We start from the raw sequence: 57,481 nt of genomic DNA on the forward strand, positions 1-57,481 counted from the left end.
CATCCGGGGTAGTCGCCCAGCTCAGAGGGTAGTCCGGGACATCACGCCTGGATGTTCCAGGCCGAGAGCGCCTGAGCGACGGCCCTCACCCACCAGATTTCTTCGACGGAGGTACGAGCATGAGGAACGAAGGCGCGAAGGACAAGGTCACCGGCAAGGCGAAGGAAGCCATGGGCAAGATGACCGGCGACCGTCGCAAGGAGAGCGAGGGCAAGGCGGACCAGGCCAAGGGCAAGGCCAAGGACGCCATGGACGGCGCCCGTGACCGGGCGGACGGAGTCAAGGACTCCCTGAACGACGACAAGGACTGACCCCTCGGTCCGCGACGAGCCCCCACCCGCGCGGTGGGGGCTCCGCGCTGAGAGGGGCCGGCGCGCGGCGGGGTGGTGCGACCGCCCCGTGCGCGCCGGGGGTGCAACGGTGCGCTCTCGCCCGGCGGAACGGGCGCGACTAGGGTCCTTCGTTTGGATCAAGCCGGAGGAGGCAGCCATGGTACGGCGATGGGTGCCGGCGCTCGTTCTCTGCGGCGCGTGGTGGTGGGCCGTGCTGCGGCTGATACTGGCCCCGGCGCACGCGGGAGTGGTCGAGGGAGCGGTGGCGGCGGGCGGATGGGGCCTCAGCCTCCTGCCCGTGCACGTGGCCGCGACGGCCAGGCCGCTCGGCATCTTCGACGCGGGTACAGGCCTGCTGCGGCGCGGCACGGCGTGGACCCGGCGGAGGGTGGGGGCGTGGCGGCGGTGGATGGTCAGGTAGGGGGCTTGGGCGGCGCGCTCTGGCGCGGCGGGTGGGTGAGGCTGCCCGCTCGGGCGGCGGCCGTAGGTCAGGCGGGGCCGGGCCGGTCCGGGTCCGGGCGGCGGCCGTAGGTCAGGCGGGCCCCGGGCCGGTCTGGCAGCCGGGGCACCAGTAGGCGGGGCGGTCGTCCTGCTCGGCCGCGCGGATGGGTGTTCCGCAGCGCAGGCACGGGCGATGCGTCCGGCCGTAGACCCAGAGGTTTTCGCTCGGCCTGCGTGCGCGGGTGGCGGCGCTCGCGACGGTACGCGAACGGCCCCCGGCCGTCGTGACGCGGTTCGGGCGGTCGCGGTTGGCATCGAGCAGCTGGTGAGCCGTGCTGACCAGCAGGGGGGCCGTCCGGGCGGGCAGCTCGCCGATGGGGAGCCAGGGTGTGGCGCGGGCCAGGAAGCAGAGCTCGGCCTTGTAGATGTTCCCGATGCCTGCCAGGTTGCGCTGGTCGAGCAGGGCCTCGCCGAGTGGGCGGGCGGGGTCGCTCAGGAGATTCCGCAACGCGGTGTCGGCGTCCCAGTCCGGCCCGAGCAGATCGGGGCCGAGGTGGCCGACCGCCTGCTCCTCGTCCTGGGTGCGCATGAGCTCCAGGACGGGGAGGCGGTAGCCGACGGCGGTGTGGGCCGCGTTGCCCAGGACGGCGCGGATCTGGTGCGCCGGGCCGCCGCGCCAGCGCTCGCCCGGGGCGTAGATCCGCCAGGCGCCGTCCATCCGCAGGTGGCTGTGCAGCGTGAGACCACCCTCGATCCGGGTGAGCAGGTGCTTGCCCCGGGCGGTGACGTCGAGGACGGCCCGGCCCGTGAGGTCGGCGGTGGCGAACCGGGGGACGCGGAGGTCGGACGTGGTGAGGACCTGTCCGGCCAGCGCGTGGTGCAGCCGCGCGGCGGTCTGCAGGACGGTGTCTCCTTCGGGCATGCCTCCATGATGCTTTGCCGGGGTCTCGGCGCCCCGGTCCCCTTCACGGGGGCCTGGTCACGTCGCGCGCAGGCGCAGGCCCCTCGGCGTGGCGAGGAAACCGGCCGCCTCCAGAGTGCGTCCCAGGGGCGAGGTGAGGGACGAGGCGCCGTTGGTGCGCTCGACGGTCACCGTCCCGAGGGCACCCGCGCGGGCGGCGGCGGCCAGCGCGCCGGCCGCCGCCCGGAGCGCGGGATCGTCCGGATCGGTCGGCCAGGCCAGCAGCGTCTTGCCGCCGCGCTCCATGTACAGCGTCAGCTCACCGTCCACCAGCACCACCAGCGAGCCCGCCTTGCGGCCCGGCTTGTGCCCGGCCCCGTCCGGCGGCTCGGGCCACGGGAGAGCGGCGCCGTACGCGTTGGCCGGGTCGGCCGCCGCGAGGACCAGGGCGCGGGGGTCCGCGCCCGGTTCCGTGCGGTCCCGGGCCGTGGAGACCGCGCGGAGCCGGTCGACCGCCCCGTCCATCGCGAACTGGGCGGCCCCCAGCCCTTCCACCACGTACCCCCGTCGGGCCTGGCCGTTGTCCTCGAAGGCCGACAGCACCCGGTACGCCGCCGAGAAGCCGCCCTCGACGCCCTCGGCCTGCACCGCGCCCCGGGTCACCACCCCGTGGCGGTCGAGCAGCGTGCGCGCCAGGGCGTGGGCCCGGTGCGTGGGCTCGGGCTCGATGGCCGGGAGCAGGGACCAGCGGCCCGAGACCGTGGGCGGCCCGGTGCGTGAAGCCGGGCGGGCGGCAGCGGTGAGGGTCCCGTAACGGCCGCGCGGCACGTTTCGCCGGGCGCGGTGCGCGGTCGAGCCGGCCGTGCGGCCCGAGCCCAGGAGGGAGCGCAGCGGCGCGAGGGTGTCGTTGGTCAGCCGGCCGGACCAGGCGAGGTCCCACAGGGCGTCCGCCAGCTGCGGGTCGGTGCAGTCGGGGTGGGTGGTGGCGCGGACCTGGTCGGCGATCTGCCGGAAGAACAGGCCGTAACCGCCGCCGAGGGCGGTCAGCACGGCCTCGTGCAGTGCGCTGAGCTCCAAGGGGCGCGGCGGGGGAAGGAGCAGGGGCGCGCTGTCGGCGAGGTAGAGGGAGATCCAGCCGTCCTTGCCGGGGAGGGCGCCCGCGCCGGCCCAGACGACCTCGCCGGTGGTGGTCAGCTCGTCCAGGAGCGCGGGGGTGTAACCGGTGACGCGGCCGGGCAGGACGAGCCGTTCCAGTGCGGAGGCGGGGACCGGCGCCCCCTGCAGCTGCTCGACGGCGCGGGCCAGTCCGTCGATGCCGCGGAGGTCCTTCCCGCCGAGATGCTGCCACTGCGGCAGGAACCCGGCCAGGGCGGCGGGCGGGACCGGCTCCAGCTCATGGCGGAGGGCGGCCAGCGAACGGCGCCGCAGCCGCCGCAGCACCGTGGTGTCGCACCACTCCTGGCCGATGCCGGCGGGGTGGAACTCGCCCTGGACGATGCGGCCCGACGCCGCGAGCCGTTGCAGCGCCCCGTCGGTGACGGCTGTGCCGAGGCCGAACCGGGCCGCCGCCGCGGTGGAGGTGAACGGGCCGTGCGTACGGGCGTACCGGGCGAGGAGGTCGCCGAGGGGGTCCTGCACCGGCTCGGTGAACGCCTCGGGGACGCCGACCGGGAGCGCTGTGCCCAGGGCGTCGCGCAGCCGGCCCGCGTCCTCGATCGCCGCCCAGTGGGCCGCCCCCGCGATCCGGACGCGGATGGCGCGGCGGGTGGACTCCAGCTCCTTCGCCCAGGCGGACTCGGCCCCGCGCTCGGCCAGCTCCTCGTCGGTGAGCGGACCGAGCACCCGCAGCAGGTCCGCGACCCCCTCGGCGTCCTTGACGCGGCGGTCGTCCGCGAGCCACTGGAGCTCCCGCTCCAGCTCGGTCAGCACATCGGCGTCGAGCAGTTCGCGCAGCTCCGCCCTGCCCAGCAGCTCGGCGAGGAGCCGGGAGTCGAGGGAGAGCGCGGCGGCGCGCCGTTCGGCGAGCGGCGAGTCGCCCTCGTAGAGGAACTGGGCGACGTATCCGAAGAGGAGGGAGCGGGCGAACGGGGAGGGCTCCTGGGTGGTGACCTCGACCAGGCGGATGCGCCGGGCCTCCAGGTCGCCCATCACCTCCGTGAGCCCCGGGACGTCGAAGACGTCCTGGAGACATTCGCGGACCGCTTCGAGGACGATGGGGAAGGAGCCGAACTCCGAGGCGACCTGGAGGAGCTGCGCGGCCCGCTGGCGCTGCTGCCAGAGCGGGGTGCGTTTGCCGGGGCTGCGACGGGGAAGCAGCAGCGCCCTGGCGGCGCACTCGCGGAACCGCGAGGCGAACAGGGCGGAGCTGCCGACCTGGTCGGTGACGATCTGTTCGATCTCGCCCTTGTCGAAGGCCACATCGGCAGCGCCGACCGGGGGCTGGTCGCTGTCGAAGGCGGTGTTGGCCGGGGCGAGCGGCGCGGAGGCACCTGGGCCGGACTCCTGGGCAGGGTCCTGCGCCGGATCGAAGTCCAGGAGGTCCAGGCCCATCATGTCGGCATCGGGCAGCCGCAGCACGATGCCGTCGTCGGCGTGCATGACCTGCGCGTCCATCCCGTACCGCTCGGCGAGGCGGGCACTCAGCGCCAGCGCCCACGGGGCGTGCACCTGCGCACCGAACGGGGAGTGCACGACGACCCGCCAGTCGCCCAGCTCGTCCCGGAACCGCTCGACCAGGATCGTCCGGTCGTCCGGAACATGACCGCAGGCCCGGCGCTGCTCGTCCAGATAGGCCAGGACGTTGTCGACGGCCCAGGTGTCCAGGCCGGCGGAGAGCAGACGGTGCCGGGCATCCTCGGGGGAGAGCCCGCCGAGCTCGCGCAGGAAAGCCCCCAGGGCGCGGCCCAGCTCCAGCGGACGGCCCAGCTGGTCGCCCTTCCAGAACGGCAGCCGCCCGGGGACACCGGGCGCGGGGGAGACGAGGACGCGGTCCCGGGTGATGTCCTCGATCCGCCAGGAGGTCGTGCCCAGCGTGAAGACGTCGCCGACCCGGGACTCGTAGACCATTTCCTCGTCCAGCTCACCGACCCGGCCGCCGCCCTTCTTGGGGTCGGCACCGGCGAGGAACACCCCGAAGAGGCCCCGGTCGGGGATGGTCCCGCCCGAGGTGACGGCCAGGCGCTGCGCACCGGGACGGCCCGTGACCGTACCGGCGACGCGGTCCCAGACGACGCGGGGCCGCAGCTCCGCGAAGGCGTCGGACGGATAGCGGCCCGCGAGCATGTCGAGGACGGCCGTGAACGCCGACTCGGGCAGCGAGGCGAAGGGGGCGGCCCGGCGGACCACCGCGAGCAGGTCGTCCACCTGCCAGCTGTCCAGCGCGACCATCGCCACCAGCTGCTGGGCCAGCACGTCCAGCGGATTGGCCGGGACGCGCAGCGCCTCGATCGAGCCCGTCCGCATCCGCTCGGTGACCACGGCCGCCTGCACCAGGTCGCCGCGGTACTTCGGGAAGACGACGCCGGTGGAGACCGCGCCCACCTGGTGGCCGGCGCGGCCGACCCGTTGCAGCCCGGAGGCGACCGAGGGCGGGGACTCGACCTGGATCACCAGGTCGACCGCCCCCATGTCGATGCCCAGCTCCAGGCTGGAGGTGGCGACCACGGCGGGCAGCCTGCCCGCCTTCAGGTCCTCCTCGACCTGGGCGCGCTGCTCCTTGGAGACCGATCCGTGGTGGGCCCGGGCGAGCAGGGCGGGAGCGCCCTTGGCCGCCCCGGACTCCGCCATGATCTCGGCGGGGGAGTGGGCCTCGGGCATGGTTTCGCCGGTGGCCCTCTCGTACGCGATCTCGTTGAGCCGGTTGCACAGGCGCTCCGCGAGGCGGCGGGAGTTGGCGAAGACGATGGTGGAGCGGTGCGCCTGGACGAGATCGGCGATCCGCTCCTCCACATGGGGCCAGATCGACGGCTTCTCGGCCTGCCCCGAGGTGTCGTCGGTGGCGGGGGAACCGCCCAGCTCGCCCAGGTCCTCGACGGGCACCACCACCGAGAGGTCGAACTGCTTGCTGGACGGCGGCTGGACGATCTCCACCTTGCGCCGGGGCGACAGGAAGCGCGCCACCTCGTCGACCGGGCGGACGGTGGCCGACAGGCCGATGCGCCGGGCCGGCCGGGGCAGCAGCTCGTCCAGGCGCTCCAGCGACACGGCGAGATGGGCACCGCGCTTGGTGCCCGCGACCGCGTGCACCTCGTCCAGGATCACCGTCTCGATGCCGGACAGGGCCTCCCGGGCCGAGGAGGTCAGCATCAGGAACAGCGACTCGGGCGTCGTGATCAGGATGTCCGGCGGGCGGGTGGCCATCGAGCGGCGCTCGGCGGCCGGAGTGTCGCCCGATCGGATGCCCACCCTGACCTCGGGCTCGGGCAGCCCCTGGCGCACCGACTCCTGGCGGATGCCGGTCAACGGCGAGCGCAGATTGCGCTCCACGTCGACCGCGAGCGCCTTGAGCGGCGACACGTACAGCACGCGGCAGCGCTTCTTCGCCTCCGCCGGCGGGGGGACGGCCGCCAGCCGGTCCAGTGCGGCGAGGAAGGCGGCCAGCGTCTTGCCCGAGCCGGTCGGCGCGACGACCAGCACGTCCGACCCCTCGCCGATCGCCCGCCAGGCGCCTTCCTGAGCGGCGGTCGGCGCGCTGAAGGCCCCCGTGAACCAGCTGCGGGTCGCGGGGGAGAAGGAATCGAGTGCGGAGCCGGTCATGTCCCCCATCGTGCACCCCGCCACTGACAACGGCCCCGACAACCGCCGGGCGGGGGCGACGGCCGGACCGCCCGCGAGCTGGAACAATCGCACCATGGCGGGGTCACAGCAACCGGAGGAGTGGGCGCGGCACTGGAGCTACGCGGAGCTGCCCGACCTCGACCTGCTGCGGGCCCGCTACATCCGGCACACCTTCCCGCGCCACAGCCACGAGGGCTACGTCGTCGCCACGGTGAGCCACGGCGTCGAGGACATCGGTATGCCTGCCGGGACCCTGCACGCCGGGCCCGGGACCGTCGTCATGATCAACCCGGAGGTTCCGCACACCGCCCGCGCGGGTGTCCCCGAGGGCTGGGTGTACGACACGCTCTACCCGTCCGCGCAGGTGATCAACGACATCGCCGCAGATACGACGCGCCTGCGCGGCACCGTCGGCTTCGCCGAGACCGCAGTGGCCGATCCGTACGCCGCCCGGCTGATAGCCGAGGTCCACCGGGCGGCCGAGGAGGGCAACGCCCTGGCCGCCGACAGCGTGCTGCGGGTCGTCGTCACCCGTCTGCTCACCCGGCACGGCACCGTGTTCCCCGTCTCGGCTCCCCGCGCCGCCGGCGCCCGCGACGCGGCGCGCGCCCGGGCCCTCCTGGAATCCCGGATGGCCGAACCGCCGACCCTGGAGACGCTGGCCGCCGAACTCGGCACGAGCCCCTTCGCTCTGCTGCGCGCGTTCAAGAAGCAGTACGGCATGCCCCCGCACACCTGGCTCACCGACGCCCGGGTGCGGCGTGCGCGCCGGATGCTCGACGCGGGCACGGCCCCCTCGGTCGCGGCGACGGAAGTCGGGTTCACCGACCAGCCGCATCTCAACCGTCACTTCACCCGGATCGTCGGAGTGACCCCCGGCGCCTACCAGCGCGAACGTGCAAGAACGTACAAGACCGGTCCGGAACGGCCCCGGTAGCGTGCTGGACGTGGCAGAACAGACAGCACCCCTTCGCGCGACCGCCGAACCTCCCGGTGGCAGCACGCTCGCCGCCGGGACCAAGCCGGACTCGGCCGTCGTACGCGACGCACTCGGCGTCGGCATAGCCGTCGGTCTCTCCGGCTTCGCCTTCGGCGTCACCTCCGCGGGCTCCGGCCTGAGCCTGCTCCAGACGTGCGCGCTCAGCCTGCTCGTGTTCACCGGCGCCTCCCAGTTCGCCCTGGTCGGCGCGCTCGCCGCCGGCGGCAATCCGTACACCGCGGCTGCCGGTGCCTTCTTCCTCGGCGTGCGCAACGCCTTCTACGGCCTGCGGCTCTCCCAGCTCCTCGCCCTGCCGCGCGCCCTGCGCCCGCTCGCCGCCCAGTGGGTGATCGACGAGACCACCGCCGTGACGCTGCCCCAGCCCACCCGGCGGGCCGCGCGGATCGGCTTCACCGTCACCGGGCTCACCCTCTACGCGCTGTGGAACCTGACCACCCTGGTGGGCGCGCTGGGCGCCGAGGCACTCGGCGACACGGACGCCTGGGGGCTCGACGCGGCCAGCCCGGCGGTCTTCCTGGCGCTGCTCGCCCCCATGCTGAAGTCCACGACGGAGCGCGTGACGGCGGCGCTCGCCGTCCTGCTCGTCCTGGGCCTCCTGCCGGTGCTGCCGGCCGGCGTGCCCGTGCTGCTGTCCGCGCTGGCCGCACCCGTCGTCCTGTTCCTGATGGGGCGGGCCAAGGGACACGGCGGGGGCGGGGCCGAGGCCGAGGAGGCCGGCGTGACCCGGGCGGAGGACGGCCGATGAACGTCTGGATCGCCATCGCGCTGACCTTCGTCGGCTGCTACCTGGCCAAACTCCTCGGCCTCCTGGTGCCCGCCGGCGCGCTGGAACGCCCGCTGGTGCAGCGGCTGGCCGCCCTCCTGCCGGTGGCCCTGCTGGCCGCGCTCACCGCTCAGCAGACCTTCGGCGACGGACAGCACCTCGCCCTGGACGCCAGGGGCGCGGGGCTCGCGGCCGCGGCGCTCGCCCTCGTGCTGCGCGCCCCCTTTCTGGTGGTCGTGGGCGCCGCGGTGGCCGTCACCGCGGGAGTGCGCGCGCTGGGCTGACCGCCGTCCGGCCCGGAATGTAAGGGGCATGCCTCCTGGCGGGTGCCCCTTACCGGCGCCCTTCCCGCCGTGCCGCCCGTCAAGCCAGGACGCGCCCGTGCGCCCTCAGAGTTTCCAGCGCCCTGAGGGTCACCAGGGGGCGTCCCTCCAGCGCCGTCCCGGGTGCCCACTGCCGCCAGGTGACCGGCCAGCCGCCGTCCGCCTCCTGCGCGGCGGCGAGATGGTCGAGCGAGCGCTCCATCTCGGTGTCGGAGAACCACCGCCGGGCGAGCGACGCGGGCGTACGGGCGTAGTCGTACGGGAAGTGCTGCTCCTGCGGCGCGTACCCGGGAGCCACCGGGTACTCCGCGCGCCGGTCCGGATCGAGCACGGCGAGCCGCTGGTCGCGTACCAGCCGCCCCAGCCGTTCGGCGGCGGCCTCCGCCCGGGGCCGGTCCGGCACCCCGTCGAGAAAGGCCACCGCCGCCTCGATCTCGTACGGATGCGACACCGCCAGGGCGTCCACGGCCGACCAGCAGAAGTCGGTGGCCCGGAAGAGCCAGGCATGCCACACCTCATTGCGGTGCAGCAGCCCGACGACGGGGCCGGTGGCCAGCAGCTCGGCCGGCGGGTCGTCCACGATCGGGATGAAGGGGGCCGCCGGATAGTCGCGCTGGGAGGGCAGCAGCGCGGGCAGGGCGCCCTCCTTGGTGGAGACATCCGTCAGATACCGGCAGATCCGCTCCACCCGCGGACCGCCGCACCGGCCGATGGAGTCGAGGACGCTGAGCGCGTGGGCGGTGTGCAGGGGCTGACTGACGGGGCCCCGCAGGTCGGGTTCGAGCGCGTGCCCGTAACCGCCGTCCTCATTGGCATAGGCGGTGAGGGCCGTCTCCACCGCGTCCGCGCCTCCCTGCAGATATTGATGGGCGAACCGCCGCTGTTCGAGGACACGGGCCGTGAGCCAGATGAACTGCTCGGCCCGGTCGAGGGGACTTGTTCCAGTTGCAGCCATGGACCGACCGTAGGGCTTCGGGTCCCCGAGCAGGGCGGATGCGGCCCGGCTGCACTCTCAGGAGCGGGATACTGAAGGCATGCGGTTGACGATTTTCTGGGAACGGATGGCGGACCACTTCGGCGCGGCCTACGCGGACTCCTTCGCACGCGACCATGTGATGACCGAGCTGGGTGGACGTACGGTCCACGAGGCGCTGGCGGCCGGCTGGGAGGCCAAGGACGTCTGGCGCGGGGTCTGCGCCGCGATGGACATCCCCGCCGACAGACGCTGACGGCGGGGAAGGGAAGGCCACCTTCCGGGGTGTGCGAGGCATTGTCACCCACATAGGCGAGACTTGCTTCGTGGCACCCACAGACGAGACCGCTCAGATCCAGCCGCCGTGCACGCCGCCCGTACCACCGGCCGCACCGCCGGCCCCGCCGTCGGGCGGCGGGCCCGCCCGCATGCCCGCCTGGCTGCCGCGTGCCATGGTCCTCGCCCTTGCCCTGTACGCCTGCTTCCGGCTCGGCAGCTGGGCGTTCGACCAGCTCATCGGCCTGCTGATCAATGTGCTGATCGCCTTCTTCCTGGCGCTCGCCATCGAACCCGCCGTGAGCCGGATGTCCGCCCGGGGCATGCGCCGGGGCTTCGCCACCTTCCTGGTCTTCCTCGTCGTGCTGATCGCCGGGGCCGGCTTCGTCGTCCTGCTCGGCTCGATGCTCGCCGGCCAGATCGTCGACATGGTGGAGGACTTCCCGAAGTACCTCGACTCGGTGATCAACTGGGTCAACCAGACCTTCCACACGGAGCTCTCCCGCGTCGAGGTCCAGGACAGCCTGCTGCACTCCGACTGGCTGCAGAAGTACGTCCAGAACAGCGCGACCGGCGTGCTCGACGTCTCGGCGACCGTCCTCGGCGGCCTCTTCCGCCTGCTGACGATCTTCCTGTTCTCCTTCTACTTCGCGGCGGACGGCCCCCGCCTGCGCCGCGGGCTGTGCTCCGTGCTGCCCCCCGCCCGCCAGGCGGAGGTGCTCCGGGCCTGGGAGATCGCCGTCGACAAGACCGGTGGCTACCTCTACTCGCGCGGCCTGATGGCGCTCATCTCCGGCATCGCGCACTACATCCTGCTGGCCGCCCTCGGAGTGCCCTACGCGCCGGCGCTCGCGGTCTGGGTCGGGCTCGTCTCCCAGTTCATCCCCACGATCGGCACCTACCTCGCGGGCGCCCTGCCCATGCTGATCGCCTTCACCGTCGATCCCTGGTACGCACTGTGGGTTCTGGGCTTCGTCGTGGTGTACCAGCAGTTCGAGAACTACATGCTCCAGCCCAAGCTGACCGCGAAGACGGTGGACATCCACCCCGCTGTCGCGTTCGGCTCGGTCATCGCGGGTACGGCGCTCATGGGGGCCGTCGGCGCGCTGATCGCCATCCCGGCCGTGGCCACGCTCCAGGCGTTCCTGGGCGCGTACGTGAAGCGCTACGACGTCACGGACGACCCGCGCGTCCACGGCAGCCGCCCCGGGGTGCGGGGCGAGCCCTTGTGGACGCGCCTGAGGCGGATGCGCACCGCGTTCTCGGGTGAGGACGGCCGGGAAGGCGAGGGGGAGGAGCCGCGCCGCCCGGAGGGGCCTTCCGGGCCGAGCGGTACCTGAAGCGCTCGTTCCGCCGGACCCGCCCTGCCCGTCCCGACGGCGACCCGGGCCGGCGCCGCTGCCCGGGTTACGTGGAGTACCGCCCGGAGCCGGACGGGTCCAGCCGCTGACCGGATCCCCTTCCCGGCCCGGCCGCGGAGGGGCGGCGTGGTGAGCTTGACACTAAAATCGAACATCCATTCTCATGGGATTCCGGCCGGGTTTTCCCGGGCCCGACCGCGGAGTTTTCCACAGGCCGGGAGGACGTCGAGGCCCATTGTCAGTGGCAGGGGTTAGCGTCGTTGACGTGAAGCGATCGACTCAAGCAAATCGGGTGGAACCCATGGCAGGAACCGACCGCGAGAAGGCGCTGGACGCCGCACTCGCACAGATTGAACGGCAATTCGGCAAGGGCGCGGTGATGCGCCTCGGCGAGCGGCCGAACGAGCCCATCGAGGTGATTCCCACCGGGTCCACCGCGCTCGACGTCGCTCTCGGCGTCGGCGGTCTGCCGCGCGGCCGTGTGGTGGAGGTGTACGGACCGGAGTCCTCCGGTAAGACGACGCTGACGCTGCACGCCGTGGCGAACGCGCAGAAGCTCGGCGGCTCGGTGGCCTTCATCGACGCGGAGCACGCCCTCGACCCGGAGTACGCGAAGAAGCTCGGCGTCGACATCGACAGCCTCATCCTGTCCCAGCCGGACAACGGTGAGCAGGCCCTCGAGATCGTGGACATGCTGGTCCGCTCGGGCGCCCTCGGCCTCATCGTCATCGACTCCGTGGCGGCCCTGGTGCCGCGCGCGGAGATCGAGGGCGAGATGGGCGACTCGCACGTGGGTCTCCAGGCCCGCCTGATGAGCCAGGCGCTCCGGAAGATCACCAGTGCGCTCAACCAGTCCAAGACCACCGCGATCTTCATCAACCAGCTCCGCGAGAAGATCGGTGTGATGTTCGGCTCGCCGGAGACCACCACCGGTGGCCGGGCGCTCAAGTTCTACGCCTCGGTGCGCCTCGACATCCGCCGGATCGAGACGCTCAAGGACGGCACCGACGCGGTCGGCAACCGCACCCGCGTGAAGATCGTCAAGAACAAGGTCGCGCCGCCCTTCAAGCAGGCCGAGTTCGACATCCTCTACGGCCAGGGCATCAGCCGCGAGGGTGGCCTGATCGACATGGGCGTGGAGCACGGCTTCGTCCGCAAGGCCGGCGCCTGGTACACGTACGAGGGCGACCAGCTCGGCCAGGGCAAGGAGAACGCGCGCAACTTCCTCAAGGACAACCCCGACCTCGCCAACGAGATCGAGAAGAAGATCCTGGTGAAGCTGGGCGTCGGCGTCCGGCCCGAGGACGCCGCCGAGGCCGGGACGGACACGGACACGGCGGCTCCCGCCGAGGCTGCGGCGAAGCCGGCGACGGCGGCCGGCAAGACCAAGCCGGCCAAGGCGGCCGCGGCCAAGAGCTGATCCGTGACGCGTCGTACTGAGTGGCCGGCCGGCGCCGCCGACCCCGGCGCGGCCTACGGACCCGGTGAGGGAGCGGGACGCCGCTCCCGGTCCAGTGACAGCGGTTCCCCCTCCTCGTCGAGGGCCGAGGCGGGGGAACCGCGCGATCCGGTCGAGCAGGCCCGCAACATCTGTCTGCGCCTTCTCACCGGCACACCGCGCACCCGCAAGCAGCTCGCCGACGCCCTCCGCAAGCGGGAGATCCCGGACGAGGCGGCCGAAGAGGTGCTGTCCCGTTTCCAGGACGTCGGACTGATCGATGACGCCGCGTTCGCCGACGCCTGGGTGGAGTCCCGGCACCACGGCCGCGGGCTCGCCCGGCGGGCGCTGGTCCGTGAGCTGCGCAACAAGGGGGTGGACGGTGCCGTGATCGACGAAGCCGTCGGGCAGCTCGACTCCGAACAGGAGGAGGAGACCGCACGGGAGCTCGTCGCCCGCAAGCTCCGGTCCACCCGGGGACTGGACCGCGACAAACGCCTGCGCCGCCTCGCGGGCATGCTCGCCCGCAAGGGGTACGGCGAGGGCATGGCCCTGCGCGTGGTGCGCCGGGCGCTGGAAGAAGAGGGGGAGGACACGGAGGGGCTGGACGAGCCCTTCTGAGCCCGAGGCGCTACTGGCCGGCGCGGGCCGCGCGGCTGATGGCGGCGTCGACCAGCGCGAGGGCGTCCTCGGCGGTGCGCCCCGGGTAGCGGTTCCAGGGGCCGATCAACCCGATCCAGCCCTGGGAGCGGAGCTCCGCGATCAGCCAGGCCCCGGCCCGGTCGACCGTCTCCGCCGAGCCGTAGCCCAAGCGGTGCGCGGTGAGCATGGCGCCGCAGACGCAGCGAGCGCCCCGGATGTTGCGGAGCCGGTACGGGGTGTTCTGCCAGCCCCACTCGGTCAGGATTCGCCGGGCATGGGCGAGATGGACGGACGGCCGCACATCGGGCCGTCCGACGCGCCGCCACGCGTGGAGCCGGTCGGGCAGGATCGCACCGATGCGCCCGGGGAGCGGACGCTCGCGCGGTGCGGCGGGAGGCAGCGCGCGGACCGTGTCGGCGATCAGCCGGTCCACCGGCACGGAGAGCAGGGCGCGCCAGTCGGCGACGGGGTGCGGCGCGGCCTGGGCGGGGGCGGGCGCGGCCTGCGCAGGGGAGGGGGCGGCTGCGGTCAGGTCCCAGCCGGTGACGATCTGCTGCCAGGCGTCCGTGTCATGGAGGCGGGCGGCTTGGGCGTCGAGTGCCTCGGGGGTGAGGGCGGTGGTCGGCATCGGTGCGTGCTCCCCGTCATAGCGGCGTACCGGCGCCCCGATGGCGTTCCGGCGGGCGGGCGCGCCGGAACGGCCGCGCCCGCCGTGAGGCGAATGTCCGCCCGCCCTCCGCGCCGCTCCACCCGAGCGACGCCATACGGGTGTGTCGCCGGGCATTCCGGTGGCGGACCACGGCCGGGACGAGAGCGGCCCGGACACGGCGTACCCGCCGGGCGGAGCGGACGCGGTGCGCGGCCCCCGTACGCCGTCATCCGGACCTGGCCGTGCGCTGGACCCGGTCCCGGCGTTGGCCCCGGCCCGGACCCTGGCCCCGGCGCCGGCGTTGGCCCCGGCCCGGCGTTGGCGCTGGCCCCGGCCCCGGCCCCGGTGTTGGCCCCGGCCCGGATGCCAGCCCCGGCCCGGACCCCGGCCTCGGCCCCGGCTTGGCCCCGGCCCGGACCCCGACCCCGGCCTGGACGCCGGTCCCGGTCCCGGCCCCGGCCCCGGCCCGGACCCCGACCCCGATTCGGCCCGGCCCGGACCCCGGGTCCGGCGTTAGCGCTGGCCCGGACCCCGGCCCCGGCCCGGACCCCGGCCCCGGCGTCGGCATCGGCCCCGGCCTGGCGTTTGCGCTGGCCCCGGGCCCGGCCCGGACCCCGGCCCCGGCCCGGCCCGGACCCCGGGCCCGGCGTTAGCGCTGGCCCCGGCCCGATGCCAGCCCCGGACCCTGGCCCCGGCGCCGGCATCGGCCCCGGCCCGGTGTTGGCGCTGGCCCTGGCCCGGACCCCGACCCCGGTTCGGCCCGGCCCGGACCCCGGCCCGGCGTCGGCCCCGGCCCGGACCCCGGCCCGGCGTCGGCCCCGGCCCCGGACGGTGAGCCGCTGCCCGCTGCCCGCTGCCCGCTGCCCGCTGCCCGCTGCCCGCTGCTCCCGGCCCTTGGCGCGGGCGCGTCTCGTCGTGCGTGAAGCTGCGCCCGCACCCACCACACAGTGCCTGCCTCTGGGCCCAGTCCTGCCCTGCCCCTCCCCGGCCCCGGCGTCATCCCGCTCCGTGGGGGGTAACCCCCCTACGGGGAGGCCGGGTTGCTCCAGTGCACAGGTACCTGTGCACAGAGCAGTGTGTGACGCATGCCGAAGAAGCCCGGTGGTACCGAGATCACGGAGTTGGCCGCGCTCAAAGCGCTCGCCCAGCCCTGGCGTCAGCAGATTCTGCAGCACCTCACCCTGCACGGGCCCGCGACCTCCGCGATCCTCGCCCGCGCGCTGGGGCTGAACACCGGGGCGACCAGCTACCACCTGCGCGAACTGGCCCGCTACGGGTTCGTGGCGGACACCGGACCGCAGGAGCCGGCCGGGCGTCGGGGCCGGTGGTGGCGGGCCGTTCCCGGGGACCGGCGTTTTCCGCCGGCGTCCCGGCGGACGCCGGAACTGCGCCTCGTCATCGATGAACTGAACCGTCACGCGTACGCCGCCGACCTCGCCCTCTTCGAACGGCTCCAGCGCGAGAGCGCCGACGCGGCGCCGGACGAGTGGGCCGATGCCTTCGCGTACTCGCGGGGCGCGTTGAGCCTCACGCTCCCCGAACTCCGCGCGTTCTTCGAGGAGTACATAGCCCTGATGAACCGCTACCGGCGCCCCGGCGCCGACACCGCACAGGGTGCGCGGACGGTTCACACCCGCCTGCTCGCCTTCCCGGACCCCGATCGATCAGAGACGGACGCGTCATGTTGCTGCGCTATGCCCTGCGGACGATCCGGCACCGCAAGGCGGGATTCCTCGGGGCGTTCCTCGCCCTCATGTGTGCCGCCGCACTCGTCACCGCTTGCGGCACGCTGCTGGAGACCGGCCTGCGCGGCCGGATCGCCACCGAACGGTACGCGGCCACCCCGCTGATCGTCTCGGCCGACCAGAACGTCCACCGCACGACCGTCAAGCACAAGGGCAACGGGAAGACGAAGACCAAGCACAAGGCGAAGCCCGTCGCCGAACGGGCCTGGCTCCCCGCCACCACCGCCGACCGGCTGCGCCGCCTGCCGGGCGTCCGCACGGTCGTCCCCGAACTGACCTTCCTCGCCCAGCCGCTCGGGCTGCCCGCCCACGCGACGGACGACGACATCCCCTTTCACGGACACGCCTGGTCGTCCGCCCGGCTGACCCCGTTCGCACTGACCGCCGGCCGTGCGCCGGCGTCCCCCGACGACGTGGTGATCGACCAATCCCTCGCCGTCCGGGCGGGCCTCTCGACCGGGGACCGGGTCACCGTCCAGTCGACCCGCGCCCCTCGCACGTACCGCATCAGCGGCATCGCCACGCCCCAGGGGCGAGGCGGACTTGAGCAGCAGCGCTCCCTGTTCTTCTCCACCGCGGAGGCCCACCGGCTCGCCGACCGCGCGGGCCGGGTCAGCGCGATCGGCGTCCTGCCGAAGGCCGGCACGGACACCGCCACGCTGAAGAAGCAGGTCACGGCCGCCCTCAAGGGCACCACCGCCCAGGTGGCGACGGGCGACGGACGCGGACCGGTCGAATTCCTCGACGCTGCGGGGGCCCGCGTCAAGCTGGTCTCGATGGGCGGCGCCATGGGCGGCACCTCGCTGCTGGTCGCGGTGCTCGTCGTCGTCGGGACGTTCGCCCTGTCCATCCAGCAGCGCCACCGCGAGCTGGCCCTGCTCCGTAGCATCGCCGCCACCTCGCGTCAGGTTCGCCGGCTGCTGGGCCGGGAGGCCCTGGTCGTCGGGGCCCTGGCCGGGGTCCTGGGCGCGCTCGCCGGACTGCCGCTCGCCGCCTGGCTGCACGGCCGCTTCACCGGCATGGGCGTGATCCCGCCGACTCTGGAACGTACGGCCGGAGCCCTCCCCGCCTGCGCCGCCGTCGCCGTGACCCTGCTCGGCGCCTGGGCCGCCGCGCGTATCTCCGGCCGCCGGATCGCCGGTCTGCGTCCGGCCGAGGCGATGGCCGAGTCAGCGGTCGAGCGCCGCCGCCCGGCCCGGGGCCGGGTCCTCGCGGGGCTGCTCCTGCTCGCCGGCGGCGGTGCGCTGGTCGGTGTCCTGAGCGTGCTGCGCACCGAGGCCGCCTCGACCCCGGTGACCTTCCTGGCCGTGGTGGTGCTGGCCACGGCGGTCTCGCTGCTGGGTCCCCTCCTCGTGCGGGCCGCCGCCTTCCTGATGGCGGGCGTGCTGCGGCGGACGGGCCCGATGAGCACCCTGGCCACCTCGAACGTCCGGGGGAACTCCACCCGGATGGCCTCCGTCGTCACCCCGCTCACCCTGCTCATCGGCATGACCTGCACGGTCCTCTTCCTCCAGCCGACCGTCGGCGACGCCGCCCGCGCCCAGGCCAGGGACGGCATCCGCGCCACCTGGGTGCTCGGCGCACAGGGGCCGGGCGTTCCGTCGGAGGCCACCGAGGCGGTCCGCGCGACGCCCGGTGTCACCGCGGCCACGGAGATCGTCCGGACCACCGTGCGGGTGGGCCTGGAGAAGTACGCCGCGCAGGGCGTCACCGGCGCGGGGCTCACCCGTACCTGGGACCCGGGCGTGACGAGCGGTTCCCTCGCCGCGTTCGCCGCAAACGAGCGGGCTGCCGCGATCAGTGAGCTTGCCGCGGACCGGCTCGGGCTGCACGTCGGCAGCGAACTCGCCCTGCACCTCGGGGACGGCACCCCCACCACCCTCACCGTCGCCGCCGTCTACCGGCGGGGCCTCGGCTTCGGGGACCTCACCCTCCCGCACGACCTGCTCGCACGGCACATGGACAACCCGCTCGCCGCGACGGTCCTGGTGGCCGGGACCGCGTCCAGGGCCGAACTGTCCGCCGCCGTGAAGAAGTTCCCCGGCGTCCAGGCCGTCACTCCGGCGGTCGCCGACCGGCTGCAGGCCGACCGGGGGCAGGAGAACGCCGAGGTCAATCTGCTCGCCATGGGCCTGGTTCTCGCCTTCACCGCCATCGCCGTCGTCAACACGCTGGCCATGTCGGTGTCGGAACGGTTCAGGGAGTTCGCCCTTCTGCGCCTCGCCGGCGCCACGCGCCGCCAGGTGCTGCGGATGCTCCGTACCGAGACCCTGTCGGTCCTGGCGGTTTCCGTGACCCTCGGCTCGGGAATCGCGCTCGCCGTACTGACCGCGTTCAGCATCGGCATGACGGGGAACGCGGCGCCCGGTGTGCTGCCGCTGGTGTACGCGACCGTGGTCGGCGCCGCCGCGCTGCTCGCCCTGGCCGCGACGGCACTGCCCGGCCGGTTCGCGCTGCGGACCCGCCCGGTGGAGGTGGCCGCGGGCCGGTGACGAGGACGACACGAGGGGGCGGCCCGGGCCGCCCCCTCACCTCACGTCTCGACCGGAAGCCCCGCCGCGCGCCACGCCTGGAAGCCGCCCGCCAGGTCCGTCGCCCGGTACAGACCGAGCCGGTGCAGGGACTCGGCCGCCAGGCTCGACGCGTATCCCTCGTCGCAGATCACCACCACCCGCAGGCCGTGGTCCACCGCCTCCGGGACCCGGTGGCTTCCCCGCGGGTCCAGCCGCCATTCCAGCTCATTGCGCTCGATGACCAGCGCCCCCGGGATCAGCCCGTCCCGCTCGCGCAGCTTCGCGTAGCGGATGTCCACGAGCAGGGCGCCTTTGGAGGCCGCCGCCCACGCCTCGTGCGGGCCGAGCCGTTCGTAACCGGCCCTCACCCGCTCCAGCAACTCGTCGATTCCGAGGGGCCCGTCGCTCACTGCCAGTCCTCCGGTCCCTCGGTCTGCTCCAGGCGCAGCACCGCGCCGGTGCGGCTGTAGCGGCGGATGCGCGGCAGCGGCGGGTAGTACGCGTGAACGGATACGGCGTGCTCCGTGGGGGACTCGTTCAGCACCTCGTGGACGTGGTGACGGCCGAAGGCCCTGCCCCGGCCCGGCGTCAGCTCCCTGGTGCGGTCGATGTCCTCGGCCAGCTCCAGGGTCTTCCAGCCGTCGGTGGGCAGCCGGGCCGCGAGGGAGTGCTCCCTGAGCGTGCCGGCCGCGGTGAGGAAGGCGCCGACCGAGTCGGCGTGGTCGTGCCAGCCGGTGCCGGTCCCCGGCGGCCAGCCGATGAGCCACGCCTCGCTGCCACCGGGACCGTCGAGCCGGATCCAGGTTCGGCCCTCAGGGTCGAGGGGGAGGGAGGCGATGAGTGCGGTGTCCTCGGCGGTGCGGCGGACGAAGTCGAGCAGTTCCGCGGCGGTCGGAGCCGGAGCGGACGTGCGCATGGGCACGGGAGTGGCGGGGAAGGGAGAGGCAGACACGGGGACCGTCCTGAGAGTTCGCGCGGACGCCCCGCCGCACGGCACAGCGCACGGCGAGGGCAGGGGAAGGCGATTCAGCAGGACGGGCGACACACGCAGCCCGCATAGCGGAGCAGGTCCATATGGACCCTCCGCCACAGGCGCACATCGGTGTCGGTCATGACCGGGAGTAGACCATGCGCGCCCGTGAGGGTCAATTGACGTCCGCGGTGCTGTCGGTGCGCACCGACGTCCGGGCCGCGCCGCCGCGCGCCGCGTCCGCCGCCGCGAACAGCTCGGCCGGACGCACCCCGCCGAACGCCTCCACGAGGTGCCCGTCCGGCCTGACCAGCAGCACCGTGTGTGCGGAGGCCCCCGGATAGCTCTCGGCCACCAGCAGTTCGGCCTTCACCGGCAGCGCCGCGACGGCCTCCGCCAGCCGGGGCATCACTCCGGCGCGCATCCAGTGGCGCCGGTCCCATACCCCGGTTCCGGGCGCCACCAGCACCACGAGCAGCTGCCCCTGCCCCAGCCGTTCCCGCAGCCGCACCGGGGTGCCGTCGGGCGCCGTGACCCGTACATCGGCCACCGGCGCACCGGGGGGCGTGCCCACCGAGGTGTGCGCCTCGCCGCGCGCGGGCGCAAGGGGGGACAGCGCGTAGGAAGGGGGCGCACCGAGAGGGCCGCAGCCCAGATGTCCGTCCATCAGCAGGGTGTCGTGCCCCCGTGCGCTCCCCGGTACGAGCGTCCGCAAACCTCCGCCGCCCCGCAGTATCGGCAGCGACTGGTCGGCGGCGCGCAGCCGTGCGGCGACGGCGGCCCGGCGTTCGGCCTGGTAGCTGTCGAGGAGCGCGTCGGAGGCTCCGTGGTGCCAGGCCAGGGCCAGCTTCCAGGCCAGGTTCTCCGCGTCCCGCAGCCCCTCGTCGAGCCCCTGAGTGCCGAGGGCGCCCAGCAGATGGGCGGCGTCCCCGGCCAGGAAGGACCGCTTCACCCGCCACCGGCGGGCCAGTCGGTGGTGCAGCGTGTAGACCCCGGTGTCCAGCAGCTCGTACGGGGGTGTCTCGCCGCACCAGCCGGCCAGGGTGTCCCGGACCCGGGTGACGAGCGCGTCCGGCGTGACCAGTTCGCCGCGCGCGGGCAGCAGCCAGTCCAGCCGCCACACGTCGTCGGGCAGCGGGCGCGCCGTGACCTCGGCGCCACCGGTGCGCCAGGGCGGCGACCGGTGCAGCACGGCCTCACCGGGCCGGGGCAGCTCGGCGCGCAGTGCGGCCACGGCGTGCCGTTCCACCGCCGTACGCCCGGGAAACCGGATGTCGAGGAGCTTGCGCACGGTGGACCGGGCCCCGTCGCAGCCGACCAGGTAACTCCCGCGCCACCAGGTCGATCCGGGCTCCTTGGTGTGCACGGTGACCCCGGCCGGGTCCTGTTCCAGGGTGTCGATCCGGCTGGGCCCGGGGGTCTGCACCAGCTCCTGCGCGGACACCGCGTCGCGCAGACCCCGTACGAGCGCGTGCTGCGGTACGTGCACGGGGGCGGCCGGCACACCGCTGCCGGGGACCGGGTCCTCGCCGAGCGGCAGCTCGCGCACCAGCTGCCGACGCCGCACCGAACGCCAGCCGGACCAGCGCAGCCCCTCGTCCCGTAGTGCCTTGCAGCCCAGCCGCTCCAGGAAGGCCGCGGTGTCCTCGCGCAGCACGACCGTGCGGGCGGGGCGGGTCTCGTCGCTGTCGGGGTCCTCGTCGAGCAGCACGGACGGCACGCCCTGTGCGGCGAGGGCGAGCGAGAGCGCCAGGCCGACCGGCCCGGCACCGACGACGATCACCGGGTCCACGGCGCGTCCCCCGTCACAAGCGCGGCGAAACGGAACGGTCCGGTGGAACGGAACGGAAGGTGCGCGGGCGTCGAAGGGGGTGATGCGGCGTCGGGGACTCGGTGGGCGATCACAGAACGTATGCAACCTACTGGCGGTGCTTGCGTCAAGCGACGCCGGAACGCGGCGAGGGGCGGTGGCAGGTGTGCCACCGCCCCTCGCGGGCGTCGTGCGACGAGCCGTCAGGCGGCGCTTCCGTCATCCCCCCTGAGCGACGGCGCACCGATTGTTTCCAGTTCGCCCCCCGGGCCGGCGCCCACGACCGCGCCCGTGCTCTTCTTCCCGCGCCGGAGCCACCGCTCCAGCCAGCTCGCGAAGGACGTCAGGGCGAAGTTCAGGGCCAGGTAGATCACCGCGACGATCGTGAAGCACGCGATGGTGTTCGACCCGTAGTTCGCGGACATGGGCCGGACGGAGGCCAGCAGCTCCGGGTAGCTGAGCACGGCGCCGCCGAGCGCGGTGTCCTTCACGATCACCACGAGCTGGCTGACGATGGCCGGCAGCATGGCGGTGACCGCCTGCGGCAGCAGCACGAAGACCATCGTCTGCCCCTTGCGCATGCCGATCGCCTTGGCCGCGTCCGTCTGCCCGCGCGGCAGCGTCAGGATGCCCGCCCGCACGATCTCGGCGAGCACCGAGGCGTTGTAGAGCACCAGACCCGTCACGACGGCGTACAGCAGACGGGTGTCCGGTTCGAGGTCGGTGTACTCGGAGTACACGGCGTTGGCGATGATCATCAGGAGCAGCACGGGGATGGCGCGGAAGAACTCCACGACCACCCCGCCCGGTACACGTACCCAGCGGTGGTCCGAGAGCCGGCCGATACCGAAGAGCGCGCCCAGGGGCAGCGCGATGATCAGCGCGAAGAAAGCCGCCTTGATCGTGTTCTGGAAGCCCGGCCAGATGAACGTCTCCCACGCCTGGGTGCCGGTGAAGAACGGCTTCCACTTGACCCAGTCGAGCTGGTGCTTGTCGGCGAGGCCGTCGTACACCCACCACACCACCGCCGCGGCGGCCAGCACGAAGAGCACGGTGTACAGGACGTTGCGCCGCTTGGCGCGGGGCCCCTGCGCGTCGTAGAGGACGGAACTCATCGCTTCACCGCCACCTTCTTGGCGACCCAGCCGAGGATGAGACCGGTCGGGAGGGTCAGGATGACGAAACCGAGGACGAACACACCGGAGATCAGCAGCAGCTGGGCCTCGTTCTCGATCATTTCCTTCATCAGGTACGAGGCTTCCGCGACCCCGATCGCCGCCGCGACGGTGGTGTTCTTCGTCAGCGCGATGAGCACGTTGGACAGCGGGTTGACCACCGACCGGAACGCCTGCGGGAGCACGATCAGCCGCAGCACCTGGCCGAAGCTGAGCCCGAGTGCGCGGGCCGCCTCGGCCTGGCCGACGGGCACCGTGTTGATGCCCGAACGCAAGGCCTCGCACACGAACGACGCGGTGTAGACGACGAAGGCGAGCACCGCGAGCCGGAAGTTGATGACCTTGAAGTCGCCACCGCCTCCGAGCGTGATCTGAAGGGTCTGGAAGAGGCCCAGCGAGGCGAAGACGATGATCACGGTCAGCGGAATGTTCCGGACCACGTTCACGTAGGCGGTCGCGAAACCGCGCATCAGGGGGACCGGGCTGACCCTCATGCCGGCCAGCAGCGTTCCCCATATGAGGGAGCCGAGGGCGGAGAACACGGTGAGCTTCACCGTGACCCAGAAGGCCCCCAGCAGGTCATAACCATCAAGAAAGTCGAACACGATCTCCCGTGCTTCCACGTGTAGGAGGGCGCGGCGCGCCGCCGGTCAGTGGCGGCGCGCCCGGTCAGCCCTGCTTCACTTGACGACGTTGCCGATCTTCGGGGCGGGCTCGTTCTTGTAGCCGGCCGGACCGAAGTTGGCCTCGACCGCCTTGTCCCACGAGCCGTCCGAGACCATCTTGGTCAGCGCGTCGTTGACCTTCTTCTTGAGGTCGGCGTCGCCCTTCTTCAGGCCGATGCCGTAGTTCTCGTTGGTCATCTTGAAGCCGGCCAGCTTGAACTTGCCCTTGTTGACGTCCTGCGAGGCGTAGCCGGCGAGGATGCTGTCGTCCGTGGTCAGCGCGTCGACGGCCTTGTTCTCCAGGCCGGTCAGGCACTCCGAGTAGCCGCCGTACTCCTGCAGCTGCGCCTTCGGGGCCAGCTTGTCCTTGACGTTCTGCGCCGAGGTCGAGCCGGTGACCGAGCAGAGCTTCTTGTTGTTCAGGTCCTCGGGCGACTTGATGGTGTTGTCGTCCGCGCGGACCAGGATGTCCTGGTGGGCCAGCAGGTACGGACCGGCGAAGTCGACCTTCTGCAGACGCTCGTCGTTGATCGAGTAGGAGGCGACGATGAACTTCACGTCGCCACGAGAGATCGCCGTCTCGCGGTCGGCGCTCTTGGTCTCCTTGAACTCGATGTCCTTGGCGTCGTAGCCGAGCTCCTTGGCGACGTACGTGGCGACGTCGACGTCGAAGCCGGTGTACTTGCCGTCCGGGGTCTTCAGGCCGATACCCGGCTGGTCGATCTTGATGCCGATGGTGATCTTCTTGTCGCCGCCCGAACCGGCCGAGTCGTCCTTGTCGTCGGAACCACAGGCGGTGGCGGTGAGGGCGAGGACGAGCACGGCGGCCGAGGCGGCGGTGACCTTACGAAGCTGCATGGTGGGATTCCCTAGAGTTGACGTGATGCGAGTGATCAGCAGGTACGGAAGCCGGTGCTGAAGGCTCCATCAGTGGTGAAGGATCTTCGACAGGAAGTCCTTGGCCCGGTCACTGCGCGGGTTGCTGAAGAACTGGTCGGGCGTGGCCTCTTCGACGATCTTCCCGTCCGCCATGAAGACGACCCGGTTCGCCGCCGAGCGCGCGAAGCCCATCTCGTGGGTGACGACGACCATCGTCATGCCCTCTCGGGCGAGCTGCTGCATGACCTCCAGCACCTCGTTGATCATCTCCGGGTCGAGCGCCGAGGTCGGCTCGTCGAAGAGCATGACCTTCGGGTCCATCGCCAGGGCCCGGGCGATCGCCACGCGCTGCTGCTGGCCGCCGGAGAGCTGGGAGGGGTACTTGTCGGCCTGGGTCCCGACGCCCACCCGGTCGAGCAGCGCACGCGCCTTGTCCTCGGCCGCCTTCTTGTCCGTCTTGCGGACCTTCAGCTGGCCGAGCATCACGTTTTCCAGGACCGTCTTGTGCGCGAAGAGGTTGAACGACTGGAAGACCATGCCGACATCGGCCCGCAGCCGCGCCAGCTCCTTGCCCTCCGCGGGCAGCGGCTTCCCGTCGATCGTGATCGCGCCCGAGTCGATCGTCTCCAAGCGGTTGATCGTGCGGCACAGCGTGGACTTACCGGACCCGGACGGCCCGATGACGACCACGACCTCGCCGCGGGCGATCGTCAGGTCGATGTCCTGGAGCACATGCAGCGCGCCGAAGTGCTTGTTGACGTCGCTCAGCACAACCAGATCGCCGGCGGGCGCGGGTGCAGCGTCCTCGGCGCCCTTGGTCACTGAAACTCCGCTCATCGGCTTCTTGCTCCGTCCTCCTCGGTTGGGAAGGACCCTAGTGACGCAGTGCTACGAACGTCATTACATCTGAGCGGAAATTGAGCATAACGATCCGGCGGCAACCGGACACACCGCGTGAACGGGACGTCACGCCGGTCGTACCGGCCGTACCGGGTGCATAACGGAAACCCGGATACAACGGGCAGCCCCTTGACTGTCCACCGCGCATCGGCGTGGATTCCCTGGTACACCCCTACGTGAAACACCCCGGAACGGGGAAGTGACCGGGGGCGTACACGACCGTACGGACCGACCGCCGACACACGCCACTGCCAGAGGGGGGCCATGAGACTGCTGCTCGTGGAGGACGACAACCATGTCGCCGCCGCCCTGTCCGCGATCCTCGCCCGGCACGGCTTCCAGGTGGTCCACGCCCGCAGCGGCGACGAGGCTCTGCAGGCACTCCTGCCCACGGACACCGAGCCCTTCGGTGTCGTGCTCCTCGACCTCGGCCTTCCCGACCAGGACGGCTACGAGGTGTGCGGCAAGATCCGCAAGCGCAGCTCCGTGCCGGTGATCATGGTCACCGCCCGTGCCGACGTGCGCTCCCGCATCCACGGACTCAATCTCGGCGCCGACGACTACGTGACCAAGCCGTACGACACCGGGGAGCTGCTGGCCCGTATCCACGCGGTCAGCCGGCGAAACGCGAGCAGCGAGGACACCGTCTCCACTCCCGTCGCGGCGCTGCGCCTGGGGCACGTCAGCATCGAGCTGCCCACCCGCCGGGTCAGTGTGGACGGTACGGAAGTGCAGCTCACCCGCAAGGAGTTCGACCTGCTCGCGCTGCTCGCCCAGCGGCCCGGCGTGGTCTTCCGCCGCGAACAGATCATCAGCGAGGTGTGGCGCACCAGCTGGGAGGGAACGGGCCGCACGCTGGAGGTGCACGTCGCCTCCCTCCGTTCCAAGCTGCGGCTGCCCGCCCTGATCGAGACGGTGCGCGGGGTCGGCTACCGCCTCGTCTCCCCGTCCGCGTAAAGGCGTACGTCCCCGGTGCGTACCCGGCTGCTCCCGCTGCTCATCGTCCTGATGGCGAGCGTCCTGCTGGCCCTCGGCTTCCCGCTCGCCGTCAGCGTGGCCGCCGCCGAACAGCAGCGCGTCGTGATCGACCGCATCGACGACACGGCACGCTTCGCAGCCCTCGCCCAGTTCATCACCGAGCGCACCCGCGGTTACGACGAACGGCGCCGCACCCTCCAGACCGAGCTGGAAACGTACAACTCGGTGTACGGCATCCGCGCCGGTGTCTTCTACCGCGACGACTCCGCCATGGCGAAGGCCCCGGATTCGTGGCGGCTGCCCGTCGAGGGGGAGGGGCGCGCCGCCTTCAGCGAGGCGCTGCTCGGCCGCCGCAGCCACGACCCGCCCCAGGTCTGGCCCTGGCAGAACGGCCGCGTGGTCGTCGCCTCACCCGTCGTACGCGACGGCGACGTCATCGCCGTCGTCGTCATCGACTCGCCCACCGGACAGATGCGCGGCGACACGATCCGGGGCTGGCTGCTGATCGCGGCCGGTGAGGCGGTCGCGATGCTGGTCGCCGTCGGCGCGGCGATCCGGCTCACCGGCTGGGTCCTGCTGCCGGTCAAGACCCTGGACGCCGCCGCCCACGACATCGCCAGCGGGCGGATGCGCTCCCGGGTCGCCGCATCCGGCGGCCCACCGGAACTCAGACGGCTGGCCCGCTCGTTCAACGAGATGGCCGACAACGTCGAGGACGTGCTGGAGCAGCAGCGCGCCTTCGTCGCCGACGCCTCCCACCAGCTGCGCAACCCGCTGGCCGCCCTGCTCCTGCGCATCGAGCTCCTCGCCCTCGAACTGCCGGAGGGCAACGAGGAGATCGCCTCCGTGCGCACCGAGGGCCGCCGCCTCGGCCAGGTCCTGGACGACCTCCTCGACCTCGCGCTCGCCGAGCACGCCGAAAGCGACCTCCGGCTCACCGACATCGGCGCCCTCACCGCCGAACGCGTCGCGTCCTGGCGGCCGGTGGCCGAGGAGAAGGGCGTACGGCTCCGAGCCGACGGACCGCCCGCCGTCACGGCCTGGGCCGACCCCATCGCCCTGTCCAGCGCCCTCGACGCCATCATCGACAACGCCCTGAAGTTCACGCCCGCCGATGAGGAAGTACGCGTCACCGTCGCCTCCGGCAGCCAGGATGTGACGGTGGTCGTCGCGGACGGCGGCCCCGGCCTCACCGAACAGGAGCTGGAGCGGGTCGGCGACCGCTTCTGGCGCAGCTCGCAGCACCAGAACGTCCAGGGCTCGGGCCTCGGCCTCTCCATCTCGCAGGCGCTCCTGGCGGCGGGCGGCGGTTCGCTCTCGTACGCGCGCAAGGAGCCGTACGGGCTCAGCGTGACGGTCTCCGTGCCGCGCCACGACCCCAAGGGGTGAGAGGTCCGACCTCTACGGCTTGACCGAGCGGTAGTAGCGCTTCGCCCCTTCGTGCAGCGGGAGCGGGTCCGTGTAGATGGCCGTGCGCAGGTCCACCAGCTGCGCCGCGTGCACCTCGCGCCCGATGCGGTCGCGGCTGTCGATCACGGTCCTCGTGAACGCCTCGGTCATCGCCGCGTCCGTGCGGTCCGTGGTGACCAGCACATTGGCGACCGCCACCGTGGGCACGGCCTTTCCCTGCTGGGCGTCGTGATACGCGTCGGCGGGCATCACGGCCGACCGGTAATAGCGGGTGGGACCGCCCGCGGCCTGGAGCTGCCTGATCAGCGTTTCCCCCAGTGCGACCAGCCGGATCGGGAACCGTACCGACAATTCGGCCACCGCCGTCGTGGGCAGCCCGCCCGACCAGAAGAACGCGTCGATCCTGCCCTGTTCCAGCAGCTTCGGCATCGTGTCGATGCCCACGGGCAACGGCGTCACGTCGTGGACCGGATCGAGCCCGGCGGCCGTCATGAGCCGGTCCGCGACCAGCTTCACCCCGGACCCCGCCTGTCCCACCGCGACCGTACGGCCGCGCAGATCGTCCACGCTGTCGATGTCCGAGTCCCGCTTCACGATCAGCTGTATGTAGTCGTCGTACAGCCGGACGCAGCCGCGCAGCCGCTCGTAGCCGGGCTTGCGGGCGCGCAGGTAGGTGGCGACGGCGTCGGTGGTGGCGATGGTGAAGTCCGCCTCGCCCGTCGCGACCCTGGCCAGGTTCTGCTGCGAGCCCTCGCTCGTCTGGAGATTTATCGACACATCGGGCATGTCCTTCGCCAGGGCCCCCTTCAGCCGCTCCCCGTAGCGCTGGTAGACGCCGCTGCGCACCCCCGTACTGAACGACAGCGAGCCGGTGGGCGCCGGGTCGCCCAGCGGGAGCAGCCACCAGAGCAGCAGCCCGAGCACGACGGCGAGGACGGCGCCCGCCCGCAGGGAGCGGCGCCGGCCGATTCGGGACAGGGCCGGGAGCATGGCGGCGATCCTGCCAGGTCGTTCCCGGCCATGGCCAGGGGCGTCGTCGGATCGCCCGCCCGAGACGGAGGGAGCCCGGACACCCCCTACCCTTGTTCCATGAGCAGCGGCAACCGGAGCGAAGCAGTGGACGTCAGAAAAAGCTATGAGGTGCGCACCTACGGGTGCCAGATGAACGTCCACGATTCCGAGCGCTTGTCGGGGCTCCTGGAGGACGCCGGCTACGTGCGTGCGCCCGAGGGCTCCGACGGCGACGCCGACGTCGTCGTCTTCAACACCTGCGCGGTCCGCGAGAACGCCGACAACAAGCTCTACGGCAACCTCGGCCGGCTCGCCCCGATGAAGACCAAGCGCCCCGGCATGCAGATCGCCGTCGGCGGCTGCCTCGCCCAGAAGGACCGCGACACCATCGTCCAGCGGGCGCCCTGGGTCGACGTCGTCTTCGGCACGCACAACATCGGCAAGCTGCCCGTCCTGCTGGAACGCGCCCGCGTCCAGGAGGAGGCACAGGTCGAGATCGCCGAATCCCTGGAGGCCTTCCCCTCCACGCTGCCCACCCGCCGCGAGTCCGCGTACGCGGCGTGGGTCTCCATCTCGGTGGGGTGCAACAACACCTGCACCTTCTGCATCGTTCCCGCCCTGCGCGGGAAGGAGAAGGACCGCCGCACCGGCGACATCCTCGCCGAGATCGAGGCCCTGGTGGCCGAGGGCGTCTCCGAAATCACCCTGCTCGGCCAGAACGTCAACGCGTACGGCTCCGACATCGGCGACCGCGAGGCGTTCTCCAAGCTGCTGCGCGCCTGCGGGAAGATCGAGGGCCTGGAGCGCGTCCGCTTCACCTCGCCGCACCCGCGCGACTTCACCGACGACGTCATCGCCGCGATGGCCGAGACGCCGAACGTGATGCCGCAGCTGCACATGCCGATGCAGTCCGGTTCGGACAAGGTTCTCAAGGCGATGCGCCGCTCCTACCGGCAGGAACGCTTCCTCGGGATCATCGAGAAGGTGCGGGCCGCGATGCCCGACGCCGCGATCTCCACCGACATCATCGTCGGCTTCCCCGGCGAGACCGAGGAGGACTTCGAGCAGACGATGCACGCCGTCCGCGAGGCGCGCTTCGCGAACGCCTTCACCTTCCAGTACTCCAAGCGGCCCGGCACCCCCGCCGCCGACATGGAGGGCCAGATCCCCAAGGAGGTCGTGCAGGAGCGCTACATGCGCCTGTCCGCCCTCCAGGAGGACATCTCCTGGGAGGAGAACAAGAAGCAGGTCGGCCGCACCCTGGAGGTCATGGTCGCCGAGGGCGAGGGCCGCAAGGACGGCGCCACCCACCGGCTGTCCGGCCGCGCCCCCGACAACCGCCTGGTCCACTTCACCAAGCCGGAACAGGACGTCCGCCCCGGTGACGTGGTGACCGTCGAGATCACCTACGCCGCCCCGCACCACCTGCTCGCCGAGGGCGCCCCGGTCGCCGTGCGCAGGACCCGCTCGGGCGACGCCTGGGAGAAGCGGAACGCCGCCCCGGCCGCCAAGCCGGCCGGCGTCATGCTCGGCCTGCCCGGCATCGGCGCCCCGGCACCGCTGCCCGCGACGGCGGCCCCGGGCTGCGGCTGCGACTGAGGTACGGGGAGGCAGCGGCGCCCTCGAGGAGCCGCCCCCGGCCGCAAGCGCCGGCCCGATACGGCCGGCCGCCCGGCCGGGCCGGGGGAGGGGCCGCAGTACGCTGCCGACCATGCTTGTCGCCGCCGCTGTCTGCCCCTGCCCGCCGCTGCTCGTCCCCGACGTGGCCGCCGGTGCCGCACCCGAGCTGGACGACGCCAGAAGGGCGTGCACCGACGCCCTGGGCGTCCTCGCCGCCTCCCGGCCCGACCTGCTCGTGGTGATCGGCCCGGCCGAGCCGGCCGGGCGCGGCCCCCACCCCGAGGGAGCCGTGGGCGGCTTCCGGGAATTCGGTGTCGATCTGGAGGTGCGGCTCGGCCGGGACCGGGGAACGCGCGACGGCCGCCCCCTGCCGCCTTCGCTCGCGGTGGGAGCCTGGCTCCTCGCCCGTACGGGATGGGCCGCCTCCCCCGTCGAGGGCCTGGGCGTGAGCGAGGCGCTGGAGACCGCGCGCTGCACGGAGAGCGGGCGGGAGCTCGCCCGCCGGGCGGACCGGGTCGCGCTGCTGGTGATGGGCGACGGCAGCGCCTGCCGCACCGTGAAGGCGCCGGGCTATCTGGACGAGCGGGCGGCAGCCTTCGACGCGGAGGCCGCCCGGGCCCTGGGCGCCGCCGACCCGGAAGCGCTGACCGCGCTCGACGAGGTGCTCGCGCACCAGCTCAAGGCCGCCGGGCGCGCGCCCTGGCAGGTGCTGGCGGGGGCGGCCGAAGGCGCCGGTCTGGCCGGCCGGCTGCTGTACGAGGACGCGCCGTACGGAGTGGGCTACCTGGTCGCCACCTGGTCCTGAGCCCCGAGGACGCGCGGAGGGCCCCGAGCGGCGACCGCTCCGGGGCCCTGCGCGTTCCGCCGTCAGGCCGCGGGCGGAGGCGGCGGCGTCGTGCCGCCGTCCTTGTTCGCCAGCTTGTCCACCGCGTCCTTGGCCTTCTGCCGGCCCGTCACGATCTTGTCGCTGTACTTGCCCTTGGTCTTCTCGTCCACCGTCCGGGCGGCCTTCTCAAGCCCTTGGTCGATCTTGTCCCCGTGCTGCTGCGCGAGGTCGCTGACCTTCTCCTTCGCCGGGGCCAGCTTCGCCTTCACACTGTCCATGAAGCCCATCGGGCACCTTCTCCGCTCGGAAACTGTGAGAAATAACCCATATGTACAACCACTGTACGGGGAAGACCGCACTGTCGCGTCACCTTCCCTGCCCGGGCTTCCCTCATTCGGGGTGCGCGGCGCGGGTTTGGGGGAGACTGGGCCGGTGACAAGCTCAGCTCCCGCACCTCGGGTCATCACCGTCGTCGGTCCCACCGCAGCAGGAAAGTCCGACCTGGGGGTGTACCTCGCCCAGCAGCTCGACGGCGAAGTGATCAACGCCGACTCCATGCAGCTCTACCGCGGGATGGACATCGGCACCGCCAAGCTGACGCTCGCCGAGCGCGCGGCCGTGCCGCACCGGCTGCTGGACATCTGGGACGTCACCGAGACCGCCAGCGTCGCCGAGTACCAGCGCCTCGCCCGCGCCGAGATCGACCGGCTCCTCGCCGAGGACCGCACCCCGATCCTGGTCGGCGGCTCCGGCCTGTACGTGAAGGGCGCGATCGACGCCCTGGAGTTCCCCGGTACGGACCCCGGCGTCCGGGCGGCGCTGGAGGCGGAGCTGGACGAGCACGGCTCCGGAGCACTGCACGCCCGGCTCGCCGCCGCCGACCCCGAGGCCGGCCGCGCGATCCTCCCCAGCAACGGCCGGCGCATCGTGCGGGCCCTGGAGGTCATCGAGATCACCGGCAAGCCGTTCACCGCCAACCTCCCCGGCGACGACGCGGTCTACGACGCCGTCCAGATCGGCGTCGACGTGGCGCGCCCCGAACTCGACGAGCGCATCGCCCTGCGGGTCGACCGCATGTGGGAGGCGGGACTCGTGGACGAGGTGCGCGCCCTGGAGACGCAGGGGCTGCGCGAAGGGCGGACCGCCTCGCGGGCCCTCGGCTACCAGCAGGTCCTGTCCGCGCTGGCCGGCGAGTGCACCGAGGAACAGGCGCGCGCCGAGACCGTGCGCGCCACCAAACGCTTCGCGCGCCGTCAGGACTCCTGGTTCCGCCGCGACCCGCGCGTCCGATGGCTCAGTGGTGACGCGGAACACCGCGGGGAACTCCCCAGCCAGGCCCTGGCGTTGGTCGAACGAGCGGTTACAGCCTGATCACGTGATGGCATCGGGACGCTCCGCCCGTCATTTCGGCGACCGCGGCCGTGCCATCATCGAGCATCGATCGACTGGAGTCCGAGTTGGGAGGGCGCGTGGCGATGGAGGCCGGCCCTCGCGACACGGAACAAGACGCACCGGAACACAACGCACCGGGTGCCGGGCGTGAGGCGGACGGCCTCAGCCCGGACGGGCCCGACGAGCTCGACGTGACCCCCGAGGTCGAGGTCGAGCTGCGGCCCGCCCGACGGCTGCGCATCTGGCAGCTCGCGCCCATCGTCATGCTCGCCGCGGTGGGCTCGCTGATGTTCGCCTTCCCGCTGGCCTTCGAATTCGGCGACGGCGGCGCGGTCGTCGCCATGCTGGGCCTCCTGATCAGCTGCTGCGCCGCCGGATGGTCCGTGATGGCCGCCCGCCGCGTCGGCTACGCCTGGCCCGGACTGCCCTCCAAAGGCTCGTCGCAGCGTCCGGACTGGCGGGTGATCGCGCTCTACGCCGGCGTCTGCGCCGTGCTCGTCGCGCTCGCCGTCTGGCGTGTGGCACGGCTGCGCTGACCCTCCGGGAGCCGTGGGCCGGGAAGCAAGCCCCCGGAGCCTGCCCGCGCGGCGGACCGTTTTCCGGCTGTCGGTGCCGCCTCGTACAGTTGTCCCGTGACCACCTCGCAGATCGCCTTCCTCAAGGGCCACGGCACCGAGAACGACTTCGTGATCGTTCCCGACCCGGAAAACGCCCTCGACCTGCCCGCCTCCGTCGTCGCCCGGCTCTGCGACCGCCGCGCGGGCATCGGCGGCGACGGTCTGCTGCACGTGGTGCGCTCCGCCGCGCACCCGGAGGCGAAGGCGATGGCCGAGGACGCCGAGTGGTTCATGGACTACCGGAATTCCGACGGCTCGGTCGCCGAGATGTGCGGCAACGGCGTGCGGGTCTTCGCCCGCTACCTCCAGCGCGCCGGCCTGGCCGAGGCGGGCGACCTGGCGGTCGCCACCCGGGGCGGGGTCAAGAAGGTCCACCTCGCCAAGAACGGCGACGTCACCGTCTCCATGGGACGCGCCCTGCTCCCCGCCGACGGCGTCACCGTCACCGGCGGCGGCCGGGCCTGGGACGCCCGCAACGTCAACATGGGCAATCCCCACGCGGTCGCCTTCGTGGACGACCTGGCCCACGCCGGCGACCTGCTCACCGAGCCGTCCTTCGCCCCGGCCGCCGTCTACCCGGAGGGCGTCAACATCGAGTTCGTCGTGGACCGCGGCCCCCGCCACGTCGCCATGCGGGTCCACGAGCGCGGCTCCGGCGAGACCCGCTCCTGCGGCACCGGCGCCTGCGCGGTGGCCGTCGCCGCCGCCCGCCGGGACCAGGCCGACCCCGCGAGGACCGGCGAGCCCGTCACGTACACCGTCGACCTCCCCGGCGGCAGCCTCGCCGTCACGGAGCACCCGGACGGCGGGATCGACATGACCGGACCGGCCGTCATCGTCGCCGAAGGCATGATCGACCCGGCCTGGCTCGAAACGCCGAACGAGTAACGCTTCGCTCGAATGGGTGATCCGTTTCACGCTGGGCGAGAGCGGGACTCCGCCACGTGGTGGGCTCGGTAGCATCAAGCACCGGCCCCGGAGGCGCGCCGCGCCTCTCCACCGCCGGTCGACGTCGCCGGAGGTGCCCCCATGAGTGCAGAGGCCACCAGCCCAGGTGCTCCCATCCGCAGGCGGGGCCGCCCCCGGATCGACCTCCGCAGGCTCGGCAGAGCCGCGCTCTTCGGCCCGGTCTCCCGCGACCGGCTCCCCGACGCCATCGCGCACGTCGCCGAAGTGCACCGGGCCCACCACCCCGACGCCGACCTCGCCGTCCTGCAGCGCGCCTACGTGCTGGCCGAGACCTCGCACCGGGGGCAGATGCGCAAGAGCGGCGAGCCCTACATCACCCATCCGCTCGCCGTCACCCTCATCCTCGCCGAGCTGGGCGCCGAGACCACCACGCTGACCGCCTCCCTGCTCCACGACACCGTGGAGGACACCGAGGTGACCCTCGACCAGGTGCGGGAGGAGTTCGGCGAGGAGGTCTGCTACCTCGTGGACGGCGTCACCAAACTCGAGAAGGTCGACTACGGGGCCGCCGCCGAACCCGAGACCTTCCGCAAGATGCTGGTCGCCACCGGCGACGACGTCCGCGTCATGTCGATCAAGCTCGCCGACCGGCTGCACAACATGCGCACGCTCGGCGTGATGCGGCCCGAGAAGCAGGCCAGGATCGCCAAGGTCACCCGCGACGTGCTGATCCCCCTCGCCGAACGGCTCGGTGTCCAGGCGCTCAAGACCGAACTCGAAGACCTGGTCTTCGCCATCCTCCACCCCGAGGAGTACGCCCGCACTGACGCGCTGATCACCGAGGCGGCCGACGGTCCCGACCCCCTCGGCGCCATGGCGGCGAACGTGGCCTCGGTGCTGCGGGAGGCCGGCATCTCCGCGGAGGTCCTGGTCAGGCCCCGCCATTTCGTCTCCGTCCACCGCGTCCGCATGAAACGCGGCGAACTGCGCGGCAGCGACTTCGGACGGGTCCTGGTGCTCGTCGGGGAGGACGCCGACTGCTACGCCGTCCTGGGCGAGCTGCACACCTGCTTCACCCCGGTGATCTCCGAGTTCAAGGACTTCATCGCCGCCCCCAAGTTCAACCTGTACCAGTCGCTGCACACCGCGGTGGTGGGCCCGGACGGCGAGGTGGCCGAGGTCCTCATCCGTACGCACCGCATGCACAAGGTCGCGGAGGCGGGCGTCGTCGCCCTCGGCAATCCGTACGCCTCCGAGGGCGCCCCCCAGACCGCCGAACCGGCCGACGGCGAACGCGCCGACCCCACCCGCCCCGGCTGGCTCTCCCGCCTCCTCCAGTGGCAGCAGTCCGCGCCCGACCCCGACACCTTCTGGACCACCCTGCGCGCCGACCTCGCCCAGGACCGCGAGATCACCGTCTTCCGCACGGACGGCGGCACGCTCGGCCTGCCCGCCGGCGCCAGCTGCGTCGACGCGGCCTACGCCCAGCACGGCGAAGCCGCCCACGCCTGTATCGGGGCCCGGGTGAACGGCCGGCTCGCCACGCTGAGCACCGTGCTGACGGACGGCGACACCGTGCAGCCGCTGCTGGCCGAGGACGCGGCGTCCGGCCCCTCACCGGACTGGCTCGACCACGCGCGCACCGCCGCCGCCCGCATCGCCATCACCGGCTGGCTCGACGCCCACCCGCAGGCGGCCCAGTCCGGTCAGCCCGGTGTGCCGGCCGGCCCCGAGCCGCAGCCGGTCCCGCCCGCGGCGCCGCGGACCGCCCGCGCCCGCACCGCGACCGCCGTGGCCGAGCGGCCGGACGCCGCGGTGCGCCTCGCCGGCTGCTGCACGCCCGTGCCCCCCGACGAGGTCACCGGCTTCCCCGTCCGCGGTGGCGCCGCCGTCACCGTGCACCGGCTGGAGTGCCCCGCCGTGGCCCGCATGGAAGCGGTCGGGCGGACGCCGGTCGCGGTGAGCTGGGGCGACGAGCAGGCGTGCCGGGTGACGCTGGTCGCCGAATCGTTCGGCCGCCCCCGACTGCTCGCGGACCTCACCGAGGCGATCGCCGGGGCCGACGCCGCCGTGATCTCCGCCACCGTGGAGCCCCCGAGCGAACAGCGCGTACGGCACACCTACACGCTGCGGCTCCCGGACGCGGCCGGTCTGCCCGCGCTGATGCGCGCGATGCGCGAGGTGCCCGGCGTGTACGACGTGAGCCGTGCCCAGCACCCGGCCGGGACGCTCTGAGACCGGTGGAGCTCTGGGGTCCGTGCCGTCAACCGGCGTGATCATTCGGGTGGTGCGGCGCGCGCCGCGCCCGCCCGGCGGGGTGGCGCTGATAGCCGTAGTCCATGCCGTTCCCCTCCCGCCGCTCGCGGGCCGCCCTGCTGGCCGCCGCCGCGTCGGCCGCCCTCGTCGCCGCCGCCCTGCCCGCCGACCCGGTGCCCCTCGGCATCGGCGACCCGCTCTTCCCGCAGCTCGGCAACCCCGGGTACGACGTGCTCGCGTACGACATCGGCCTCACCTACCAGGGCAGCAACGACGAGCCGCTGGACGCCGTCACCACCATCGACGCACGGACGACCGAGCCGCTGGACCGGATCAACCTCGACTTCACCCGGGGCACCGTGCGTTCGGTCGCCGTCAACGGGCTGCGCGCCCGCTTCGACACGGCGGGCGAGGACCTCGTCGTACGGCCGGTGGGCCGCATCCCGGCCGGTATCCCCCTGCGCATCACCGTCCGCCACACCAGCGACCCCACCGGCGAACAGGACAGCGGCGGCTGGGTGCGCACCGCCGACGGGCTCGCCATGGCCAACCAGGCCGACGCCGGACACCGGGTCTTCCCGGGCAACGACCACCCCGCCGACAAGGCGTACTTCACCTTCCGCGTCACCGCGCCGAACGATCTGACCGTCGTCGCCAACGGCATCCCCACCGGCCGCAGCCGCATGGGGGGCAGCACCACCTGGACCTACCGCACCGAGCACCCCATGGCGACCGAACTGGCCCAGGTCAGCATCGGCGACTCGACCGTCGTGCGCCGGACGGGACCGCACGGACTGCCCGTGCGCGATGTCGTCCCGACCGCGGACCGGGACCGCCTGGAACCCTGGCTGAAGAGGACCCCCGCCCAGCTGGAGTGGATGGAGCGGCAGGTCGGCCCCTACCCGTTCGAGAACTACGGGATCCTCGTCGCCGACACCGAGACCGGCTTCGAGCTGGAGACCCAGACCCTCTCCCTCTTCGAGAAGCGCCTGTTCACCGATACACGCTTCCCCGAGTGGTACGTCGAGTCGGTCATGGTCCACGAACTGGCCCACCAGTGGTTCGGCGACAGCGTCTCCCCGCAGACCTGGTCCGACCTCTGGCTGAACGAGGGGCACGCCACCTGGTACGAGGCGCGGTACACCGAGGACCACATGGACGCGCCACTGGAGGCGCGCATGCGGAACGCCTACATCCGCTCGGACGCCTGGCGCGCCGCCGGAGGCCCGCCCGCCCGGCCCCTGGCCCCGGAGCCCGGCGAGAAGATCAGCCTGTTCCGGCCCGTCGTCTACGACGGCAGCGCCCTCGTCCTGTACGCGCTGCGCCAGGAGATCGGCCGGGACGCCTTCGACCGGCTGGAACGGCTCTGGGTGCGCGAGCACCGCGACTCCAACGCGGCCACGGCCGACTTCGTCCGGCTCGCCTCGCAGGTGTCGGGGCGCGACCTGGCCGCCTTCTTCGACGGCTGGCTGTACGGGACGAAGACGCCGCCCATGCCGGGGCACCCGGACTGGCGGAGCACGGCGCCGGCCGCCTCGTAAACCCGGGTGACGCCCCGCTCCCGGCGTGTCACTATCGACGGGTCGCCGAGGCGGCCGGAGCGGACGATCTCCCCCTCGGGAATCTTCCGCGCAGGTCACGCGTTGTGACTGATGCAACTACTCCTATCGACGTAAGGATCCAATGACCTCCTCTTCTTCCCTTCCCCAGGACGCGCGCAACGCGCAGAGTGCCACGGAGAACGCGACCGAGAGCCTCACCGAGGGCCTGCGGGCCGACGCCCTGATGGAAGAGGACGTCGCCTGGAGCTTCGAGATCGACGGAGAGCGGGACGGCGACCAGCTGGACCGCTCGGAGCGCGCCGCGCTGCGCCGCGTGGCCGGCCTCTCCACCGAGCTCGAGGACGTCACCGAGGTCGAGTACCGGCAGCTGCGCCTGGAGCGCGTGGTGCTCGTCGGAGTCTGGACCTCGGGCACCGTGCAGGACGCGGAGAATTCGCTCGCCGAGCTGGCGGCCCTCGCGGAGACGGCGGGCGCCCAGGTGCTCGACGCCGTCTTCCAGCGCCGTGACAAGCCCGACCCGGCCACGTACATCGGTTCCGGCAAGGCGCTCGAACTGCGTGATCTCGTCGTCGAGTCCGGGGCCGACACCGTCGTCTGCGACGGTGAGCTGTCCCCGGGCCAGCTGATCCACCTCGAAGACGTCGTCAAGGTCAAGGTGGTCGACCGGACCGCCCTGATCCTCGACATCTTCGCCCAGCACGCCAAGTCCCGGGAGGGCAAGGCGCAGGTCTCCCTGGCACAGATGCAGTACATGCTGCCCAGGCTGCGCGGCTGGGGTCAGTCGCTGTCCCGTCAGATGGGCGGTGGCGGTACCAGCGGCGGTGGCGGCATGGCGACCCGTGGTCCCGGTGAGACCAAGATCGAGACCGACCGGCGCCGTATCCGCGAGAAGATGGCGAAGATGCGCCGGGAGATCGCGGAGATGAAGACCGGCCGCGACCTCAAGCGCCAGGAACGCCGGCGCAACAAGGTGCCGTCGGTCGCCATCGCCGGATACACCAACGCCGGGAAGTCTTCGCTGCTCAACCGCCTGACCGGGGCGGGAGTGCTGGTGGAGAACGCCCTCTTCGCCACCCTCGACCCGACCGTGCGCCGGGCCGAGACGCCGAGCGGCCGGGTCTACACCCTCGCCGACACCGTCGGGTTCGTACGGCATCTGCCGCACCACCTGGTCGAGGCGTTCCGCTCCACCATGGAGGAGGTAGGCGACTCCGATCTCCTCCTCCACGTGGTGGACGGCGCGCACCCGGTGCCGGAGGAGCAGCTCGCCGCGGTGCGCGAGGTGATCCGCGAGGTCGGTGCGACGGACGTGCCCGAGATCGTCGTGATCAACAAGGCGGACGCGGCCGACCCGCTGGTCCTCCAGCGCCTCCTGCGCAACGAGCGGCACGCCATCGCGGTCTCCGCCCGCACCGGGGCCGGCATCGACGAGCTGCTCGCGCTGATCGACAGCGAGCTGCCCCGTCCGTCGGTCGCGATCGAGGCGCTCGTGCCGTACACCCAGGGCGGGCTCGTCTCCCGGGTGCACGCCGAGGGCGAAGTGGTCTCCGAGGAGCACACCTCGGAGGGCACGCTGATCAAGGCACGGGTCAACGAGGAGCTGGCCGCGGAGCTCGCCGCGTACATCCCCGCCGTGCACTGAGCCGCACCGCACCGAGAAGCAGCCGGAAGGCCCGTCCCCTCGCGAGGGGACGGGCCTTCCGCCGTGGTACGGGCGCCGCCGCTACTGGCCCCCGTGTTGCTCGCTCATCACCGTGAAGATCTGCTCGGCGCCCCGCGCAGGGGCCGCAGCCTGCGGCCCTCAGCGCGAGCGCCGCGCCTCCGCGGGCGCGGTCCCGCCTGTCACTCGTCCGCGTACTTGTCGCTGACCGCGTCGTAGACGCCCTTGGCCTCCTTGCCGAGGCGCGGTCCGGCGAGCCAGCCCGCCGTCACCGGGCCGATGGAGGTGTTCGAGACCAGCGCGGGCTTGCCGTCCTGGCCGGTCGCGACCCAGCCGCCGCCGGACGAGCCGCCGGTCATCGAGCAGCCGATGCGGTACATCGTCGGGTCGTCCTGGGCGAGCGACAGGCGGCCCGGCTTGTCCTTGCACTGGAACATCTTCTGGCCGTCGTACGGCGCCGCGGCCGGGAAGCCGGTGGCGGTCATGTCCGCGATCTCGGGCACCGCCGGGGCGTTGAACTCGACCGGCAGCGCGGAACCGACGGTCTCCTCCAGGGACTTGCCGCCCGCACCCTCCTCGGGCGTGACGTGCAGTACGGCGAAGTCGTACGGAGCGCCGAGGCCGCCGACCGAGGCGCCCTGGTCGATCCACTGCTGGGAGGTCTGCGCCCAGGTGCCCCACCAGATGCCGTAGGGGGCGACCTTCTCCTTCGGCGGGTTGCTCCGCAGCTCGGCCGTCGACAGACCGCTGTTGTTGTACGACGGCACGAAGGCGATGTTGCGGTACCAGCCGCCCTTCTTGCCCGCGTGGACGCAGTGGCCGGCCGTCCAGACCATGTTGGACTTGCCGGGGTGCGCCGGGTCCTTCACCACGGTCGCCGAGCAGACCATCGAGCCCTCGGGGCCGTCGAAGAACAGCTTGCCGGACTCCGGCGCGTTGTCGTGGTACTGCGTCTGCACGCCGACGGCCCGGACCGGCGCGGGCGTCGGGTCCGTCACGCCCTCGTCGCCCGAGATGTCGTTGTCGACCGGCTTCTCCGGCGGCTTGTCGGCGTCCTGCATGCGGTCGGGGTCCCAGAGGCCCGCGATGATCGGGTTGATGTAGTCCTTGGCCTCACGCAGCCACTTGTCCTTGTCCCAGTTCTTCCACTCGCCGTTCTTCCACTTGTCGATGTCGATCCCGTGTTCCTTGAGCCGGTCCTTCAGATCGTCCGGGATGGCGATCTTGCCGTCCGACGTCGCACCGGCCGAGGCGCTGTTGCCCGGCTCGGAGTTCGCGTCGTCCTCGGTCGGCCCGCAGGCGGTGGCCGTGAGCGCGAGGACGGCGGTGAACGCGGCGGTGACGAGCACGGGGGAGGAGGCGCGACGCGCACTCCTGCCGCGGCGTGCGGTGGTTCCTGGTCGAACGAGACGCATCTGCTGATCCCCCTGGGACTTCGTGACTCAACGCTTCTGTACTGCACTTGTGTCCGGCGCGCCGCATGGTCCGCCGAACGGGCAGGAAGCAGCGCGGCCTTCGGGACGTGCCCGAGCCCGGCGCGGCCCCCACTATGCCGGTGCCGCTGTCGGCGGTGCGCGGCAGGGTTGCGCTCCGCAAGGATCTTCGGATTTACCCGTGATTTTTTGCCCCCTCGGTCGTTGGTACGCGTGGGGAGCACGGAGACAGCGTTCACCCTCGCAGGCCGTCCTTGCGAAATCGTACTGACGTGCAACGCAACTGTTACAGCGGGAGGATCAAGAGCCGTGGCCGTGACCGAACCAGCTCCGGCGCCACCCCTGGCGGCCCACGAAGGCATCCTGCGCCGCCAGTCGCTGCGTGAATCGGCCGCCCGCACCTACGCCAGGTCGCTGCCGATCGTCCCGGTGCGCGCCCGGGGACTGACCATCGAGGGCGCGGACGGGCGGCGCTATCTCGACTGCCTCTCCGGGGCGGGGACACTGGCCCTCGGCCACAACCACCCGGTCGTCCTGGAGGCGATCAAGAAGGTCCTCGACTCGGGTGCCCCGCTGCACGTGCTGGACCTGGCCACGCCGGTCAAGGACGCTTTCGTCACGGAGCTGTTCAGCACCCTGCCGCGGCGGTTCGCCGACAACGCCCGGGTCCAGTTCTGCGGCCCCGCCGGTACGGACGCGGTCGAGGCGGCGTTCAAGCTGGTCCGCGCCGCGACCGGCCGCAGCGGCCTGCTGGCCTTCACCGGTGCGTACCACGGCATGACGGCGGGCGCCCTCGCGGCTTCCGGCGGCGCCGAGGACGTACGGGTGACCAGGCTGCCCTTCCCGCAGGACTACCGCTGCCCCTTCGGCATCGGCGGCGAAGCGGGTGCGCGGACCGCCGCCCGCTGGACCGAGAACCTGCTGGACGACCCCAAGAGCGGGACGCCCGCACCCGCCGGGATGATCTTCGAACCGGTCCAGGGCGAGGGCGGGGTCAACCCCGCGCCGGACGGCTGGACGCGGCGGATGCGCGAGATCACCGAGACCAGGTCCATCCCGCTGATCGCCGACGAGGTCCAGACCGGCGTCGGCCGGACCGGCGCCTTCTGGGCCGTCGAGCACAGCGGAATCGTGCCCGACGTCATGGTGCTGTCCAAGGCCATCGGCGGCTCCCTCCCGCTCGCCGTGGTCGTCTACCGCTCGGAGCTCGACACCTGGCAGCCCGGCGCCCACGCCGGCACCTTCCGCGGCAACCAGCTCGCCATGGCGGCCGGCACGGCCACCCTCGCGTACGTCCGCGAGAACGGCCTCGCCGAACGGGCCGGCGTCCTCGGCAGCCGCATGCTGGCGAGCCTCAGGTCGCTCGCCGCCGACCACCCGTGCATCGGCGACGTCCGGGGCAGGGGCCTGATGATCGGCGTCGAGATCGTGGACCCCGAAGCCCGCCCGCAGGGCACCGGCACCGAGCCGCCGCCGGACCCGGTCCTCGCCGCCGCCGTCCAGCAGGAGTGCCTGAGCCGCGGGCTCATCGTCGAACTCGGCGGCCGCTACTCCACCGTCGTACGCCTGCTGCCGCCCCTCACGCTCACCGACGAACAGGCGACGGCGGTGGTCGACCGCCTCGCCGACGCCCTGGCAGCGGCGGAGCGGTCACCGCACCGCCGCCTGCCTACCGGATCGCTCCGCTGACCACGGACACCAGCACAGGAAGACCGCCGTGAACCCCCCCCCCGCGCCCGAGGCCGACGGCCCTCCCCCCACCCACCTCACCGAGCCGGAGGCCCCCGGCGGGCTCGCCGTCGAGGCGACGACCGTGCCGCGCCAGAAGGAGACCCCGCACGACCTGTGGCACGCGTCGCGGCCCGCTACCCGGCCGCAGAGCTCCGTACACCCGGACGATCCCGCGACGGCCCCGGACCCGGGCGCCGACCCGCTCGACCATCCCGACCCGCTCCGCGCCGCCGACGCGGCCGGCGTCGAGAACCTCCTGCGCTGCTGGGTCCGCGAGAACGACCTGCCCCGCCCGGCCGGGCAGACCCTGCGCGTCCCGCTCCCCGCGAGCGGTACCGCCCTGCTCGTCCCCGTCCGCCACTGGTCCGCCACCGGCTGGCACCGCTTCGGGCCCCCCGTCCTGGAGCAGGCACCCGCCACGGCGCCCACCGCCGACGCGGTCACCGTGGCCGCCCTGCTCGGCCGGGAGGCCGGCCACCACGACGGCGCCGACATGGCCGGCCGCGTCGCCGACTCGGTACGCCGCACCGCCTCGTTCATCGGGGAGCGGCGCCGCAGGCCCGCCGCCCCCGAGGAGGCGGACCTCTTCCTCACCGCGGAACAGTCACTCCTGCTCGGCCACCCCCTGCATCCTTCGCCCAAGAGCAGGGAAGGGCTCACCGACGCCGAGGCGCGCCTCTACTCACCCGAGCTGTACGGCTACTTCCCGCTCCACTGGATGGCCGCCGACCGCTCCGTGCTGGCCACCGACTCCGCCTGGACCGATCAGGGCCGCCCCGTGCCCGCCGCCGACCTCGTCACCCGCCACGCCCCGGGCCTCGACTTCCCCGCGCACACCACTCCCATTCCCCTCCACCCCTGGCAGGCCCGCGAGCTGCGGAGCAGGCCCGAAATCGTCGCCCTGCTCGACGCCGGCCTCCTGCACGACCTCGGCCCCCACGGCGCCCCCTGGCACCCCACCTCCTCGGTGCGCACCGTGCACCGGCCGGGGTCCGACCTGATGCTGAAGCTCTCCCTCGGTGTCCGGATCACCAACTCCCGCCGTGAGAACCTCCGCAAGGAGCTCCACCGGGGCGTCGAGGTCCACCGGCTGCTCCGCACCGGACTCGCCCGTGAGTGGCACGCGGCGCACCCCGGCTTCGACATCGTGCGCGACCCCGCCTGGCTCGCCGTCGACACCCCGGACGGGGCGCCCGTGCACGGCCTCGACGTCATGCTGCGGCACAACCCCTTCAGCCGGTACGACGATGCCGTGTGCATCGCCGGGCTCACCGCTCCACGGCCCTGGCCGGGCCGGACGGGACTGCACTCGCGCCTCGCCGACGTGGTGCACCGCCTCGCCGCGGCCACCGGGCGGACGACGACCGCGGTGGCCGCCGAGTGGTTCCTGCGCTACCTGGAGCGCGTCGTCCACCCGGTGCTCTGGCTCGACGCCCGCGCCGGGGTCGCTCTCGAAGCCCACCAGCAGAACACCCTCGTCCTGCTGGACGCGGACGGCTGGCCCGCCGGCGGCCGTTACCGTGACAATCAGGGCTACTACTTCCGGGAATCGCACCGCACCGCACTCGACCACAGGCTCCCCGGCATCGGATCGGTCAGCGACACCTTCGTCTCCGACGCCGTCACCGACGAACGCTTCGCCTACTACCTCGGTATCAACAACGTATGCGGACTCATCGGGGCGTTCGGCTCCCAGCGGCTCGCCGACGAACAGATGCTCATCGACGCCTTCCGGCGCTTCCTGAAGTCGGCGGCCGGAATGGGCTCGCCGTTCCCCGCCCACCTGCTTGAAAACCCGCACCTGCGCTGCAAGGCCAACATGCTGACGCGCCTGCACGGACTCGACGAGCTCGTCGGGCCCGTCGACACCCAGTCCGTCTACGTCACCATCACCAACCCCCTGCACGGCTGAGCCGAGCCGGGGCCGAAGAGCCGACGAACCCGCACCCCCGAGCGCCGAGAGAGGAGCGCCACCCGTGTCTCCCCCCGAGGCGTCCGCCGGCCCCGTCCTCCGGCCGGGCTGGGCCCCCGTCCCCACACCGGCCGGGGAGTTCCAACTCGTCCCCGTCCGCCCGGAAAGCGATCTTCCGGTCCTCACCCGGTGGATGAACGACCCCGTCGTCGCCGCCTTCTGGGAGCTGGCCGGCGACGAGAGCGTCACCGCCCGGCACCTCGCCCCGCAGCTCTCCGACGACAGCCACAGCACCCCGTGCATCGGGGTGCTGTCAGGCGTGCCCATGAGCTACTGGGAGCTGTACCGCGCCGACCTCGACCCGCTCGCCCGCCACTACCCGGCCCGGCCGCACGACATGGGCGTCCACCTCCTCATCGGTGAGGGGCGCCACCGGGGCCGCGGCACCGGCAAGGCGCTGCTGCGCGCCGTGGCGGGCCTGCTGTTCGACCACGTCCCCCTCTGCACACGGGTCGTGGCCGAGCCCGACCTCCGTAACGTCCCGTCCGTCTCCGCGTTCCTGAGCGCCGGATTCCGCCTCTCCGCCGAGCTCGAACTCCCGGGGAAGCGGGCCGCGCTGATGGTCCGCGACCGAGCCCCCCGCAGCCGGCCATGAACGCATCCCCGATCCGTCCGCACCGCTCTCACCCCATCGGTTCCCACCCGAGGAGTCCCCGTGCCCACATACCCTGCGCACCACGACGCAACGGAGCCGCCCGCACTGCTCACCACCCCGGAGCTCAACCGGGTGGCCTGGGACCGGGCCGCCTCCCGGATGCTCGCGAAGATGCTCGGTGAATTCGCCTACGAGGAAGTCATCGAGCCGGCTCCGCGAACCGCCGGCGGCAGCACGTACACCCTTCCGCTGGACGACGGCGGCAGCCTCTCCTTCACCGCCCGGCGCGGTGTGTACGGGAGCTGGCGGGTGGACCCCGGATCGATCCGCGCGCAGGGCCCGGACCCCGCGGCGGGCAGCGTCCCGTTCTGCGATCCGCTGCTGTTCGTGACCCGGGCCCGCCGCCTCCTCGGCCTCGACGGCGCCACGCTCGGCCACCTCCTCCGCGAGCTGACCACCACGCTCGCCGCCGACGCCCGCCTCGATCACACCGCGCTCTCCGCCGCCGAGCTGGCCGGTCTCGGCTACGCGGAGCTGGAGGGCCACCAGACCGGCCACCCCTGGATCGTCGCCAACAAGGGCCGGCTCGGCTTCTCCGCCGGCGACGCAGCCCGCTACACCCCAGAGGCCCGCGAGCCCGTCCGGCTGCCCTGGCTCGCCGTCTCCCACCGGATCGCCGCCTACCGTGGCGTGCCCGCCCTGTCCACCCCGGACAAGCTCTACGCCCAGGAGCTCGACGCGGCCGTCCGCGCGTCCTTCGCCGACAGCCTGCGCGCACGCGGCCTGGACCCGGACGGCTACCACTTCATGCCGGTCCACCCCTGGCAGTGGGACGAGTGGATCGTGCCCCTGTTCGCACCGGCCATCGCCGCCGGAGACATCGTGCCGCTGCCCGCCGACCCGGACGTACGGCTGCCGCAGCAGTCCATCCGTACCTTCGCCAATCTCGCGCGGCCGGACCGGCACATCGTCAAGCTGCCGCTGTCGATCCTCAACACCCTGGTCTGGCGCGGGCTGCCGACCGAGCGCACCATCGCCGCGCCCGCCGTCACGGGCTGGGTGCTGGGGCTGCGCGACGACGACCCGTTCCTGCGCGACACGTGCGGCGTGATCCTCCTCGGTGAGGTCGCCTCGGTCACCGTCGAGCACCCGCTGTACGACCATCTCCCCGAAGCGCCCTACCAGTTCAAGGAGATCCTCGGGGCGATCTGGCGCGAGCCGCTGCCGCCCCGCCTGGCACCGGGGGAGCGGGCCCGGACCCTCGCCTCCCTGCTCCACACCGACCCCGCTGGACGCGCGTTCACCGCCGAGCTGGTCGGCCGTTCCGGACTGGCCCCGACCGTCTGGCTGACCCGCCTCTTCGCCGCCCTGCTGCCGCCGCTGCTGCACTTCCTCTACCGCTACGGGACCGTCTTCTCCCCGCACGGTGAGAACGCGATCGTGGTCTTCGACGAGCGGGACGTGCCCGTGCGCCTCGCGATCAAGGACTTCGTGGACGACGTCAACGTGAGCGCGCAGCCGCTGCCCGAGCACGACACCATGCCGGCGGACGTGCGCCGCGTCCTGCTCACCGAGGAACCGGCCTTCCTCACCCAGTTCATCCACTCCGGGCTGTTCACCGGGGTCTTCAGGTTTCTCTCCCCGCTCTGCGAGGAACAGCTCGGCGTCCCCGAGGGCGAATTCTGGTCACTCGTCCGGGCGGAGATCCTGCGCTACCACGCCCGTTTCCCCGAGCTGAAGGAGCGGTTCGAGATGTTCGACATGCTCACCCCGCGCATCGACCGCCTCTGTCTGAACCGGAACCGGCTGCATCTGGACGGCTACCGCGACCGGCCCGTACGCCCGCACGCGGCGGTCCACGGCAGTGTCGCGAACCCGCTCCACCCCTCCGAGTGAGGCCGGGAGTGCCCGCCGATGTCAGTGGCGCCCCGTAGGCTGGCCGGGCTATGACGAAGCCATCCCTCCCCGAGCTCCTGCACGCCGCCGTGACCGCCGTCGGCGGTACGGAGAGGCCCGGCCAGGCCGCCATGGCCGCCGCCGTCGCCGAGGCCGTAGACGACCAATCCCATCTGCTCGTCCAGGCCGGCACGGGGACGGGCAAGTCGCTCGGCTACCTCGTGCCGGCCCTGGCACACGGCGAGCGCGTCGTCGTGGCCACGGCGACGCTGGCCCTCCAGCGCCAGCTCGTGGAGCGCGATCTGCCGCGTACGGTCGACGCGCTGCATCCACTGCTGCGCCGCCGCCCTCAGTTCGCCATGCTCAAGGGCCGGTCGAACTACCTCTGTCTGCACCGGCTCCACGAGGGCGTGCCGCAGGACGAGGAGGAGGGGCTGTTCGACCAGTTCGAGGCGGCGGCCCCGTCCAGCAAGCTCGGCCAGGACCTGCTGCGCATGCGTGACTGGGCCGACGAGACGGAGACGGGCGACCGGGACGACCTCACACCCGGCGTCTCGGACCGGGCCTGGGCACAGATCTCGGTCTCCTCGCGGGAGTGCCTGGGCGCGAGCAAATGCGCGTACGGCGCGGAGTGCTTCGCCGAGCAGGCCAGGGAGCGGGCCAAGCTCGCCGATGTGGTGGTCACCAACCACGCGCTCCTGGCGATCGACGCCATCGAGGGCGCCCCGGTGCTCCCGCAGCACGAGGTGCTGATCGTGGACGAGGCCCACGAGCTGGTCTCCCGGGTCACCGGTGTGGCCACCGGCGAGCTCACCCCCGGCCAGGTCAACCGCGCGGTGCGCCGCGCCGCGAAGCTGGTCAACGAGAAGGCGGCCGACGCGCTGCAGACCGCCGCCGAGGGCTTCGAGCGGGTCATGGAGCTGGCGCTCCCCGGCCGCCTGGAGGAGGTGCCGGAGGACCTGGGCTACGCGTTGACGGCCCTGCGGGACGCCGCGCGCACGGTGATCTCCGCGATCGGCGCCACACGGGACAAGTCCGTCCAGGACGAGGACGCGGTCCGCAAGCAGGCACTGGCATCGGTGGAGTCCGTCCACGCCGTCGCCGAGCGCATCACGCAGGGCTCCGAGTACGACGTCGTCTGGTACGAGCGGCACGACCGGTTCGGCGCCTCGGTGCGGGTCGCCCCGCTCTCCGTCTCCGGGCTGCTGCGCGAGAAGCTGTTCGCCGAGCGCTCCGTCGTGCTCACCTCCGCCACGCTCAAGCTGGGCGGCGACTTCAACGGCGTGGGCGCCTCCCTCGGGCTCGCCCCGGAGGGCACGGCGGGTGAGGACGTCCCGCAGTGGAAGGGCCTGGACGTCGGCTCGCCGTTCGACTATCCGAAGCAGGGCATCCTCTACGTCGCGCGGCATCTGGCGACCCCCGGCCGCGAGGGCTCCCGGACGGACATGCTGGACGAGCTGTCCGAGCTCATCGAGGCGGCCGGCGGGCGCACGCTGGGGCTGTTCTCCTCCATGCGAGCGGCCAAGGCGGCTGCCGAGGAGCTGCGCGGCCGGCTGGACAAGCCGATCCTGCTCCAGGGCGAGGAGACCCTGGGCGAGCTGATCAAGAGTTTCGCCGCCGACCCGGAGACCTGCCTCTTCGGCACGCTGTCGCTGTGGCAGGGCGTGGACGTGCCGGGGGCGAGCTGCCAGCTGGTGGTCATGGACAGGATTCCGTTCCCCCGGCCCGACGATCCGTTGATGAGCGCACGACAGAAGGCGGTCGAGGAGGCCGGGGGCAACGGCTTCATGGCGGTGGCGGCCACCCATGCCGCGCTGCTGATGGCGCAGGGCGCCGGCCGCCTCGTACGGGCCACGGGTGACAAGGGGGTCGTCGCGGTCCTGGACCCGCGTCTGGCCAACGCACGCTACGGCAGCTATCTGCGGGCCTCGCTGCCCGACTTCTGGTACACCACCGACCGCAACCAGGCCCGTCGCTCGCTCGCCGCGATCGACGCGGCGGCCAGGGCGGACGGGCGGTAGCCCTTCGGAGGGCGTACACCTCCGGCGAGGGCGGACACGAAAAGGGGCCCCGGGACCGGCGCGAAGCCGGACTCGGGGCCCCCTCTCCCAGAGAGTGTGAGGTGCGGGTCTCAGACCCTGCGCAGCACCGCGACCACCTTGCCGAGGATCGTCGCCTCGTCGCCGGGGATCGGCTGGTACGCGGCGTTGTGCGGGAGCAGCCAGACGTGGCCGTCCTCGCGCTTGAACCGCTTCACCGTGGCCTCGCCGTCCAGCATGGCGGCCACGATGTCGCCGTTCTCCGCGACGGGCTGGCGGCGCACGGTGACCCAGTCCCCGTCACAGATCGCCGCCTCGATCATCGAGTCGCCGACGACCTTGAGCACGAAGAGCTCGCCGTCCCCCACCAGCTGGCGGGGGAGCGGGAAGACGTCCTCGACGGACTCCTCGGCGAGGATCGGCCCACCGGCGGCGATGCGGCCCACCAGCGGCACGTACGAGGCGGCGGGCTTGCCCGTGGTGTCCGTCGGCTGCGTGCTCGGCTGGTCCGAGCCGCGTACCTCGTACGCCCGGGGGCGATGCGGGTCGCGGCGCAGGAAGCCCTTGCGCTCCAGCGCCATCAGCTGATGGGCGACCGAGGAGGTGCTGGAGAGCCCCACCGCCTGACCGATCTCCCGCATCGACGGCGGATAGCCGCGCCGCTGCACGGAATCCCGGATGACCTCGATCACCCGCCGCTGCCGGTCAGTGAGCCCCGAGCTGTCCGCCCGGATTCCGGGAGGTCGTCCGGGAAGCGAGCGCGCTGGGCGCCCGGGCTCCGGGCCCTCCGTGTTCATGACTGGGTCATTCATGGCATGCACCGGCTCGAGTCGGCTCTGGGAGCGGTCCTGGGCAGTGATGATGGCACTGTCTGCGGTGGTGGTCACGTCGGCGGCCCCTCTCGAATGGTCTCCCTGGCTGCACAACGGTAGTGGCTTTCGAAAGGTTGCGCCAAACACACGTTCGAGTGAAAAACGAATAAAAGACTGTCGGGACTCCACTGTCAGGTGTATGAGGCCGCCTACGGTGTGCGACGACCGGGTGTCGCCGGCAGGGCCGCCACTCGCTCCGCGCGGCCGTCGCGGCCGCCCCCGGGACCGTAGCGCGGCGCCCTGCGGGAGGCCGTCGCGGGGTGGCCGCCCGGTCGTCCGCCGTCCGGGTGCTTCCCGTACCCTCTTGGTCGGCCTTACGCTGCCTTCCGCCCGCTCCCGGGCGCGACACGCGCTAGGGCCGAATGCGCCACTGGACCCAAGATCTAGTGGTTGGATAGTGCCGACCGCCCCGAATGTAGTGGTCCCCCCGTCCATCGGGGGTGCGGTCATCGCCTATGCTTGAGACCGCTTCGAGGGCCCCCGACCGGGCCTGAAGAGGCTATTCAGTCGTGCTGTGAAGGAGGGTTGGGAGCCATGCACTGCCCCTTCTGCAGGCACCCCGACAGCCGGGTCGTCGACAGTCGCACCACCGACGACGGGACCTCGATCCGCCGGCGCCGCCAGTGCCCCGACTGCTCCCGCCGCTTCACCACGGTGGAGACCTGTTCACTCATGGTGGTCAAGCGGAGCGGGGTCACCGAGCCCTTCAGCCGCACCAAGGTCATCTCGGGCGTGCGCAAGGCGTGCCAGGGGCGGCCCGTCACCGAGGACGCCCTCGCCAAGCTGGGGCAGCGGGTCGAGGAGGCGGTGCGCGCGACCGGCAGCGCCGAGCTCACCACGCACGACGTCGGACTGGCCATCCTCGGCCCCCTGCAGGAACTCGACCTCGTCGCCTACCTGCGCTTCGCGTCCGTGTACCGGGCGTTCGACAGCCTCGAAGACTTCGAGGCCGCCATCACGGAACTCCGTGAGCGGCGGCCCCGCGCGGAAGCATGCGGGAGCGGCGAGACCCTTGAGGTCCCCGCCCCCGCCGTCGCCGCCGACTGAGCGGCGGTCGCCGGCCGCGTCGATCCGGGGATCGCGCGAGCCGGCACCTGGACCTTGCTCCGGGCGACGTATGACCAATGCGGCGGCCGAAGCATCAGACACACACTGTGCCGGGGAAGTTCTCGGCACTTCAGGGCGTTTTTGCCCACATATGGGAGGCGGCATGACAGAGACGGCGAGCGGCCCGGCACGGGGTTCCCGCAACAAGGGGACCAAGTCGACTGCGTCCAAGCAGGGCCTGCGTATCGAGCGCATCCACACCACCCCCGGCGTGCATCCGTACGACGAGGTGTCCTGGGAGCGCCGTGACGTCGTCATGACCAACTGGCGCGACGGCTCGATCAACTTCGAGCAGCGTGGCGTCGAGTTCCCCGACTTCTGGTCGGTGAACGCGGTCAACATCGTCACCAGCAAGTACTTCCGGGGCGCCGTCGGCACCCCGCAGCGCGAGACCGGTCTGCGGCAGCTGATCGACCGGATCGTCAAGACGTACCGGAAGGCCGGCGAGGACTACCAGTACTTCGCCTCCCCCGCCGACGCGGAGATCTTCGAGCACGAGCTGGCGTACGCCCTCCTGCACCAGATCTTCAGCTTCAACTCCCCGGTGTGGTTCAACGTCGGCACGCCCCAGCCGCAGCAGGTCTCCGCCTGCTTCATCCTCGCCGTCGACGACTCCATGGAGTCGATCCTCGACTGGTACAAGGAAGAGGGCATGATCTTCAAGGGCGGCTCCGGGGCCGGCCTGAACCTCTCCCGTATCCGTTCCTCCAAGGAACTCCTCTCCTCCGGCGGCAACGCCTCCGGTCCCGTCTCCTTCATGCGGGGTGCCGACGCCTCCGCCGGAACGATCAAGTCCGGTGGCGCCACCCGCCGTGCGGCCAAGATGGTCATCCTCGACGTCGACCACCCCGACATCGAGAACTTCATCGAGACGAAGGTGAAGGAGGAGGAGAAGATCCGCGCCCTGCGCGACGCGGGCTTCGACATGGACCTGGGCGGCGACGACATCACGTCCGTCCAGTACCAGAACGCCAACAACTCGGTCCGCGTGAACGACGAGTTCATGAAGGCCGTCGAGTCCGGCGGCAAGTTCGGCCTGCGCGCCCGGATGACCGGCGACGTCATCGAAGAGGTCGAGGCGAAGTCCCTCTTCCGCAAGATGGCCGAGGCCGCCTGGGCCTGCGCCGACCCGGGCATCCAGTACGACGACACGATCAACCACTGGCACACCTGCCCCGAGTCCGGCCGGATCAACGGCTCGAACCCGTGCAGCGAGTACATGCACCTGGACAACACCTCGTGCAACCTCGCCTCGCTGAACCTGATGAAGTTCCTCAAGGACGACGGCAAGGGCAACCAGTCCTTCGAGTCCGAGCGCTTCGCCAAGGTCGTCGAGCTGGTCATCACCGCGATGGACATCTCCATCTGCTTCGCCGACTTCCCGACCGAGAAGATCGGCGAGAACACCCGCGCCTTCCGCCAGCTCGGCATCGGCTACGCCAACCTCGGCGCCCTGCTGATGGCGACCGGCCACGCGTACGACAGCGACGGCGGCCGCGCGCTCGCCGGCGCCATCACCTCGCTGATGACCGGCACCTCGTACAAGCGCTCCGCCGAGCTGGCCGCCGTCGTCGGCCCGTACGACGGCTACGCCCGCAACGCCGAGCCGCACCAGCGCGTCATGCGGCAGCACGCCGACGCCAACGCCGCGGCCGTGCACGCCGACGACCTGGACAACCCGATCTGGGCCGCCGCGACCGAGGCCTGGCAGGACGTGATCCGGCTCGGCGCGAAGAACGGTTTCCGTAACGCGCAGGCGTCGGTCATCGCGCCCACCGGCACCATCGGCCTCGCCATGTCCTGCGACACCACCGGTCTCGAGCCCGACCTCGCCCTGGTCAAGTTCAAGAAGCTGGTCGGCGGCGGCTCGATGCAGATCGTCAACGGCACCGTCCCGCAGGCCCTGCGCCGCCTGGGCTACCAGGAGGAGCAGATCGAGGCGATCGTCGCCCACATCGCCGAGCACGGCAATGTGATCGACGCCCCCGGCCTCAAGACCGAGCACTACGAGGTCTTCGACTGCGCGATGGGCGAGCGGTCCATCTCCGCGATGGGCCACGTGCGCATGATGGCGGCCATCCAGCCGTGGATCTCCGGCGCGCTCTCCAAGACGGTGAACCTGCCGGAGTCGGCCACCGTCGAGGACGTCGAGGAGGTCTACTTCGAGGCGTGGAAGATGGGCGTCAAGGCGCTCGCGATCTACCGCGACAACTGCAAGGTCGGCCAGCCCCTCTCCGCCAAGACCAAGGAGAAGGACAAGGAGGTCGTCGCGGCCAAGGCCGAGGACACCATCCGTACCGCGGTCGAGAAGGTCGTCGAGTACCGCCCGGTCCGCAAGCGCCTGCCCAAGGGCCGGCCCGGGATCACCACCTCCTTCACGGTGGGCGGCGCCGAGGGCTACATGACGGCCAACTCCTACCCGGACGACGGCCTGGGCGAGGTCTTCCTGAAGATGTCCAAGCAGGGCTCGACCCTCGCGGGCATGATGGACGCCTTCTCCATCGCGGTCTCGGTCGGCCTGCAGTACGGCGTCCCGCTGGAGACGTACGTCTCGAAGTTCACCAACATGCGCTTCGAGCCGGCCGGCATGACGGACGACCCGGACGTGCGGATGGCGCAGTCGATCGTCGACTACATCTTCCGCCGCCTGGCGCTCGACTTCCTGCCCTTCGAGACCCGCTCGGCCCTCGGCATCCACTCCGCCGAGGAGCGCCAGCGCCACCTCGACACCGGCTCCTACGAGCCGACGTTCGAGGAGGAGCAGCTGGAGGCCGAGACCCTGGCCCAGACCGCCCCGGTGCGGACGGAGACGCTGAAGGCGGTCGCGCCGGTCCAGGAGACCGAGAAGGCCGAGCCGAGGACGGCGCACACCTCGGCCGAGCTGGTCGAGATGCAGCTCGGCATCAGCGCGGACGCCCCGCTCTGCTTCTCCTGCGGTACGAAGATGCAGCGCGCCGGCTCCTGCTACATCTGCGAGGGCTGCGGCTCCACCAGCGGCTGCAGCTGATCGCTGAACGGTGAGTGCGGGCAGGTCTTCCCGGGAAGACCTGCCCGCACTGCTCGTACAGGTCCTCCTCGGAAGACCCGCCCGCACTGTTCGTACGCGGCGCCTACGCGCCGAACGCCCGGCCGCCCATCGCGGCGGCGAACTCCTCGGGGTCGCCGTCGAAGCCCCGGACGGTGCCGTGGAAGTGCCAGCCGCCGGATTCGTCCCGTACGAATTCGGCCACGACGGCCGCGGTGGCGCCCCCCACGGCGGAGAAGTCGTCCTCCGCGAGCGTCGTGTAGCCCTCGCGGACCTGGACCCCGGTGTTCTCTATGGCGCCGAACGTCTTGCGGCCGTCGCGCTGCTGGATGGCGACGCCCACGACGACCCGGGCATAGGCGTCGGACAGCCGGTGCAGCTCCAGCGTCATCACCTCGTCGTAGCCGAGCCCCTGGCCGGTCCTGCTGTCCCGGTCGAGGGTGATCGTGCCGTCGGGCGACCGGCTGTCGAAGTGGACGAGGTACGCCGGTCCGCCGTACGGCTGGTCCGCCGGGTAGGTCGCCGCGATGATGTCGAGGTCGTTGGGCGTCTCGCCCCGGTCGCTGGGATCCCATCTGATCCGCACCTCGACCTTTTCCAGATCCTTGTTGGGAGTGCTCATCGGATTTCCCTCCTGCGCGCGGGGGCGGCGCTCCGGTTCCGTCCTCCGATCATGTCCGCAACGTGCCCCGGAACCAACCGGCTTGGGGGCGACCGGCTGAAACGGGCCAGGAACGCGCGGGAGACGGCCGGTTCCGGCGGACTCCGTGGGAGCGTGACCCACGCCACGTCCGACAGTCGTACGATGGCGCCGTGCTGGTCAAGTGGATTCGCTGCAGTGTGTCGGACCGTCGGGGTTTCGAACAGGGGCAGCGGAAGTGGGCGGGGCTGCTGGGTGAGCCGGGCTTCAGGGGGCAGGGAGGCGGCTGGAGCCGCGTCCGGCCGGAGGTGGCGCATGTCTTCGCCTTCTGGGAGAACCGGGTCTTCTACGACTCCTTCATGGCGCGAGGCCACGACGCCCTGGCGGCAGCGCAGTCCGGCACGTACCAGGACCTCCAGGTGAAGCTCTTCGAATACCGCTTCGACGTGAAGACCGGATTCGAACCCCGCTTCACCGACGCGGATGTGCTCAGGGTGGCCCACAGCCGGGTCCACGAGGACCGGGTCGAACACTTCGCGCTGATGCAGCAGCGGGTGTGGAACCCGGCCATGGCGGGATCACCGGGGATGCTGCGAGGGGTCTTCGGCGAGGCGCCCGGGCACGAGTTCCTGGTCCTGTCGATGTGGCAGTCCAGCGCGGAACGCGGCAAGTACCGGCCGGGCAGCGTGGACCGGCTCTCGCAGCGGGCGGGCACGGAGGAGGACGTGGCGGCGCTCTCCGGCGACGTGGTGCGGCTCGAACCGTCCTGGACGGTGTGACAGCGCCGGGCGGCGGGTACGGCGGCGACATCCACCGACGAATTCCGGACAGGTGCTCGAACGGCGATGACTCGATTTAGTGTCGTTGTATGGCACGACCGCAACGAATCGTTCTAGTCCGGCACGGCGAGTCCGAGGGCAACGCCGACGACACCGTGTACGAGCGCGAACCCGACCACGCGCTGAGGCTCACCCCCGCCGGGCTGCGCCAGGCCCGTGAGGCGGGGGAGCGGTTGCGCGGGCTGTTCGGGGAGGAGCGGGTCAGTGTGTACGTCTCTCCCTACCGGCGTACCCACGAGACGCTCGCGTCCCTCGGGCTGGACGCCGGGCGGGTACGGGTCCGCGAGGAGCCCCGGCTGCGCGAGCAGGACTGGGGGAACTGGCAGGACCGCGACGACGTCCGGCTGCAGAAGGCGTACCGGGACGCCTACGGGCACTTCTTCTACCGCTTCGCACAGGGTGAGTCCGGGGCGGACGTGTACGACCGGGTCGGCGCCTTCCTGGAGAGCCTGCACCGGAGCTTCGAGGCCCCGGACCACCCGCCGAACGTCCTGCTGGTCACCCACGGTCTGACCATGCGGCTCTTCTGCATGCGCTGGTTCCACTGGTCCGTGGCCGAATTCGAGTCGCTTTCCAACCCCGGGAACGGGGAATCGCGGACGCTCGTCCTCGGCAAGGACGGGCGGTACACGCTCGACCGGCCCTTCGCGCGCTGGCGTACCCCTGAGCCCTACGGCATCTCCGGATAGAGTGGAAGCGATGACCGAATCCGCTTCCGACCAGCGCCTCGAACGCACTCTGGCCAGCTTGCGCGGCCTGTCCGTGGGGGACGCCCTGGGCTCCCAGTTCTTCGTGCCCGCCAACTACCCGCTCCTGAAGGAGCGCGCCCTGCCGGCCGGGTCCTGGCAGTGGACCGACGACACGGAGATGGCCTGCTCCGTCGTGGCCGTCCTCCAGGAGCACGGCCGGATCGACCAGGACGCCCTGGCCCGGTCCTTCGCGCACCACCACGACTTCGACCGGGGATACGGCCCGGCCGTGAACCGCATGCTGCGCCTGGTCCGCGAGGGCGGCGACTGGCGAGAACTCGCCTCCTCCCTGTTCAACGGCCAGGGTTCCTGGGGCAACGGCTCCTCGATGCGCATCGCGCCGCTCGGCGCCTGGTACGCGGACGACCCCGAGCAGGCCACGCACCAGGCGGAGATCTCCTCCTACACCACCCACCAGCACCGGGAGGCCGTCGTCGGCGCGATGGCCGTCGCGGCGGCCGCGGCGCTCGTCGCCTCACCGGCCGGACCGCCCGCTCCGGAGGCCCTGCTGGACGGCGTCGTCGCGCTCGTCCCGCGCAGCGCCGTCGGTGCCGGACTGCGCCGGGCCCGGGACATGCTGGACTACGAGGACGCGGGCACCGTCGCGGCGGTCCTCGGCAACGGACGCCGCACCAGCGCGCACGACACCGTCCCCTTCGCCCTGTGGTCGGCGGCGCGGAGCCTCGGCGACTTCGAAGAGGCGTTCTGGGTGACGGCCCAGGCCGGCGGTGACGTGGACACGACCTGCGCCATCGTCGGCGGCGTGCTCGCGGCAAGCACCGCGGGCGCCCCTCCGGCGCACTGGACGGCCCGTACGGAGCCCCTCCCGCAGTGGACGACCGGCTAGGGCCGGTCCGGTGGACAGGGCGATACACCTGGCGCGCGGGTGCGTCGGCCGGACCGCCGCCCCACTGTCACGGTCCTGCCACAGCATCCTGCCCCACGGCCGGCGGCCGTGAGACGGGGTTACTCTTTCGGCCACGCCGCCCTTGGTGATCATGACGACGGGTGAGCACCGAATGAGACGCCGGGGCTGCGCGCTGCCCAGAGCTCGCGTGAGCGGGCCCCGGTGGGGGAGGGGTCCCGTGTCCGAAACACCGCCAGCTTCACCCCGGCCCGAGCCTGCGCCGGACGAGCCCGCCTCGCCCCGGCCCGCGCCGGACCAGGTCACTCCCGGGCAGATCCCGCCGGAGCAGCGTGTCCCTGGACAAGCCGGCACCGGGCGGACCTCGGCCGTGAGGGCCCGGACTGAACAGACACCGGCGTCCGCCGCCGCGCCCACGGGCAGGAGCGCGGCCGGAGACGGTACGGCGCCGATGCCCGAACCACCCGAGATCCCCGCCTACGCGACGGGACGCCCCCATGGGCAGATGCAGCAGAGCCCCTGGGGGAAGCCACCGCCTTCCGTCACGACGCGGCTGCGGGCAGTGAAGCCGGGGCCCGTCCACACCGGCGCCCTCTGGGCCGCCCTGGCGACGGCCCTGCTCAGCATGGCCCTGCTGGGCGACGGCATCGGGCTGAACCTGCTCATCGTGGCGCTGCCCGCCTCGGCCGGCGCGTACGTCTGCGCCAGAGCGGCGGGCCGCAAGCTCCGCCCCTGGACCGCCGTGTGGGGCATCGGCGGCCTGGCGCTGCTGGCCGTTCCGGCGCTCCGGGATGCCGGCTGGCCGACCTTCCTCGCGATGGTGTCCGCTCTGGCACTCGGCTCGCTGGCACTGCACGGCAGCCGGAGCTGGCTCGGCGTGTTCCTCGGCTCTCTCGGCGTGTTCACCTCCGTCCTCGAAGGGCTGCGATGGGGTGCCCGGGGGGT

Annotated in this window: 48 protein-coding genes and 1 pseudogene (1 of these 49 cut by a window edge); 32 read left to right on the forward strand and 17 right to left on the reverse strand. The window is 72.3% G+C overall.

Going from position 1 to position 57,481, the window contains the following annotated elements:
* Positions 1-119 precede the first annotated feature (119 nt).
* Together FKN01_RS07265 and FKN01_RS07270 are read left to right on the forward strand one after the other, a co-directional pair.
* On the forward strand, positions 120-311 hold the full coding sequence (locus FKN01_RS07265) for a CsbD family protein (RefSeq protein WP_143617621.1): 192 nt from the start codon (positions 120-122) through the stop codon (positions 309-311).
* A gap of 178 nt (positions 312-489) precedes the next feature.
* Positions 490-753 carry a hypothetical protein gene (locus FKN01_RS07270; protein ID WP_143617623.1) on the forward strand — a complete coding sequence of 88 codons (264 nt, stop codon included), beginning with the start codon at positions 490-492 and terminating at the stop codon, positions 751-753.
* A gap of 111 nt (positions 754-864) precedes the next feature.
* Here the strand turns inward: FKN01_RS07270 and FKN01_RS07275 are convergent, their stop codons facing one another.
* Both FKN01_RS07275 and FKN01_RS07280 read right to left on the reverse strand, forming a co-directional pair.
* Positions 865-1,695 carry a DNA-formamidopyrimidine glycosylase family protein gene (locus tag FKN01_RS07275; protein ID WP_143617627.1) on the reverse strand — a complete coding sequence of 277 codons (831 nt, stop codon included), beginning with the start codon at positions 1,693-1,695 and terminating at the stop codon, positions 865-867.
* Positions 1,696-1,752: 57 nt separating this feature from the next.
* Positions 1,753-6,429: a DEAD/DEAH box helicase gene (locus FKN01_RS07280; protein WP_143617629.1), complete on the reverse strand. Its 4,677-nt coding sequence runs from the start codon at positions 6,427-6,429 to the stop codon at positions 1,753-1,755.
* 94 nt (positions 6,430-6,523) lie between these two features.
* On the opposite strand from FKN01_RS07280, the gene FKN01_RS07285 reads away from it, so the two are divergent.
* The 3 genes from FKN01_RS07285 to FKN01_RS07295 are packed head-to-tail and all read left to right on the forward strand — an operon-like array spanning position 6,524 to position 8,497.
* The gene (locus FKN01_RS07285; RefSeq protein WP_143617990.1) at positions 6,524-7,387 is read left to right on the forward strand and encodes an AraC family transcriptional regulator; all 864 of its coding nucleotides are present in this window, start codon (positions 6,524-6,526) and stop codon (positions 7,385-7,387) included.
* A 10-nt stretch (positions 7,388-7,397) separates the two neighbouring features.
* Positions 7,398-8,195, forward strand: coding sequence for an AzlC family ABC transporter permease (locus tag FKN01_RS07290; protein ID WP_143617631.1), 798 nt, complete (start codon positions 7,398-7,400; stop codon positions 8,193-8,195).
* Positions 8,192-8,497: an AzlD domain-containing protein gene (locus FKN01_RS07295; RefSeq protein ID WP_143617633.1), complete on the forward strand. Its 306-nt coding sequence runs from the start codon at positions 8,192-8,194 to the stop codon at positions 8,495-8,497. The genes FKN01_RS07290 and FKN01_RS07295 overlap by 4 nt, the downstream gene beginning before the upstream one ends.
* Positions 8,498-8,576: 79 nt before the next feature.
* Here the strand turns inward: FKN01_RS07295 and FKN01_RS07300 are convergent, their stop codons facing one another.
* Positions 8,577-9,491, reverse strand: a complete 915-nt coding sequence (locus FKN01_RS07300) for a hypothetical protein (RefSeq protein ID WP_143617635.1) — start codon at positions 9,489-9,491, stop codon at positions 8,577-8,579.
* 79 nt (positions 9,492-9,570) lie between these two features.
* On the opposite strand from FKN01_RS07300, the gene FKN01_RS07305 reads away from it, so the two are divergent.
* From FKN01_RS07305 to recX, 4 genes are all read left to right on the forward strand, one after another.
* A complete protein-coding gene (locus tag FKN01_RS07305) occupies positions 9,571-9,765 on the forward strand; it encodes a DUF3046 domain-containing protein (protein ID WP_143617637.1) in 195 nt (64 codons plus the stop codon).
* Between the two features lie 172 nt (positions 9,766-9,937).
* Entirely contained in the window at positions 9,938-11,125 is a 1,188-nt protein-coding gene (locus FKN01_RS07310) for an AI-2E family transporter (protein WP_143617992.1), read from the forward strand.
* 322 nt (positions 11,126-11,447) lie between these two features.
* Complete coding sequence (recA, locus tag FKN01_RS07315; RefSeq protein WP_143617639.1) at positions 11,448-12,566, forward strand: recombinase RecA; 1,119 nt, start codon at positions 11,448-11,450, stop codon at positions 12,564-12,566.
* A 3-nt stretch (positions 12,567-12,569) separates the two neighbouring features.
* Complete coding sequence (recX, locus tag FKN01_RS07320) at positions 12,570-13,205, forward strand: recombination regulator RecX (RefSeq protein ID WP_143617641.1); 636 nt, start codon at positions 12,570-12,572, stop codon at positions 13,203-13,205.
* A gap of 10 nt (positions 13,206-13,215) precedes the next feature.
* On the opposite strand, the gene FKN01_RS07325 is transcribed toward recX, so the two are convergent.
* On the reverse strand, positions 13,216-13,854 hold the full coding sequence (locus FKN01_RS07325; RefSeq protein ID WP_143617643.1) for a hypothetical protein: 639 nt from the start codon (positions 13,852-13,854) through the stop codon (positions 13,216-13,218).
* 1,106 nt (positions 13,855-14,960) lie between these two features.
* Between FKN01_RS07325 and FKN01_RS33015 the strand changes: the two are divergent.
* Together FKN01_RS33015 and FKN01_RS07335 are read left to right on the forward strand one after the other, a co-directional pair.
* A pseudogene (locus tag FKN01_RS33015) lies at positions 14,961-15,101 on the forward strand (ArsR family transcriptional regulator); the annotation flags it as partial.
* A 455-nt stretch (positions 15,102-15,556) separates the two neighbouring features.
* On the forward strand, positions 15,557-18,112 hold the full coding sequence (locus tag FKN01_RS07335) for an FtsX-like permease family protein (RefSeq protein WP_143617645.1): 2,556 nt from the start codon (positions 15,557-15,559) through the stop codon (positions 18,110-18,112).
* A 41-nt stretch (positions 18,113-18,153) separates the two neighbouring features.
* Here the strand turns inward: FKN01_RS07335 and FKN01_RS07340 are convergent, their stop codons facing one another.
* The 8 genes from FKN01_RS07340 to FKN01_RS07370 form a co-directional block, all read right to left on the reverse strand.
* A complete protein-coding gene (locus tag FKN01_RS07340) occupies positions 18,154-18,543 on the reverse strand; it encodes a rhodanese-like domain-containing protein (protein ID WP_143617647.1) in 390 nt (129 codons plus the stop codon).
* Positions 18,540-19,049: a cysteine dioxygenase gene (locus FKN01_RS07345; protein ID WP_143617994.1), complete on the reverse strand. Its 510-nt coding sequence runs from the start codon at positions 19,047-19,049 to the stop codon at positions 18,540-18,542. The genes FKN01_RS07340 and FKN01_RS07345 overlap by 4 nt, the downstream gene beginning before the upstream one ends.
* Before the next feature lie 110 nt (positions 19,050-19,159).
* Positions 19,160-19,246, reverse strand: coding sequence for a putative leader peptide (locus tag FKN01_RS33685; RefSeq protein ID WP_311307652.1), 87 nt, complete (start codon positions 19,244-19,246; stop codon positions 19,160-19,162).
* Positions 19,247-19,278: 32 nt separating this feature from the next.
* Positions 19,279-20,895 carry an FAD-dependent monooxygenase gene (locus FKN01_RS07350; RefSeq protein ID WP_143617649.1) on the reverse strand — a complete coding sequence of 539 codons (1,617 nt, stop codon included), beginning with the start codon at positions 20,893-20,895 and terminating at the stop codon, positions 19,279-19,281.
* Positions 20,896-21,116: 221 nt separating this feature from the next.
* On the reverse strand, positions 21,117-22,028 hold the full coding sequence (locus FKN01_RS07355; RefSeq protein WP_143617651.1) for an amino acid ABC transporter permease: 912 nt from the start codon (positions 22,026-22,028) through the stop codon (positions 21,117-21,119).
* On the reverse strand, positions 22,025-22,693 hold the full coding sequence (locus tag FKN01_RS07360; RefSeq protein WP_143617996.1) for an amino acid ABC transporter permease: 669 nt from the start codon (positions 22,691-22,693) through the stop codon (positions 22,025-22,027). Before FKN01_RS07360 ends, FKN01_RS07355 begins: the two co-directional genes overlap by 4 nt.
* Before the next feature lie 75 nt (positions 22,694-22,768).
* The gene (locus FKN01_RS07365; RefSeq protein WP_143617653.1) at positions 22,769-23,611 is read right to left on the reverse strand and encodes a glutamate ABC transporter substrate-binding protein; all 843 of its coding nucleotides are present in this window, start codon (positions 23,609-23,611) and stop codon (positions 22,769-22,771) included.
* A gap of 69 nt (positions 23,612-23,680) precedes the next feature.
* Entirely contained in the window at positions 23,681-24,469 is a 789-nt protein-coding gene (locus FKN01_RS07370; protein WP_143617655.1) for an amino acid ABC transporter ATP-binding protein, read from the reverse strand.
* A gap of 327 nt (positions 24,470-24,796) precedes the next feature.
* Here FKN01_RS07370 and FKN01_RS07375 point away from each other — a divergent pair, with 327 nt between their 5' ends.
* Both FKN01_RS07375 and FKN01_RS07380 read left to right on the forward strand, forming a co-directional pair.
* Positions 24,797-25,489, forward strand: a complete 693-nt coding sequence (locus FKN01_RS07375) for a response regulator transcription factor (RefSeq protein WP_143617657.1) — start codon at positions 24,797-24,799, stop codon at positions 25,487-25,489.
* A gap of 15 nt (positions 25,490-25,504) precedes the next feature.
* A complete protein-coding gene (locus FKN01_RS07380; protein WP_143617659.1) occupies positions 25,505-26,899 on the forward strand; it encodes a HAMP domain-containing sensor histidine kinase in 1,395 nt (464 codons plus the stop codon).
* A gap of 12 nt (positions 26,900-26,911) precedes the next feature.
* Here FKN01_RS07380 and FKN01_RS07385 read toward each other — a convergent pair whose 3' ends face one another.
* The gene (locus tag FKN01_RS07385) at positions 26,912-27,910 is read right to left on the reverse strand and encodes a TAXI family TRAP transporter solute-binding subunit (RefSeq protein WP_143617661.1); all 999 of its coding nucleotides are present in this window, start codon (positions 27,908-27,910) and stop codon (positions 26,912-26,914) included.
* Positions 27,911-28,009: 99 nt separating this feature from the next.
* Here FKN01_RS07385 and miaB point away from each other — a divergent pair, with 99 nt between their 5' ends.
* The gene (gene miaB, locus FKN01_RS07390) at positions 28,010-29,530 is read left to right on the forward strand and encodes a tRNA (N6-isopentenyl adenosine(37)-C2)-methylthiotransferase MiaB (protein ID WP_185992780.1); all 1,521 of its coding nucleotides are present in this window, start codon (positions 28,010-28,012) and stop codon (positions 29,528-29,530) included.
* Between the two features lie 112 nt (positions 29,531-29,642).
* The gene (locus tag FKN01_RS07395) at positions 29,643-30,356 is read left to right on the forward strand and encodes a class III extradiol dioxygenase subunit B-like domain-containing protein (protein WP_143617663.1); all 714 of its coding nucleotides are present in this window, start codon (positions 29,643-29,645) and stop codon (positions 30,354-30,356) included.
* A gap of 62 nt (positions 30,357-30,418) precedes the next feature.
* Here FKN01_RS07395 and FKN01_RS07400 read toward each other — a convergent pair whose 3' ends face one another.
* Positions 30,419-30,664, reverse strand: a complete 246-nt coding sequence (locus FKN01_RS07400) for an antitoxin (protein WP_143617665.1) — start codon at positions 30,662-30,664, stop codon at positions 30,419-30,421.
* A 145-nt stretch (positions 30,665-30,809) separates the two neighbouring features.
* Here FKN01_RS07400 and miaA point away from each other — a divergent pair, with 145 nt between their 5' ends.
* The 6 genes from miaA (at position 30,810) to hflX (ending at position 38,755) form a co-directional block, all read left to right on the forward strand.
* Positions 30,810-31,748: a tRNA (adenosine(37)-N6)-dimethylallyltransferase MiaA gene (gene miaA, locus FKN01_RS07405; RefSeq protein ID WP_143617667.1), complete on the forward strand. Its 939-nt coding sequence runs from the start codon at positions 30,810-30,812 to the stop codon at positions 31,746-31,748.
* 104 nt (positions 31,749-31,852) lie between these two features.
* Positions 31,853-32,305, forward strand: coding sequence for a hypothetical protein (locus FKN01_RS07410; protein WP_143618000.1), 453 nt, complete (start codon positions 31,853-31,855; stop codon positions 32,303-32,305).
* Between the two features lie 96 nt (positions 32,306-32,401).
* Complete coding sequence (gene dapF, locus FKN01_RS07415) at positions 32,402-33,274, forward strand: diaminopimelate epimerase (RefSeq protein ID WP_143617669.1); 873 nt, start codon at positions 32,402-32,404, stop codon at positions 33,272-33,274.
* A gap of 141 nt (positions 33,275-33,415) precedes the next feature.
* Positions 33,416-35,530 carry a bifunctional (p)ppGpp synthetase/guanosine-3',5'-bis(diphosphate) 3'-pyrophosphohydrolase gene (locus FKN01_RS07420; protein ID WP_143617672.1) on the forward strand — a complete coding sequence of 705 codons (2,115 nt, stop codon included), beginning with the start codon at positions 33,416-33,418 and terminating at the stop codon, positions 35,528-35,530.
* Between the two features lie 104 nt (positions 35,531-35,634).
* Positions 35,635-37,092 carry a M1 family metallopeptidase gene (locus tag FKN01_RS07425; RefSeq protein WP_143617674.1) on the forward strand — a complete coding sequence of 486 codons (1,458 nt, stop codon included), beginning with the start codon at positions 35,635-35,637 and terminating at the stop codon, positions 37,090-37,092.
* 142 nt (positions 37,093-37,234) lie between these two features.
* On the forward strand, positions 37,235-38,755 hold the full coding sequence (gene hflX / locus FKN01_RS07430) for a GTPase HflX (protein ID WP_143617676.1): 1,521 nt from the start codon (positions 37,235-37,237) through the stop codon (positions 38,753-38,755).
* Positions 38,756-38,955: 200 nt separating this feature from the next.
* Here the strand turns inward: hflX and FKN01_RS07435 are convergent, their stop codons facing one another.
* Positions 38,956-40,188, reverse strand: a complete 1,233-nt coding sequence (locus FKN01_RS07435) for a hypothetical protein (protein WP_260696812.1) — start codon at positions 40,186-40,188, stop codon at positions 38,956-38,958.
* A gap of 327 nt (positions 40,189-40,515) precedes the next feature.
* Here FKN01_RS07435 and FKN01_RS07440 point away from each other — a divergent pair, with 327 nt between their 5' ends.
* From FKN01_RS07440 to FKN01_RS07460, 5 genes are all read left to right on the forward strand, one after another.
* Complete coding sequence (locus FKN01_RS07440; RefSeq protein ID WP_143617678.1) at positions 40,516-41,895, forward strand: diaminobutyrate--2-oxoglutarate transaminase family protein; 1,380 nt, start codon at positions 40,516-40,518, stop codon at positions 41,893-41,895.
* 28 nt (positions 41,896-41,923) lie between these two features.
* A complete protein-coding gene (locus tag FKN01_RS07445; RefSeq protein ID WP_143617680.1) occupies positions 41,924-43,849 on the forward strand; it encodes an IucA/IucC family siderophore biosynthesis protein in 1,926 nt (641 codons plus the stop codon).
* Positions 43,850-43,913: 64 nt separating this feature from the next.
* Positions 43,914-44,504 carry a GNAT family N-acetyltransferase gene (locus FKN01_RS07450; RefSeq protein ID WP_143617682.1) on the forward strand — a complete coding sequence of 197 codons (591 nt, stop codon included), beginning with the start codon at positions 43,914-43,916 and terminating at the stop codon, positions 44,502-44,504.
* 60 nt (positions 44,505-44,564) lie between these two features.
* Positions 44,565-46,400, forward strand: coding sequence for an IucA/IucC family siderophore biosynthesis protein (locus FKN01_RS07455; RefSeq protein WP_143617684.1), 1,836 nt, complete (start codon positions 44,565-44,567; stop codon positions 46,398-46,400).
* A gap of 50 nt (positions 46,401-46,450) precedes the next feature.
* Positions 46,451-48,421, forward strand: coding sequence for an ATP-dependent DNA helicase (locus tag FKN01_RS07460; protein ID WP_143617686.1), 1,971 nt, complete (start codon positions 46,451-46,453; stop codon positions 48,419-48,421).
* 110 nt (positions 48,422-48,531) lie between these two features.
* On the opposite strand, the gene lexA is transcribed toward FKN01_RS07460, so the two are convergent.
* A complete protein-coding gene (gene lexA, locus FKN01_RS07465; RefSeq protein WP_143617688.1) occupies positions 48,532-49,326 on the reverse strand; it encodes a transcriptional repressor LexA in 795 nt (264 codons plus the stop codon).
* A 519-nt stretch (positions 49,327-49,845) separates the two neighbouring features.
* Here lexA and nrdR point away from each other — a divergent pair.
* The gene (gene nrdR / locus FKN01_RS07470; protein WP_143617690.1) at positions 49,846-50,358 is read left to right on the forward strand and encodes a transcriptional regulator NrdR; all 513 of its coding nucleotides are present in this window, start codon (positions 49,846-49,848) and stop codon (positions 50,356-50,358) included.
* Positions 50,359-50,521: 163 nt separating this feature from the next.
* Positions 50,522-53,425 (forward strand): vitamin B12-dependent ribonucleotide reductase, encoded by a 2,904-nt coding sequence (locus FKN01_RS07475; protein WP_143617692.1) that lies wholly within the window; start codon positions 50,522-50,524, stop codon positions 53,423-53,425.
* 103 nt (positions 53,426-53,528) lie between these two features.
* Here the strand turns inward: FKN01_RS07475 and FKN01_RS07480 are convergent, their stop codons facing one another.
* Positions 53,529-54,065 carry a TerD family protein gene (locus tag FKN01_RS07480; RefSeq protein WP_143617694.1) on the reverse strand — a complete coding sequence of 179 codons (537 nt, stop codon included), beginning with the start codon at positions 54,063-54,065 and terminating at the stop codon, positions 53,529-53,531.
* A 191-nt stretch (positions 54,066-54,256) separates the two neighbouring features.
* Between FKN01_RS07480 and FKN01_RS07485 the strand changes: the two genes are divergently transcribed.
* The 4 genes from FKN01_RS07485 to FKN01_RS07500 form a co-directional block, all read left to right on the forward strand.
* Positions 54,257-54,862, forward strand: coding sequence for a YdbC family protein (locus tag FKN01_RS07485; RefSeq protein ID WP_143617696.1), 606 nt, complete (start codon positions 54,257-54,259; stop codon positions 54,860-54,862).
* Between the two features lie 89 nt (positions 54,863-54,951).
* Positions 54,952-55,611 carry a histidine phosphatase family protein gene (locus FKN01_RS07490; RefSeq protein WP_143617698.1) on the forward strand — a complete coding sequence of 220 codons (660 nt, stop codon included), beginning with the start codon at positions 54,952-54,954 and terminating at the stop codon, positions 55,609-55,611.
* A gap of 10 nt (positions 55,612-55,621) precedes the next feature.
* A complete protein-coding gene (locus FKN01_RS07495; protein WP_143617700.1) occupies positions 55,622-56,518 on the forward strand; it encodes an ADP-ribosylglycohydrolase family protein in 897 nt (298 codons plus the stop codon).
* Between the two features lie 523 nt (positions 56,519-57,041).
* Positions 57,042-57,481, forward strand: the start of a protein-coding gene (locus tag FKN01_RS07500) for a DUF4153 domain-containing protein (RefSeq protein ID WP_260696815.1). Its footprint extends 1,114 nt past the window's final position; only the first 440 of its 1,554 coding nucleotides appear in the window; its start codon is at positions 57,042-57,044; the stop codon falls past the right edge of the window.

Origin of the sequence: Streptomyces sp. 130 (assembly GCF_007096885.1) — a bacterium.
In the GTDB taxonomy this organism is placed as follows: domain Bacteria; phylum Actinomycetota; class Actinomycetes; order Streptomycetales; family Streptomycetaceae; genus Streptomyces.

Excerpts from the sequence above, each read along its gene's own strand:
- FKN01_RS33685 (WP_311307652.1), bottom strand. The coding sequence starts at position 19,246 with ATGACCGACACCGATGTGCGCCTGTGGCGGAGGGTCCATATGGACCTG.
- FKN01_RS07460 (WP_143617686.1), top strand. The coding sequence starts at position 46,451 with ATGACGAAGCCATCCCTCCCCGAGCTCCTGCACGCCGCCGTGACCGCC.
- FKN01_RS07295 (WP_143617633.1), top strand. The coding sequence starts at position 8,192 with ATGAACGTCTGGATCGCCATCGCGCTGACCTTCGTCGGCTGCTACCTG.
- FKN01_RS07385 (WP_143617661.1), bottom strand. The coding sequence starts at position 27,910 with ATGCTCCCGGCCCTGTCCCGAATCGGCCGGCGCCGCTCCCTGCGGGCG.
- miaB (WP_185992780.1), top strand. The coding sequence starts at position 28,010 with ATGAGCAGCGGCAACCGGAGCGAAGCAGTGGACGTCAGAAAAAGCTAT.
- FKN01_RS07265 (WP_143617621.1), top strand. The coding sequence starts at position 120 with ATGAGGAACGAAGGCGCGAAGGACAAGGTCACCGGCAAGGCGAAGGAA.
- FKN01_RS07275 (WP_143617627.1), bottom strand. The coding sequence starts at position 1,695 with ATGCCCGAAGGAGACACCGTCCTGCAGACCGCCGCGCGGCTGCACCAC.
- recA (WP_143617639.1), top strand. The coding sequence starts at position 11,448 with ATGGCAGGAACCGACCGCGAGAAGGCGCTGGACGCCGCACTCGCACAG.
- FKN01_RS07475 (WP_143617692.1), top strand. The coding sequence starts at position 50,522 with ATGACAGAGACGGCGAGCGGCCCGGCACGGGGTTCCCGCAACAAGGGG.
- FKN01_RS07335 (WP_143617645.1), top strand. The coding sequence starts at position 15,557 with ATGTTGCTGCGCTATGCCCTGCGGACGATCCGGCACCGCAAGGCGGGA.
- FKN01_RS07480 (WP_143617694.1), bottom strand. The coding sequence starts at position 54,065 with ATGAGCACTCCCAACAAGGATCTGGAAAAGGTCGAGGTGCGGATCAGA.
- FKN01_RS07270 (WP_143617623.1), top strand. The coding sequence starts at position 490 with ATGGTACGGCGATGGGTGCCGGCGCTCGTTCTCTGCGGCGCGTGGTGG.
- FKN01_RS07310 (WP_143617992.1), top strand. The coding sequence starts at position 9,938 with ATGCCCGCCTGGCTGCCGCGTGCCATGGTCCTCGCCCTTGCCCTGTAC.
- FKN01_RS07375 (WP_143617657.1), top strand. The coding sequence starts at position 24,797 with ATGAGACTGCTGCTCGTGGAGGACGACAACCATGTCGCCGCCGCCCTG.
- hflX (WP_143617676.1), top strand. The coding sequence starts at position 37,235 with ATGACCTCCTCTTCTTCCCTTCCCCAGGACGCGCGCAACGCGCAGAGT.
- FKN01_RS07420 (WP_143617672.1), top strand. The coding sequence starts at position 33,416 with ATGAGTGCAGAGGCCACCAGCCCAGGTGCTCCCATCCGCAGGCGGGGC.
- FKN01_RS07325 (WP_143617643.1), bottom strand. The coding sequence starts at position 13,854 with ATGCCGACCACCGCCCTCACCCCCGAGGCACTCGACGCCCAAGCCGCC.
- FKN01_RS07395 (WP_143617663.1), top strand. The coding sequence starts at position 29,643 with ATGCTTGTCGCCGCCGCTGTCTGCCCCTGCCCGCCGCTGCTCGTCCCC.
- FKN01_RS07355 (WP_143617651.1), bottom strand. The coding sequence starts at position 22,028 with ATGAGTTCCGTCCTCTACGACGCGCAGGGGCCCCGCGCCAAGCGGCGC.
- FKN01_RS07495 (WP_143617700.1), top strand. The coding sequence starts at position 55,622 with ATGACCGAATCCGCTTCCGACCAGCGCCTCGAACGCACTCTGGCCAGC.
- FKN01_RS07300 (WP_143617635.1), bottom strand. The coding sequence starts at position 9,491 with ATGGCTGCAACTGGAACAAGTCCCCTCGACCGGGCCGAGCAGTTCATC.
- FKN01_RS07305 (WP_143617637.1), top strand. The coding sequence starts at position 9,571 with ATGCGGTTGACGATTTTCTGGGAACGGATGGCGGACCACTTCGGCGCG.
- FKN01_RS07280 (WP_143617629.1), bottom strand. The coding sequence starts at position 6,429 with ATGACCGGCTCCGCACTCGATTCCTTCTCCCCCGCGACCCGCAGCTGG.
- FKN01_RS07285 (WP_143617990.1), top strand. The coding sequence starts at position 6,524 with ATGGCGGGGTCACAGCAACCGGAGGAGTGGGCGCGGCACTGGAGCTAC.
- FKN01_RS07400 (WP_143617665.1), bottom strand. The coding sequence starts at position 30,664 with ATGGGCTTCATGGACAGTGTGAAGGCGAAGCTGGCCCCGGCGAAGGAG.
- nrdR (WP_143617690.1), top strand. The coding sequence starts at position 49,846 with ATGCACTGCCCCTTCTGCAGGCACCCCGACAGCCGGGTCGTCGACAGT.
- FKN01_RS07370 (WP_143617655.1), bottom strand. The coding sequence starts at position 24,469 with ATGAGCGGAGTTTCAGTGACCAAGGGCGCCGAGGACGCTGCACCCGCG.
- FKN01_RS07345 (WP_143617994.1), bottom strand. The coding sequence starts at position 19,049 with ATGCGCACGTCCGCTCCGGCTCCGACCGCCGCGGAACTGCTCGACTTC.
- FKN01_RS07425 (WP_143617674.1), top strand. The coding sequence starts at position 35,635 with ATGCCGTTCCCCTCCCGCCGCTCGCGGGCCGCCCTGCTGGCCGCCGCC.
- FKN01_RS07410 (WP_143618000.1), top strand. The coding sequence starts at position 31,853 with ATGGAGGCCGGCCCTCGCGACACGGAACAAGACGCACCGGAACACAAC.
- FKN01_RS07435 (WP_260696812.1), bottom strand. The coding sequence starts at position 40,188 with ATGCGTCTCGTTCGACCAGGAACCACCGCACGCCGCGGCAGGAGTGCG.
- FKN01_RS07490 (WP_143617698.1), top strand. The coding sequence starts at position 54,952 with ATGGCACGACCGCAACGAATCGTTCTAGTCCGGCACGGCGAGTCCGAG.
- FKN01_RS07365 (WP_143617653.1), bottom strand. The coding sequence starts at position 23,611 with ATGCAGCTTCGTAAGGTCACCGCCGCCTCGGCCGCCGTGCTCGTCCTC.